The sequence below is a fragment of the Arcticibacter sp. genome (genome assembly GCF_045629565.1).
GTDB lineage: Bacteria > Bacteroidota > Bacteroidia > Sphingobacteriales > Sphingobacteriaceae > Arcticibacter.
Map to the genome: position 1 here is coordinate 1 of NZ_JAZQRL010000015.1, position 56,866 is coordinate 56,866.

Genomic DNA, 56,866 nt, shown 5'->3' on the forward strand with positions numbered 1-56,866 from the left:
CCTGAGTCGCCTGAGCAGATAGCGAAACTGGAGCTTTCTGTTGGTCCGATAGTGCAAACGGAGGAAGTTGATCTGGAGTTTGATATTCTGAAAGGAAACGGAGGGTATACGGTCGGTGTATCCAGTGAAGAGGAAGCTAAAGTAAAGATTGACGGAAACAAAGTAAAGGTGAACTTGCTGCGCAACAATGCCAGTATAACGGTGACTGACCAAAAGGAGCAAAGCGTATCCCTGTTAATATCTTCTTCGGCAAAGTCTTTAACACCGCATAACTACGGAATATTTGTTGAAAGTGGCGACACCTATACCATGAAAGATATTGCTTTTGGCGCAGGTGGGTACAGTGTTCATAAAATCGGGGGTACTTCAGCGGATGTAGAGGTAACTGCAGATGGCTACATAAGAGTGACAGGGCTCCAACCCGGGAATTCCTATTACAAGATTGTAGACCAGAGAGGCACAAGTGCCTCGTTTGATGTGATGGTTGTTGCGGCTTTTGACTTAACCAGTAACCGCCTGGAAGTTACGGCAGTGAATGATCAAAGGGCGTCCGTTCTACTGAAATGGGGAGAGGGTGGATGGAGAATAGTGAAAAGTGACTTGTCTCCCGCAGTAGAGAAAGCATCGGTATTGGAGAAAGCGGATATCGACAAAAAGTATGATGTTCTTTCGATCGCTACCGCGAAGAATGGGGCTAAGGGGGTAGCTACCATCTGGCTTCAGGATAAAGATGGGAATGAGGCTGTTATAACGGTAAGGGTATGATCAAATAGCCTTTTTGGCATAATATCGACCAGTCTTAAAGCTTAACTCAGCAGTACTAATATCAAAGTAATAATAGCAGGTAAAGCCTGAGTGAAAAAGATTTTTTTAGAGGACACTAGTGCTCCATAAATACCTGCAGTTATTACACAACCTAAGAAAAAATAAGCAACGTTATTTTGCCATATTGGATCGGAAATAAAAAAACTCCATATCAATCCTGCCGACAAAAAGCCGTTGTATAATCCTTGATTGGCAGCTAAACCTTTTGTCGGCTTAAATAATTCCTCGGGGAAAGCATCTTTAAAAACTTTTTTACCAGTTGTTTCCCAGGCAAACATTTCCATCCATAAAATGAACAGGTGTTCAATAGCAACTATTGCGATAAACACTTTTGAGATGATGTGTATAAAATCCATAATTATTTCATTTTCAACTGAAAGCAAAGATAAATAGAAAAATACCATCTGATTCTTTACAAGTAGGTCTTAAAAGAAAGCAACTGCATTGGAGAGAACCGATATCGACAAAAAGTATGACGTCGCTACCGCGAAGAATGAGGGTAAGGGGGTAGCTACCATCTGGCTTCAAGATAAAGAGGGGAATGAGGCGGTGGCAGTCGCTTATCATAGAAGTTAATACTACGTCAAGTAAGCATGCCGCACAGGTTTATGGAACCCCATCGACTGTTAACTCCTGATGCCTATTTTGGTGCTAACCAGAACATAAGCAACATTTTAGAAAAATTTGAGTATTAGAACTATGATTGGTTTTTTTTCTAGACTTTTGTTTAGGAACGTGCACAATATCTACTAGCAAGGACGCACTTCGACTGAAAAGCACTTTAACTATCTATACATGCATTACCGGAAAGGAAAAGATATTTCGTTGCGCGAGGTGAAACTGCACGAAGATTTACCTTTTCCAATTGTGGGCCAATATATCAGTGGGATGGCAAGTTCGGAATTGGGTATAACGGGCAGGCGTTAAAGAAAATAGTTCCTTGATCTATGCGAACTCTCATCATCATATGGCTGCTTTCTCTATCTGCAATATATAGCTTTGGACAGCGAACAGCTGATAGCATCCCAGCACCCAAAAAGCAATTTGCACAGGCAGCAGTGCAGATCGTTATTTCTGAACTTCTGCCTTGGTCGTATAATCGGTTTATTCGAAAGGCTGAATTTGCCAAAGTGAACTTTAAAAGTATAGGCAATAATCTTAAGCCATCAAGCTGGGAATGGGATGATAATAGCTTTAAGACTAACCAGCTTGCACATCCCTATCACGGGAACTTGTTTTATAGTTCTCTTCGTAGTAATGGATACAACTTCTGGCAGTCAGCATCTGCTGCCTTTGCGGGAAGCCTTCTTTGGGAAATTGCTGGCGAAACACATCTTCCAGCCCCCAATGATTTCATAAACACAGGTCTTGGCGGTGTTGCGCTCGGCGAAATGAGCTACCGAGTTTCAAGACATATAGTAAATAACAGAGTTACCGGCCCAAGGCGTCAGCTGCAGGAGATTCTGGCGCTGCTGGTTAATCCGATGAATGGGCTTACCAAACTTACCCGCGGTGAATGGGGAAAAGTACATGGGGTAGCGGATACCAGCGGCGGGGTAACCGCTGATTTAAATGTTGGAGTGCGGAGGTTTGGTATCCAAACCTCCGATCAGCGTACTAGGGGCCATAATGAACTCTATCTTCGGGTAAAATTAAACTATGGGAAAAAATACCATCCTTCCCAGGCACCATTTGAATCCTTCCTGGCCCAGATTGAAGCAGGTAGTGGAGACTCAACATATCTGAATAACGTGCAGGTGATTGGTGCGCTTAAAACCTGGAAAATGCGGGAAGAGGGTAGTCATTCCCATTTCTACTCGGTTACCATGAACTATAATTATATTAAAGTCGGCGCCTTTCAGTACGGAGGCCAAAGCTTTACATTCCGTTTACTCTCCCAGTGGAACAAGAACAGCAGAACAAAGATCTCTACAGAAATTGGCAGTGGAGTAACGGTGTTAGCTGCCGTACCTGATAAATATCTCTTTTATGGAGAAGGGAGAAACTATGATTATGGCCCTGGGATACATGTAATAGCAAACACCAGAATCAATTTTAATGAGTATGTAGATATTGAGCTTAATTATCTTGGAAGCCGGTTCAAAACCATTAATGGAAACAAATCATCTTATATACTAAATACGCTTTCTGCCGATGTAAATGCAAAGGTTCTAGACCGTTTCTCTGTTGCTGCAGGTGTAGGCCAATATACATTGAATGGCTTTTATGACAATTTAAGTAATGTAGCACAAATCTTTCCTTTTGCACGTTTTTCTTTAGGATACCGGTTATAGTTATCGTGAGGATTAGCCGAACTATCTTCCCGGGTTATTTCCAAGAATGATCCCGGATTGAAAGGAACAACTATTTAATTCCTGACATCCACCTTAGATTATTTTGCAACTCTTGTTTCCACTTCCATTCTAGAATCTCTGGCATATCTTTTCCATTCATGTTAATATAACGCCTGGCTTTTAACTTATCCGTGAGCTGCTGTTTCAAGTTGACGCCTCCACTATCTGATAGCTTTAAACGAACGTTCTAAGGATCACTCTTCGATCACCAACTACGGTCTCCTCCCTTTAGCTTGAGATGCCTAAATAATCTCAATATATAGTCCCATTAACTGGTCTCATTTTTGTGTACTAGAGATGAGTTCCTGAGATTTATAGATATCGTTTCGAATTTAGCTACCTTACAGCATGAATTCTTGCCAGCAGAGCGGGAACCTTAATGAAATAACGGAAACAACTTTGATAGAAAATACCAGACTAAACTCCATTTTAAGACCTCTGAAGCAGGCTATTCAGGTGTTTTCAGCTAATGATCCGCTGCGGATGGCGGCGGCGACGGCGTTCTTTACGATTTTTGCGCTGCCTCCTATACTCGTGATCATCACGCAGGTGTTGGGTCTGATTGTTAACGATCATATTATCCGGGAGGTATTCCAAAGTCTGTCGTCGGTTATCGGCAAAAGCAGTACTGTGCAGATAACGGATACGCTAAAAGCGATCAGGGAAATGGCCAGCAACGAGTACGTCACCATTATTGGTATGGTCATTTTGATCTTTGTTGCTACGAACCTGTTTAAGATTGTTAAGGATTCGATTAACCAGGTATGGAAGATCAAAATGGTGGCTAAACAGCACTTCCGCGGAACGATGCGCTCCCGGTGGCAAGCCCTTATTATCATTGTCTTCACCGGGTTTCTGTTTCTGATTTCGATTCTTATGGAGGGGATGCAAACGTATCTTAAGGAGATAGTGGAAGAGTTATTGCCCTGGCTGGCGGAATTTCTGAATAGCGCGTTCAGTCATATTTTTTCCATCCTCATCGTAACGACGTGGTTTGTGATCATTTTCAGGTATCTGCCGGATGGTGTACCAGCCTGGAAGGTCGTAATTGCGGGAGCGCTGTTTACCAGTATTCTTTTCAATATCGGTAAGTTTCTGCTGCGTGTTTTATTGCTGCAGAGCAATATTGACAGTTTGTATGGAGCTTCCGCGGCTATTGTGCTTCTGCTTCTATTTGTTTTCTATTCTTCGTTGATCCTGTATTTCGGTGCCTCTTTTACACAGGCCTGGGCCGACTGCCATGGCACGCCCATTGAACCTAAGCCAGGAGCGGTACGCTATAAATGGGTAGAGATTACGGAGCGGAGCTGAAGTCGAAGAGGTGAACGTTTACGTCGTCAAGTTCAGTGTTTCCTTTTTCATGAGCACGACGGGATAACTCGCTGTAAAGAAATTCTCCGGGTTGCGATTGGTTATACCATTCGGGCTTGCTTTCGATTTCTCCAATGTCATTCCAAAGCTTCTTATTGTAGACCACCCAGACACGTTTTTTCCCTTCAAGCTGATTAAGTTCGGGTTGTAACTGGCTGATATAGTGGTTGGGGCTTACAGATGCAAACTTCAGGTCGCTTCCCAAAATGGCCTTGTACCGGAGACTGTAAGCCTTTTTATAGTAGTGGTAACCGTAGTTCATATTCCAGTAGACGTAGACAACGTCGCCCTCCTGGAAGTTCCTGTCGATATAAAGTAATGCTTCTTTCTGGTAAGATTTTTTGTATCGGCCGAAGGTCTCTGGATTGATCACATCCCTGGCAGATGCTGCAAATCCGCCGGTGAGCAGGAGAATTGGGATAATGAATTGGAGGGTGCGAAATGTCGCGAGGGATCTGATTACCTGATCGCAACCTTTTGCAATAAGAAGTATAATCAGGGGCGACAGGAAGACCAGAAGGCGTTCAAAAAAGGGATAACGTTCCAGTGACGATACCGCTAGTGTTAGCATGATGGGCAGCAAGACCAAAATCAAGGCAGGTTTGTCGGTTTTAAAAAAAGCCCAGGCTCCGGTAAGTGTCAGGATAATGGGGATAAACGACATCTTCATAATGGCACGTAAAGCCGTTGATTCTGCGGTGTTAAAGTTCCAGAGCAGGCCTAAGGGGTAATCAAGCATGGTATACAGGTGCTGTATAAGCCACTTTAAGGAATCTGAAGACCACAGCGGAAGAGGCATAAAGCTGTTGTAATGCCTGAACCAGTAAAGGAGCCACTGCTGATCAACTTGTTTGCTGGTAATAAGTACGTAATGAACAGCAAAACTGCTGAACCACATGGAGAAGGGGAGACACATTTTCCACAGTGACTTCCAGTCCTTCTTTAACATTAAGGGGAGGCATACAGCTGCTCCGATCCCTGTCAGTATAAACACCGAGGAAAATGAGAACCACAGGATCAGCGCTCCTGCTGCGCCCCAGAGGATTCTGGCTTTCAGCGCTGCTCTTCCATGGAACCGGATGTATAGCCAAAGGCAAAGTACTGTTGCGAGCAGTTCCATACTATATTGCTTTACTTCCACCGAATGGTATATGAGGGGAGGGGCAAATGCCATGATGCCGATTGCCGCCATTTGGCCTGCTGGTTTTAACCAGTGACGGCACACGGGAACGAAGCATAGAAGCGCGGCTACGCCACAAAGTAGTGGCATTAATCTGAGTGCCTGCTCCTGGTTGCCAAAGATCAGAGCGGAGCCCTTTACCGTCCACAGGAATCCGATAGGCGCCTTCTGCTGGTATTCGAGCAGGGGGGATGTCAGCTGCAGGAAGCTGGCAGATACGACATTCAGTGCGACATATATCTCATCGAGCCATAACGACCTGTCGTGGATGAAATGAAACAAACGGAACAGTATGCCGGATATAAGTATGGGGTAAAGAAACGTCCGGGCCCGCACCGGCTTCTGAGGCCGTAAATCGGGTAATTTGTTAACCTCTACAGGAAATGAATAAGGCATAAGAAAACTTTTTGAGCGCCTGGTAAAGATGCTCAATAAAATTATTTCTTTGTTACACACCTTTATACAAACGAGCAGATTGATGGTAACAATCCTTGCCCACTGAAGTCAGCGATTCCTTTAATACCTAACTTGTTTCAACGATTTTATAATGATTTATGGTCAGTTGGGAGAAAGTCAAGGTGGTCGTCTTCGATGTGGATGGAACCTTGTATTTGCAGTCTAAGCTTAGGAAAAAGGTGCTTTTGGGATTATTGAGGCACTACGCCGTTCGACCCTGGAAAATTGATGATTTGAAAGTTCTGATGTATTTCAGGAAGGAACGGGAACGAAATGCGGGATATACCGGTAACGGACTGGAACTTGCTCAGTACATATGGTGTGCAGAAAGAGTGAACTATCCGGTAAGTATGATCAAACCTGTGATAGAACGTTGGATATTCGATTTCCCAAATCAGTATCTGGCCGAGTGTGTATTTCCGGGGATACACGACCTGTTCAAAGCGCTTCGGGAAAACGATATCAAAATCGCGATTTATTCTGATTATAAGGCTCAGGACAAACTCAAGGCGCTGGGACTGGAGGTTGATATGACCGTCGCGTCTACTGATCCTGAGGTTGACAGGATGAAGCCGGACCCCTGCGGTCTTCTGTATATCGCCGAAAAGATGAAGGTGAATCCTGATGAATGTCTTTTTATTGGTGACAGGCTTGAACTCGACGGCGAATGTGCTATTCGTGCCGGAATGCCTTATCTCATCATCGATAAAAAGCCCCTCAAGACCTTCGATTTTTTTCACCATCTGACCCATCAGTTAGCCACTTACTATCAAACCCAACAATATTAAACAATGAAAACAACCCCTACTACTGCGACTGTAGTAACTGAAGCTGGTGTGTCTTTAAGGGCCGCCGGACTGCATGAATATGTGACGATTGCCCGGCCGGACCACTGGTTCAAAAACATTTTCATGATTCCCGGAATGCTCTTCGCATTTCTCGTTTACCAGACCCCACTTGAGCCTGCCTTTTTTTTGAAAGTAGTAAGTGGAATTGCCTGTACTTGTCTTATCGCGTCAGCGAACTATGTAATCAATGAGTACCTGGACGTCAAGTTTGATCGTTTCCACCCGGTGAAAAAGTTTAGAAGTGGAGTGCAGACCGTGCTAAACCCCTACTATGTGTTTTTGCAGTGGTTGCTGCTGGCTGCTTCGGGACTTCTATTGTCGCTTTATATTAATCTCCCGTTTATGCTCCTCGAAGCGTTTCTTTTGTTCATGGGGGTGATGTATAATGTAAAGCCATTTCGGACAAAAGACAGGGTTTATCTTGATGTGCTCTCTGAATCGGTAAACAATCCGATTCGATTGGCTCTTGGCTGGTTTATCTTTGTCCCGGCTGCATTGCTACCGAAGGATATATCCGACTTCAGCTGGGTGATCATTCCTCCGTCGAGTATCATCCTTGCTTACTGGATGGGAGGGGCCTTTTTGATGGCGACGAAGCGTTTCGCGGAGTATAGATTTATTGGAGATCCGGAGCAAGCCGGCCTCTATCGGAGGTCTTTTAAATACTATACGGAGAACAGTCTCCTGATTTCAATGTTCTTTTATGCGTTGGTATCCGCTTTCTTCCTGGGGATCTTCCTCGTTAAGCACCGTATTGAGCTTTTGTTAAGCTTTCCGTTTTTTGCTGTATTATTCGCCTGGTATCTACACATTGGTTTAAGAAAAGATTCTGTTGTTCAGGGGCCTGAAAAGCTTCATCATGAAAAGAAATATATGGGTTTCGTGGTATTGTTTATTGTTATTTTGATGGCTTTGCTATATATCGACATCCCCCAGCTTAACTGGTTTCTGAAGCAATCATTTCAGTACTAAACAGGTATGCCCTGAATCTAGATTAAAAATTGATGAGCCGATTGATTATTACTACAGTAAAAGAGATTTCCAGGCATCAGGTATCACGCTTTCTGATCGTGGGGGTGTTTTCCTTCCTGATCGAGTTTTTTGTGTTCACTGTCCTGATTGACTTTTTCTTCATTACATATACGGAAGCCAATCTTCCGGCAATGGCTGTATCTGTTGTTTGTAACTACTTCCTGACGAAGATGTTCGTTTTCGGAGGGGGACGCTATAACAACCGTGTGACTTTTGTGCTCTTTGTTGCCTTTACATTATTAGGTTTGGGTCTTAACCAGTTTTTCTTATGGTTTCTGGTGCAGCATGGTGATCTAAATATCAAGTTGAGTAAAATCGCTGCTGTAGGGCTGGCTTCCGTCTTTAATTATTTTACTAAGAAATACCTTGTTTTTTAAACTGCGTAGTTTTCTCTTCAAAACACGTGTTTATGCAGTGAACTCCTTTTGGTTAAGCTTGTTTTTAGAGAAACAATAAAGATATGACTGCCATTACAGAAAGTATACAGAATGGGGGACAGCCGGGCTCTGTTCCTCAGGAGGAGTTAAAACATAGAGAAAACTCCGGAGAGGATATTCTTGCCGGGGCCAACGAAACGGACCAGTTGGACCGCTTACATCCGGATGAAAAAAAGAACCGGGAAGAGGCGGGGAGTCCACCTGTGGAGCATGTCGATGACGGTAGTCCGGAGGATGCACATCTTGAAGGAAGTGATGGATCTTCAAATGCTCAGTGATGGAACTGGGTGAGCCGATAATGAAGATTCTCAGGAAGAATTACGAACCTCTTGTTATGGTTGAGCAGACGTATAAACGCTATGACCTGGCATTCAAAACGGATGAAGCGGGCAGACCCGTCTTATTATTCATCGGTAAAAAAGATGCTAACGGGAATATCAAAGGAGATCGCTTTGCAAGGCGACTTAAGTACAACCAAAACGGTGACGTAATTAAGGACCATTGGGAACACAAAGGCAAAGCAACCTGATTTAGACACGTATCAAAGATTGAATTATGATTATTCCAATTGTTGTAGGCGTTATATTCCTTATTGCCGTAGTGGTGCTTTACTACATGAAAAAAAACCGGGGCAACAGGGACATAGGCAAATAGATTTTTCAGGAGGTGCTATCTGTGAAGGCTGCGCTTCTCTTTTAACGCGTATTGATATCGGCTATTAAAGTCGGCTAAGGGCGCTTGCAGTAGCCAAACTTTTGTACCCAGCTCGCGAGAATATGGATGACTTATCTGGCCGACAAGAATAGCTGTGCCAAATAGCGGTTTGATTTCCTCGATTATGCCTTTATCGTCTATGAATATCAGGTCCTGGTAGCTTACGGAGTTTGGTGCCCACAAGGTGAAACTGCTGCTCAATGATACGGCTGGAGGTAACCCGGCCTGCTTTCCAAGGTGGTCTATAGCGCCGGCTTCGCCATAATTCTCAGCGAAGATGGTTGCATTTTTTCTTCTTTGAGCTGGAATCCGGTTATAGGCCTGCTTCGTAAGCGCCAGTAGTTCATCCCATCCGATCATATCTGCGTAGTCCTGACGCAATGGGTGCTTTTTGTGATCTTCCCAATAGAGTAATGCGTCGAAATGGTACTTTTTATCCAATGTTTCCAAGTAGGTGACCATGCGGCTTAGCGTCAAAATGGGTGTACCGATAGGAATTAAAAGAATGTTAGGAAGCGACAGCAATAAAAGCAGAGCATAACGAAGTTTCGGAAGCATTTTCGTACTTTGCTCAACAGCATAGGCGCTGACTGCATATATTACCGGATAGATGCCGAAAGCATAATAGGCTTTCCCTTTTAACAGGATGAGAATGAACAGCAATGCAACAAAGCTCGTAGCCAGCCATCGGTAGGTGCTGAGAGACTTTCTGAAGCAAATCAGTAGTAATCCTGGTAACCAGACCAATAACAACGTTCCATGGACCATCAGATGTTCAGCCAGAAATCCGTAAGCCGTATTGTAAGTAAGCTGCTCTTCATGAAGTTCATTCATATGTTTGAGAACCGGCCAGTTGTACAGGTATTGCCACGTCAGATTAGGCAGGAAGATCAGTATGGCAATAAGCATAGCCAGCCAGGTATTTTGCTTTAAAAAGACCGTGCGCTTTTTGCTTATCAGTAGCGCTGCCAGGATACTAAGAATCAAGAATAGAATCGCATACTTTGTCAGCATGCCAAATCCTGCACCTGCTCCTGTTACAAGTAGATATTTGACGTTTCCTGTCTGGAAGTACAGTATCAGCGAGCAGAGTATGAGTGTCCACCAAAATTGATCAAAAATTACCGGTTGAAGGAGGTAACCGGTTGCGAGCATGGCAGGCGACAGGCACAGCAGGCATCCTGTCGCAGCGATCGCGAAGTGCCTGCCACCGATGGTCTTTACCATCTGCAGGGAGAGCAGGGTCGTCATCGCCGAGAACAGGCTGGGGATAATACGTATTGCAGCTGTACTATCCCCAAATAGTGTTGTGGAAATCCGGGCCACGAGTGCTATAAAGGGCGGCACCTCCATGTATCCGAAGCTGAGGTGCTGTCCGAGGGCAAGATATAGAAATTCATCACGATGGATCCCATATCTGTTGATCGACAGGAGATGAAGTATTAGGTTGAAAACGGTGAATCCGATAATGAGAACGGTGATCCCTTTGAGGTTGTGATCTTTAGTTGTAGAAAAAATCATACTGTAAAGACGACAGAGTCTTTAACATGTTACAGATTTAGCCTCAGGATGTGGACTTCTCTGAGAGTTCTTTTACTTTTTGCAGAGCCAGCGGCCACATGGTATCCATCTGCTTCTGGAATTGCTCGGTAACGTCCAGTTCTATTAATAATCGGGTGTTTCCATTAGATTCTTGCAGTGTATAGTTTTCCATAGCGCCAGCCCATTCATTCGTTTTGTCGTTGCCGGTTTGTTCTATGCCATCTTTATACGTGCCAAGATGCCGGATGGACAGATACTCAGGGGGCCTGTTAATTACAATCTCGGAAACCATCCCATGTCCGGAGCCGTCTAGAAAGAGTGCTTTACTTCCTTCCTGCCAGTCGGTTTCCACTTGTGAGTTTTCCGAAAATACGGAAGTCCAGATAGGATAGGTGTCCTGACCTAACAATACGTTCCATACGTTTTCCGCCGGGGTGTGAATGGTTATTTCGTATTCCTGTTTTTTCATGGTTTATAACGTTTTAGGCAGTTAGTTGGCTATTAAAGTTCCGACGTTTTTTTCGTTTATGCAAGAGTAATTACCGAAAAGGAGGCAAGTATCTTTCCAATTATTTTCCGAATATCTACACATTTTCAAGCGTTTGCTGTTAAGTAGGGAGACTAACACACAAACGGTATGGTAGACAAGAACAATTTACTTGAAGAGAAAGATATTTTGGATGTTGATCTGAAAGAAGGCCAGTCATGGGTCAACCCTGCAACAGAAGAGAGGCTTGGTACGGAAAATGAAAGGATCGAAACGGGAAGTATCCGGGTTTCTAAAAGAGTTTTTGAAGAGACGGCAAAAAAAAAGGTGTCAGTGATACAAGAGGAAGCTTCTGTAGAGAGGAAGGTACTTAACGAGTATGTAGATGTTGCTCCTCCACCAGTTCGTCAAGAAGGCGATGTGACCATCATATCGGTTGTGAAGGAGGTGCTGGTTGTGGAAAAGCGTTTGATGCTGGTCGAAGAATTGCATGTTACCAAGAGTAAAACCCAGACAGTTATTCCTGTAGAGCAAAAGGTCAGGGAGGAAGTAGTTACAGTCAATCAAGTAGATATCGGCACGAACTTTGAACCGCTTTGGTAGAAAACATTATCCACTTAAAAAACAAGATTATGTCGCACACAGTAATTGGGATATTCAACAGTTCCAGCCAGGCGCAGGATGCTGTAGAATACTTAACAGCGAACGGATTCGACCGTGGAAATTTAGATATAAGAACTTCACAAGCTGGTAGTTTAGCAATACCGGAAAGCGCTGAGGTGGAGGTGAGTGATCCTATAGGTGATTTTTTTAGCAGTATCTTCGGCCCTGGCGTAAGCGATGCGGCACGGTATACTGAAGCCGGTCGTAATGGTACCATTGTTACCGTTCACGCCATAAACCGGGAGCAGGCTGACGTAGCTGCCCGCATTTTGGATAGTCATGGAGCAGCAGACGTGGATGAACATGCTGATGAAGGGACGGGCGTTGCAGACGGATCTCGTCTTCGGAGCCGCATTGTAGAGGGAACCGTGGAAGACAGCCTCCGGCTCCGGCAGGAAAACTCAGGGGAGAACCGGGGAGCTGCGCACCGGCCACATGTAGACGTAGATGCATTTAATAAGGGCGCACTTTAAATTGTAGAAATGGCTGATTTGGAGGTTCAACCTCGTAAAAGGGGAGGATGGTGGCCCCGGATATTGTTAGCGCTTGCTGTCATGTTCCTGTTATTCTTCTTTTTAAGAGGTTGTAACCAGTACCAAACCTTCTTGAATGGAGGACCGGACAGTACGAATGTTTCTGAATAACCAAAAGATCTTATACGACTATGATACGGGAAGGTATGAGCGAAGCTGAGGACTTTTTTGAACAGTTAAGCCGAAGCAAGTATGAGGTAGTGCCATCTCAACCAGACATCAGAGGGTGGTGGGTTATGGACTTAGCCCGTTCCAAAATAGGAAATGTGGAAGACCTTATCTTTGATCCGGAGTCTAGAAAGGTTCACGGCCTGGTATTAAACCTTGCGGATAATGATTTCGGATGGAGATCGAGGTACGTGCTAATACCTATTGAAGAAGTGGATTTGCACGAAAATGAGGCTATGGTAGTTCCCCCCCGCTTATCTTCTGAGATGCTCCAGCTGCTCCCGAATTGTCCGAAAGGCGTGTTTGATAGGAGTGTATGGGAGGAAACTACAAGGATTCTGAATGTTGCCCTGGCAGACCGCGATCAGCATACTTCTCAGGGTAAAGAAATGGTGTTGGACAATGGATTGGAGACATTTAAAGACGGAGAGCTTGAGATTAAAATTTACAAAGAAAAACTTATGACAGAGAAAGAACCATTTGAGATTTATATTGACGGCGAAATGCTGACGGTCATTCCGCAGGACGAGACTTATATTGTTTATAAAGGGATGTCGAAGCTAGGCGACATTATGCCTCACCAGGATGATGAAGGGCTCGTATGGGTCACCGGTGACTTAATACCGCTAGATTATCTCGCTCAAATAGGGGAGCAAATTGAGGTTAGTCGCCCCCGCTAACTCCCCCTGATACGATAAATTTCATGGCGTCGCTGGCACTCATATTCAAAGGCTGAACGTTTTCTGCCCTTACGATGGCAAGCTGGCCGGCAAAAGAATAGGAGAAGGGGAAGTACACTGCTACATTTCCCTCCAGTTTTAGCCTGGACAGGTCTTTACGTGTTACGAACCCGATCTGCTTTAGCCCGTGGTTGTTGATTTCAACGATTACCGGTTCATGGAACTTTTTTTCATCGCCAACAAAGGCTTCTGTAAGATCCTTGACGGAAGAGTAGAGGATGTTGAAGAGTGGCACTCTGTTGAACCAGCGGCTGATCCATAGTTTTATAGGTTCAGTAACTAAATTGGTAACGATAATGCCAGACAAAAGAATGATCACCACGACGGTGAGGATGCCAAGGCCGGGGATATACATCGGTTCCCCGGTTTTGGCATCTACCCAGATAGCACCGCTCAGATTGAGCAATTGATCGAGGGTAGAGATTATCCAGAATACGAGAAAGATTGCTACGCCAATGGGTACTACCACCAGGATTCCTTTTATAAAATAGTTTATCAGTGCTTTAAATAGTGTGTTCATTACATGTATGACGTAAAAGGCGGTGTATAAATTACAGTTTGTAAATTTAAATGGGGTTATTCGTAATAGTAGACCCTTTTCACCCGCTGGGAGATCCCTGTCAGGATTTCATACGGGATTGTTTCGAGTTGACGCGCAATATGGGTAACTGTATGACGATCATCGAAAACGACGACTTCGTCTCCTTCCTCAACCGGCACTCCTGTGATATCGAGCATGCACATGTCCATGCAAATACTTCCTATGGTCGGGACAAGGTGTCCATTGATTATCATCTGGCCGGTGCCATTGCCTAGTTTTCTGTCGTAGCCGTCGGCATATCCGATTTTCACTGTTGCGACTTTTCCATCATGTCGCATTACTCCGCGACGGTTGTATCCTACTGTCTCACCTTGACGAAGTTCCTTGATCTGTGATACACACGTTACCAGGCGGGCGACGGTATCAAGGGGGGATTTATCAGGCGAATGGGAGCTGTCGATGCCATAAAGACCGATGCCTAGTCTAACCATGTCGAACTGGGCTTCTGGAAGTCTGCTGATAGCTGAGGTATTGGCTATATGTTTAATTATGGAGTAACCGAGAACGGATTCCAGTTTCCTGGTAATTGCCGAGAAGAGATCTATCTGCTGTCTTGTGAAGTTGTCGGAGCTGTTATCTTCACTGCTGGTGAGATGGGAAAATGCACTCTTAACGGTGACGCGGTTATCCTGGGCGATAAGTGTTAATAATGTTTCAATTTCTTGCGGGGCGAAGCCGAGGCGATGCATTCCTGTATCGAGCTTAATATGCACGGGATAATGCGATCGGTCTGCAGATGACAGGGCATTAAGGAAACTCCTCATAACCCTTAAACTATAAATTTCGGGCTCGAGATTGTTTTCAATCATGGTTTCGAAGCCGTCAACGTCGGGGTTCATCACCATAATCGGCAAAGTGATGCCAGCTTGCCGCAGGGATACTCCTTCATCAGCATAAGCGACCGCAAGGTAATCCACACGATTGAACTGTAGGATGTTGGCGATCTCATAGCTGCCACTTCCGTAGGAGAAAGCTTTGACCATGGCCATGAGCTTCACGCCGGGCTTGAGTTTGGCTTTATAGTGATTGAGGTTCGCTTCCAGTGCGCTTAGGTTGATCTCAAGAACCGTTTCATGTACTTTCTGAGTCAGGATTTTGCTGATGTGTTCGAACTCGAACTTTCTGGCACCTTTCAAAAGTATTGCCTCGTCGTTTAAAGAGATATCTGAAATAGCGGAAATCAACGCCTGTGTGTTCTTGTAAAACTGTTTCTCCAACGGAAAAAGGCTGGAAAATGCTGATATTTCATCGCCGACACCTATGAGCCGGTCTACTTGCTTACTTCGCAATAGTTCTGCAAGCTGCTGGTACAGAGCTTTTGATGGAATGCCTGTTTCTGGGATGTCAGAGAGAATTAATGTCTTTCTTGGATGTTGCTTTTGTTGGTTTAGAAAATCGAGCGCTATGCTCAGGGATGAAAGATCAAGGCTGTAGGAGTCATCAATGACTGAACAATTATGTATTCCTTTTTTGAGCTCCATGCGCATATTGACCGTGTGAAGCTTTTCCAGCCATTGAACAACGGTATGTGGATGATAATCAAGGGCAAGAAGTACTGCCCAGCAGCAAACAACGTTTTCCAGAGAAGCCGCATCTCTGAAGGGAAGTCTGCAGGTTATCTCCTGCTCTTTAAAAAGAGCAGTCAAGGTTGTACCATTGTCGGGGTTATCATCCTGGCGGATTATGCAGAGGTCGGCGGGTTGGTTGAAAGCCCAGCTGAACTGCCTTTTGCCGGGACAATGTACGTCGCGGGTGTATTTAGGCGAGAAGATGAAAAGGTCTACATGGGCGAAGAGCTTAAGCTTTTCGTTCAGTTTCTCCTCTTTGCTGGCGAAGCCTTCGTTGTGGGCGTCGCCTATATTCGTTAAAACACCAATTGTGGGCTGTATAATGCTGGCAAGGGAATCCATTTCTCCTTTAAGAGAAATGCCCGCTTCAATAATAGCAAGCTCGTGTTCCTCGCCTATATTCCAAACGGAAAGGGGGACTCCAATTTGTGAGTTATAGCTTTTGGGGCTTCGGACAATGCGCTTGTCGTGCCCCAAAAGCTGATAAAGCCATTCTTTAACTATTGTTTTGCCATTGCTGCCCGTAATAGCCATGACAGGATTGTGGAAATGCCTACGGTGTTCGGTTGCAAGCATTTGCAAGGCTCGCAACGGGTTCCCGACGAGCAGGAAGTTGGCATCAGGAAAGGAACCGGCGTTATTAAATTGATGGCTGACGACGAAATTACGCAGTCCCTTAGTGTAGGCCTCTTGTATATACGCTTCGCCATCTCTTCGTCCGCTTAGGGCGAAGAATAACGTGTAAGCTTCGTCCACTAACTTTCTGCTGTCGAATGCGAGCGTGCGGATCAGGGTATTTGGAGAGGGGGTAATCCCCTCAGCTTGAATGATTTGTTGTATTTGATGTACGGGATATTCAGAATGATACATTTCGCATCTAATTTCCGCAATTTTTGCGATTTGAATGATAATTTTACGAATTATATACGATAAAATGGATTTCGAGAAACCGGTTAATAAATTACTTGATAAGAAGGCAGCACTAGCTAAGGCGGAGCATTACTGCGCTTACCAGGAGAGGTCACAGCAGGAAGTCCGTAATAAACTCTATGACTATGGGTTGAGAAGTGACGAGGTAGAGGGGCTCATCTCGGAACTTATCCAAAATAACTTTTTGAATGAAGAACGATTTGCCCGCACTTATGCTCTCGGTAAGTTTAGAATGAAGCAATGGGGCCGGATTAAGATTAAAATGGGTTTAAAGGCAAAGAAAGTTTCGGACAAGCTTATTGTTAAAGCGCTGAAGGAGCTCGATGATGAGGATTATATGAATACCTTAAGTGCTGTTTTAACAAAAAAGGCAGCACAGATTCATGAGACGGATCCCTTCAAAAGGAAAAATAAGCTTATTCAATATGGTTTGATGAAAGGCTATGAAAATGATTTGATTTTTGATGTGCTGAAATCCAGTGAATTACTATAAAGTTTGAAAAAAAATAACTTTTGGGCTTGACAGCAACGCTTTTCTCTCTATATTTGCATCATCAAAACGGAACAACGTTGCGATAAACACCAAGTAATGCGAAAGTAGCTCAGTTGGTAGAGCACGACCTTGCCAAGGTCGGGGTCGCGAGTTCGAATCTCGTCTTTCGCTCCAAATCCCTTCTCCCTACCGAGAAGGGATTTAAGTTTAAAAAGGTTTATAACCTGCTGAAGTGGTGGAACTGGTAGACACGCAGGACTTAAAATCCTGTTCGCCTTAAAGCGAGTGCGGGTTCGATTCCCGCCTTCAGTACGATAAATAAAAAGCCCTGTAAGTGTCTAACTTACAGGGCTTTTTTCTGATATAAGTCGTACAGCCAATGACGCACAGCGTGGGTAATTACGCGTGACATTCCAAGGATCATCCTATAGTCATTCCACCTTCTGGCGATTTTTAATCTATCAGCAACGCTAATTTATTTCAAGGGAGCAGCGATGTATGCTTCTGTCAATTTTTTAACCTTTTTTGTCAGTTTTTGCACCTGGTAACCATCTATATGCGCTAATTTAGGACCTCTGGATTGACTCATCTGGAATGTAAACTAATCAGCCTTATTGAATGGATAGGCTCTGTCATCTGTTAACAAGTCGAGCGGATGAAATTTTAAGAGAGAGAGAATGAAACGATACCTTTTTTCCAGTGTAGCTTTCTTTGCAGGATTGATAATTTCCGGCAGCTCTTGCACTTCTTATAAGTATGCCCAGAAGCAGGGCATATCCTCCCAGGCGATAGCGTTCCCCGGCGCTGAAGGATACGGGAAGTTCACTGTTGGCGGCAGAGGTGGAAAAGTCTACGAAGTAACAAATCTGAATGACGGGGGAGAAGGGAGTTTACGGGCTGCTGTGGAAGCGTCTGGTTCGCGAACTGTAGTCTTTAGGGTATCGGGCAATATAGAGCTGGAAAGTCCTATAGTTATTAAACATCCATATATCACCATTGCTGGCCAGACTGCGCCCGGTGATGGTATTTGTTTGAAAAATCATCCTCTTAATATTAATGCAGATCAGGTCATCATCAGATACATCAGAGTAAGACCCGGTGATGTATCCGGTAAAGATTACGATGCGGTATCAAGCAGGTATACCAAACATGTCATATTAGACCATATATCAGCCAGCTGGAGTATTGATGAATGCTTCTCAGTTTACCACTGTGACAGTATCACGGTGCAATGGTGTTTGATATCCGAAAGTTTGTATGGATCAAACCATGTAAAGGGAAGTCATGGATACGGTGCGATTTGGGGCAGTAATTACGGTACTTACCATCATAATTTATTGGCCCATCATAGCAGCCGAAACCCGAGGATGGCCTCTGGTGCCGGCTATACCGATTATAGGAATAACGTAATTTATAACTGGGGTTACAATAGCCTTTATGGCGGCGAGGCTCAACAACAGGGCGCTGAGCGGAATAAATTTGATTCTTCGAATTTTAACATTGTGGCAAATTATTATAAAAGGGGTCCAGCTTCAAGAGCGGGGGAAGTGTCGTACCGGATTGCCAACCCCAGTGCCAGAAATGAGACGGACGATTTTGGTAAATGGTACATAGCGGATAATGTGGTGGCAGGTCATCCAAAGGTCTCGGCAAATAATTGGGACGGAGGGGTACAGACAAAGATCCCATTTGAAAAGATCAAAGCTGATAAACCCTGGCCATCTATGCAAATTAATCAACAACATGCTGAAAAAGCTTATCAATTGGTGCTTGAAAACGCAGGGGCTACCATACCGCGAAGAGATGCGGTCGATTCCAGGATTGTAAGTGAAACGAAGGGAGGTTATGCTACCTTCGGCGGAGGTTATCAGGCTGGCGGGGAAGAAGGAGCTCTGCCAGAAAAATCAGGAATTATTGATTCCCAGAAAGATGCAGGCGGATGGCCGGAGCTGAAGAGTTTGCCTGCGCCCATCGATACTGACCACGACGGCATACCGGATGACTGGGAAGAAAAGAATAGTCTTGATCCAACAGACCCTCAGGACCGGAATAAAGTAACTGCTGATGGTTACACGATGCTGGAGAGATATCTTAACAGCATCACGTAAGAGGTGAAAATTGCTTGAGCAACTGCGTGAATAGATAATGCCTGCACGCGATAGGGACATGCCCCAAGGGTACTTCGCTAAAAGGTAGAAAATTAATATATGAAACGGATATTTTTTGGACTTATTTTTTCTGTGTTTGTGCAGTCTGTTACTGCGCAGCAACTGGCTTTTCCGGGTGCAGAGGGGTTTGGTGCATACGCAAAAGGGGGACGCAACGGGGCAGTTATTTATGTAACTAACCTGAATGACAGTGGTCCCGGTAGTTTGCGATGGGCGGTGGATCAGGAAGGTCCTCGGACTGTTGTCTTCGGACTGTCGGGCACTATCGAGCTTAAAAGCAGGTTGAACATCAACAAGCCCTATATTACCATTGCGGGACAGACAGCACCAGGCGACGGCATTTGTCTGAAAGGTGAAACCCTTCAGATCAATACGAGCAATGTCATCGTGCGCTACATTCGTGTGCGTCTTGGTGATGGTTTGCATGGACAGGGTAGTTTGCAGGGGAAAGATGCGATCAGTATTTCGGAGGGGCATGATATTATCGTGGATCATTGTTCAGCAAGCTGGAGCCTGGACGAAATATTATCAACCTCTACCAAAAAGCCGGATCTCACCAGGGTGACTGTACAATGGTGTTTTATCACAGAAGGACTTAATCCGGACAATCACGGTTTCGGATCTCTGATCAGGGGAACAGGAGGTGCAAAGTACAGCTATCTCCATAATCTTTATGCGAATAACCGCGGCAGGAATCCCCGCCCTGGCAATTACGATTCAAATCCATACCACCAGGACCCGCAAGGTTTACTGCTCGATTTCAGGAACAATGTTATCTATAACTGGGGCGGAGGACATGCGGGATATAATGCCGACAAAGTAAGCGTTACACAGCTTAACTATGTCGATAACTACTTGATTCCAGGACCGGATTCGAAGGTAGCAGGGTTCGCTTATTCTGAAGGATCGCCTTATAATCGCGCGTATTTTGAAGGAAATTACTATAACGGCAAACATTCAGATGATCCATGGAGCGTGCTGAATTTTCCAACAAGCTGGACGGCTGACCAGGTTAGCGCTTATAAGCAAGACAAGCCAATGGAGACGGGCCCTTTGCGGTTGGAAGATGCTGAAACGGCGTACAGACGGGTGCTGGAATCCGGAGGTGCCACCTTGCCCAAACGGGATGGGGTTGATTCTCGTATAGTGAATGATATCAGGAACAGAACGGGGAAGATCGTCAAATCGCAAAACGATGTGGGTGGTTGGCCAACGCTGAAGTCAGTCTCTCCACCTGTTGATACAGATCATGACGGTATGCCTGATAAATGGGAAAAGGAAAACGGACTTGACCCGAAAAATCCGGGAGACCGGAACAACATTGCAAAGGATGGCTATACCATGCTTGAAATGTATATCAACCATATCTGGTAAGCACCATGTCCTGATACTGAATGGGTAACAGGCTGTACGTTTTGGCGAAAGGAGCTGTTTGATCATGGGCAAATCCATGCTGAAACCCTGCATATCGATTGATATGCAGGGCATGAAATAGGAATACGGCGATCTATTCGACTTCTATATGAAGTTCAAACGTTTGATCCATATCCGTGTCGCCGATCAGTGAATAATTTGCGTAGTTATATACACCTGCCGGTACTTTTGATTTATCCAGGCCATGGCTTAGAATAACTTGTATGTCTGCCGTTCCTGCACCTAAAGTGGAGAACCTGCCTTTGAGTCCAATTGGAAGACTGTTTTGGTCTCTGTCTTCATACACGTAGTTGAAAAAGTTTGCTACCGGTTTGCCTTCCTCGTCTTTTGCAAAGAAAAAGAATTGGTGTTCATCAGCGGCTTTGATAAATTCATTGTTGATCATTTCACCTTTGCGGTACATCTCAATTTGTAAACGATAGGTTGAGTTGGGGTCCAGGTGAATGTGCGTATGGTCGTGATCATGTTCTTCTTCTTGTGCCGAAACGCTTACAGTCCTTGCGTGTGCATGGCCATGATCGTGGTCATGTGATAGGTCTTTAAAGTCGACTGTGATTTTTGTTGGTGTTTCATTGCCGTTTGCATCGAGCTTTATGAAGGTAAGGAGTGCGCTGTCCGGCTCCTCCTGTTCTACTTCGGGCTGTGGGGTATCCTTACTACAGGATCCGAGTAGGAAAGCTGATAAAAGGATAAATGCGAATGCGAATATGTGATTTTTCTTAGTCATGATCATTTTATTTAATGCGTTAAATTCTGTAAGTAGCTCTTAAAATGAAGTTGCGGCCGGTATCATGCGCATAATAGCGGAACCGGTTCATGTATTCCTTATAAAGCTTATTTGTTAAGTTATTGACTGATAGATTGAGTGACAGGCTATTTTTTCCTGTCTTTATCTGAAAGCCTGCATCCAGGTTGAGCAGGTGATAGGCTGAAGGGGGAGCAGTGTAGTCAGATCCTTCGTCGTATCTCGTTTGTTTTGAAACATATTGGTATTGTATCCGCAAGTAGCTATCAGACAGCGCTGCGGTATTAGGGAGCTTCAGTCTCAGGCTGTTATCGACCCGGTCTGACGGGATCCAGGGCAGGTACAGTTTATTCCGGGTGTCTTTAGCCCGAACAATGGACCCTTTTATCTCATACATGAGGAAAGGCAGGACCTGATAGGCTGCTGTAAGGTCCGTTCCCAGAAAACGGGCGTTAGTCTGCTGGTAGTTAAAGACTGGGAATGTGCCGCGGATATTCTCGAAATAGGTGTCTGATGGAGCCAGGTAGATATAATCGTGAATGAAGTTGACATAGGCGTCAAGGTTCAGACTGAACTTACCTGCTTCAAATTCTACTGAATTCATCCATTTGAATGCTCGTTCACTTTTTAAGCCTGCATCGCCACGCTCATAAGAGCCGGTTCCATGATGCAATCCATCACTATAAAGTTCACTGACGACAGGGGGGCGCCAGGCGGTTCCAAAATTACTCCGGAGGTGGAAGTGGTTGTTCAGGTGAAGAACGCCACCTGCGGAGAGGGATATGTTATGGAAATTGTGCACATCACCGTATAGTTGACCATCGCGGTTGTAACCCAGGGCGTCAAGATTCCGATAGTCGTAACGTGCCCCGACTTCCAGTTCGTAATTTCGTTTGAACAGTTTAACCAGGCCGTAGGCGCCTGCGCCAAAGGAATCGTAATTAGGGATCATAGGTGTAATGCCGGTTCCCGGAACATTATTGTTAATCTGCATCAGTCCGCTTAAGCCTAAAATGGTTTTTAGTCCCGAAGTACTCATATTTTCTATGTTGAGATCAAGCGTATGGGAGTGAAGTTTCAGATTTAGCGAAGGTGTAGCGTTTAGCACTCTACGAAGGTCGTATTCCTGTCTGTTATTGGATTGGAAGCCGTATGTAGCATTAACCGAAGCTCCGTTTGACAAATGGAAATGTGATTTCAGCTTCAGGAGGTCGTGACTAACTTTTTGCAGTGGAGCTTCGAGCTTATAGGTGAAGCTTCCATCAAAAAGCGGTCGTCCGTATGCTATGCGGTCTTGCAGATCAGTGAGATTGCCGAAATGCGCCCCTTTGAATATACCCAGTTCGGTTTGGAAGTGACTGTAGTATACTTCGGTCTCCAGGTGCTCGGTATGATAACCGACAGCTGCGGAGAAGTTTGTTTCGTGCATTCCGGAATTTTCAAGATAATAGTCGGCAGATTTCACATTTCCTGCTTTTTTAGCGGTTCCCTGGATTCTCCATCCGAAGCCATGAAGCTTAGGCAGACCTCCGGTGATCATACCTGAGACGGTGCCGGCTCTTCCATTACTGGCTCCGGTGAGGTTTAACTCAGCTTTGATTTCCGAAGAATGAGGCAGAGAAGGCGGCTCAACGAGAACAACGCCTCCGATCGCTTCTGCGCCGTAGCGGATCGCTTCTGCTCCCTTGATCACGGTGATCCGCCTGGCAATAAAGGGGTCAATCTCGGGTGCATGCTCGGAACCCCATTGTTGACCTTCCTGCCGGATTCCGTTGTTAAGGGTAAGTATGCGGTTACTATGCAAACCTTGTATGACCGGTTTGGAAATTGTACTTCCCGTTTGAAGCATATTAACTCCGCTGATGCTCTTCATAGCTTCTGCAAGGTTACCTCCCCGGGTGCGATCAAGTTCAGTCCCACTGATTGTAGTCGCTGCATTGGACGTGGGAACGGAAGAACGATGGCCAGTGATCTCGACTTCGTTCAACTTGATGTCTTGAGTATGGAGAGAGATCTCCAGTTTCTGTACTTTCCTGATTCGTACTTGTTTCTGAAAAGAATCATAACCGATTGCTCTGACAGTTACCAGTACTCTCTCTTCGCAAACGCTGTCTATTATGAATGTACCTTCTCTGCTGGTGATTCCGCTTTTCGCGTCTATTTGGATTGTTGCTCCTGATATGGGCTGTCCGGTGTCGGTATCGGACACGATTCCGCTGACAGTATGAGTGCATTTATTTCCCTTAGTCTGGCCAGATGATGACAGGCCATAGCATAAGAGGGCAATACATGTGAATACCCTTAATTTCATATTTACTTGTGTTCCGGATGACGTAAATTGTCGGCAGATCTCTATCGAAGATCTGATCTGAGATATTTAAAACGATAATGTAACCGGAAAGGGCGGGCCTTTATTGTAGGATTTGCGATGATAATTAGAGTTGACTGCGCAGTGGCACTCTGCTTGTAATTGGAGAGACGTTGTCGTATAGTGGACAAGCTCAAATACTGCGGGAACTATGGCCGCCGACAAGTTTTGATTCGAGTGGAAGGTACAAATAAAGCACTTTGGGCTTGCAAGCTGAAAGTCTTCCTGAGAACTGCTGTGAGGATACTTTGTAAAGTGATTTACATCGTCATGATGATGATGGGCAGCTTGTACCAGTTGGATTGACATTAACGTCACCAACATCACTATAGATACAAGGCGGTAAATTCTCTTCATTCTCAACTCTGACGCTTAATATTACAAAGTTGCATTTAAAAAATGGAAGGTGCAAAGTAAATATGTTATTTTTTTCTGATCCCGTCTATGCTCTTCGCCAGTCTGAATAGATTTGTTTTAGTTCCGATATTTACAGCGAAGGTTTGCAGGTTATGACCCTGTATTTTTTTGGTGTTTTGCATATAGCTCAACTCGGCAAAAAACTTAAATCTCCGGGCGCCATAGTCGAGGCCTGTATTAAGCTTGATGATTCCGGAAAGAGACGATTTATTCCTGTAATTGACTTCTCCGGCTTCAACATCTATCCGTGACCTCGGCTCATTGACAATTCCACCTCCTACACCGGCAGACCCGAATATCCTGAATTTTTTGATATTTTTCATGTATCCGTATGCGATGCTACCCATGTAAAAGGTAGCGTTTGCATTTTTGGTGATGTAGTCGTAGTCCGGATCAAGGTTAATCTGGTCGTATTTGTAGTTCAGGTAGTCAAGAGAGGGATAGAGGAAATGTTTCCGGTTTTTTGCCAGGATCTGCAGTCCGATAGAAGACGAGAATCGAGGTCGTAATACATCGGACACCCCGCCGATAGGAAAGGCCATACCAATCCCTTTCACGCTGAAGATGCGTTCTTTCTGGAGTATCTCCTGGCCCATGCCGAGGATGGAATCTACTGACTGCGCCTTGGTTGCGCCTGTTGACGCGATAAAAAGAATAGAAAATAAAATTAAGTAACGGTTTTTCATTATGATACCACTAATACTGTTGTATGGTTAACATGCAGAGGTGGTATAAGTTTCAAGCGTTCTTTCGATTATTTGGAGACATTCAATCATTTGTTTCGCCGTTATTATAAGAGGAGGCGCAAACCTGATAATATGGCCGTGTGTGGGCTTGGCGAGCAAACCATTATCTTTAAGAGCGACACAAAGATCCCAGGCAGTACGGCCATCTTTCAGAGGTAATATTTCTACGGCGTTTAGTAAGCCTCGTCCACGTACGACAGAGATGACCTGTGGATACCGGGATTTCATCTCGGTCAGGCCGGCTCTGAACAATTTGCCCATCTCTTGAGCATTTTCTGCGAGGTTTTCATCTCTGACTACGGAAAGTGCTGCTATAGCAACTGCACAGGCGAGTGGATTGCCGCCGAAAGTGGATCCATGTTCACCAGGTTGAATAGTAAGCATGATTTCATCGTCAGCAAGTACGGCTGATACAGGGAGCGCGCCTCCTGAGAGTGCTTTTCCCAGGATCAGGATATCGGGCCGAACATCTTCATAGTGACAAGCCAGCAGTTTGCCGGTTCTCGCGATGCCGGTCTGGATTTCGTCGGCAACAAACAGTACATTGTGTTGCCGGCAGAGCTGAAGTGCTTTTTTGAGGTATCCTTCCTCAGGGATCTTTATCCCTGCTTCCCCCTGAATGGGTTCGATGAGGAAAGCGCATATATCGGGGGTACTTATTGCTTTCTCCAAAGCCTCGTAATCATTGTAGGGAATGCTTGTGTACCCGGGCATGTAAGGTCCAAAATTCCTGGTAGAGTCAGGATCTGAGGAAAAAGAAATGATGCCGGTAGTACGGCCGTGAAAGTTCTCATTCGCTACGATGATCTTTGCGGTTTGGTCCGGTATGCCCTTTTTAACATATCCCCATCTTCTGGCTAGCTTGATGGCTGTTTCAACGGCCTCTGCACCTGAATTCATCATGAGTACCTTTTGGTAATCGAAAAATTCGGAAATAAATTTCTCACATTCTCCAAGTTTGGCACTATAGAACGCACGGGATGTCAGCGTCAGCTGAGAGGCCTGCTCAATAAGTTCGGTAATTATTTTTGGATGACAATGTCCCTGGTTAACAGCGCTGTATGCTGAAAGGAAGTCGAAATATCTTTTACCTTCGGGGTCCCATACAAACACACCCTGGCCTTTGGTTAAAACCACTGGTAGAGGATGGTAGTTGTGCGCGCCATACTTTTCTTCAAGGGCGATTGCGTCCAGGCTGGAGAGATTCGATTTCATGGCATAAGTTTTATTGTGTCGTGAGCCCGCCGCATTGTCTAAGCGGCGAGTCGATTAAATATAGAAATATTCGGCAATTTCCAGAGAACGTAAAGATATGCAGTCAGCCAGAAAGGGGTTATTCGAAATCAAATAAAACAGGTAAAAAGCTGGCGAAAGAGTATCTTTGAATTATGAATTATCTTATTGCTCCTTCGGTACTTGCTGCGGACTTCGCGAACTTGCAGCGTGATATAGAAATGGTTAATAGATCTGATGCTGACTGGTTTCACGTCGATATAATGGATGGTGTATTTGTTCCGAATATATCGTTTGGTTTTCCGGTACTTGAGGCTATAAACCGCTATGCAAAGAAGCCACTGGATGTTCATTTGATGATTACAGATCCAGATCGGTACATTGAAGCGTTTGCCAAAGCCGGAGCTTCGGTAATCACCGTGCATTATGAAGCATGTACTCATCTCCACAGGACGATAGATGCTATTAAAAGCTTAGGATGCAAAGCAGGAGTAGCACTTAATCCGCATACACCCGTTTCTTTGTTAGAAGATGTAGTTGAGGATATTGATTTAGCTCTGATTATGTCAGTTAATCCTGGCTTTGGTGGGCAAAAGTTTATTTCACAGACTTACAAAAAGGTGAGGTCGCTCAGGGAATTGTCCTCTGCTATTAACGACAGTTTGATGATTGAGATAGACGGAGGGGTGAATCTCGATAATGCGCCCTTGCTACTCGAGGCGGGAGCAAATGTACTGGTAGCGGGTAATTTCGTTTTCAGTGCTGAAGACCCAATTTCTACCATTCATTCTTTAAAGACAATAGAAACAGGGAGAAAACTGATTTAAATGTCATTTTTTACCGTTGAGGGTAATTGTGTAAGAACATAAGCGCTGGCCGCGTGCGATAGTGTGCTCCTGAATAATAGTGACTTCATTACCTAAAACTTGTTGCAGGATCTTCATATCTGAGTGGCAAAAGCCGGAGCACGCGTTGGAGGCGGCTCCAATCGGACAATGGTTTTCTAGCAGTGTAAACTCGTTTTCAGATACCCTGATACACTCGGCCATATAGCCTTCCTGCGAGCGGATTGCGGTATATCTTTTCAGGATATCAGCCAATCCGACTTCTTCTTTTAATAGTTCGGCATAACGCTTAATCGCTTCATTTTCACGCTTGATGAGGACGATATCAAGAGCGTCTTCGCCTAACTCATTTTTGATTGCGTTAAGAAGCTCCACGCTGAGTGCTGCATGGTTGTTGGGAAAATGAGCATGGCCATATTCCGTAAGTTCATATATTTGCACAGGTCTTCCAACACCATTAGAGATGGAGGTGGATTTTAAGAGGCCGTCTTCAGTCAGTTTGATCAGGTGCTGACGTGCTCCTTCGCTCGTCATGCCTAATTCGCTGGCGATGGCTTTGGCGTTTAGAGGCCCTCTTGTTTTTAAAAGTTGTAAGAACCTATTTGTTCGCATAAATATTTTCCAAGTTTTTACTTGTTTAATGCAAAAGTAGTAACTTTGCATTAAATAAAAGCCAGAATTTTTTTTGAGAGGTTTTGTAGCATCAAAATCCCTGGATTGGAAAATAGGTTTAATAAGTTAGCTATGAGTAAAGACCAAGAGTTATTAGAAACGCTTGCCACGAGTGAATATGAGTACGGGTTCTCTACCGATATCGAGACGGAGATTCTACCTCCGGGCTTGAACGAAGATACCATACGTTTTATCTCCGCAAAGAAGAATGAGCCAGAGTGGTTGCTAGAATATCGCCTGAAGGCCTTAAAACGGTTTCACGAAATGGAGAAACCAGATTGGCAGAATTTCGATTTTCCGGAGATGGATTTTCAGGCTATTTCCTACTATGCAGCACCTAAGAAGAAACAGCTGAATAGCTTAGACGAAGTTGATCCGGAGCTATTGGAGACATTCGCTAAGCTTGGTATTTCGCTGGACGAGCAAAAAATGCTGTCAGGGGTTGCTGTTGATGTGGTGTTTGACAGTGTATCTGTTACGACCACCTTTAAAGAGAAGTTGGCTGAGATAGGTGTAATCTTCTGTTCATTTGGAGAAGCGGTGCAGGAACATCCCGAGTTGGTTAAAAAATATTTGGGAACGGTCGTCCCTGTTGGGGATAACCTTTTCGCAGCCCTGAATGCAGCTGTCTTCTCTGACGGATCGTTCGCTTATATACCGAAAGGAGTCCGTTGTCCGATGGAACTGTCCACTTATTTCCGTATCAATGCGATGAACAGCGGTCAGTTTGAGCGCACATTAGTAATTGCTGACGAAGGTAGCTATGTAAGTTATCTGGAGGGTTGTACAGCGCCCATGCGTGACGAGAATCAGCTTCATGCTGCAGTTGTAGAGCTTGTTGCCCTCGACGATGCGGAGATTAAGTACTCTACCGTTCAGAATTGGTATCCGGGTGATAAAGACGGTAAGGGAGGTGTTTATAACTTCGTTACAAAACGGGGGATTTGTAAAGGAAACAATTCTAAAATTTCCTGGACCCAGGTGGAAACTGGTTCTTCTATCACATGGAAGTATCCAAGTGTTATTTTAAAAGGTGATAATTCTTCTGGTGAATTCTATTCAGTGGCACTGACCCGTAACAGGCAGATAGCTGATACGGGAACGAAGATGATCCACCTTGGAAAGAACACGAAAAGCCGTATTATCTCAAAGGGTATTTCTGCGGGCTTCAGCCATAACAGCTACCGCGGTTTAGTGTCTATTCATTCGAATGCAACTAATTCCCGTAACTTCACCCAGTGTGATTCACTTTTGATAGGCGATCGTTGCGGTGCTCATACATTCCCTTATATTGAAGGCAAAAACAGTACTTCTATTGTAGAGCATGAGGCGACCACTTCTAAGATTGGTGAGGATCAGGTATTCTACCTGAACCAAAGAGGTATTGATAGTGAGAAAGCAGTTGCGCTAATCGTTAACGGTTATGCTAGGGAAGTACTGAACAAGCTTCCTATGGAGTTTGCTGTAGAGGCTCAAAAATTATTGGCTATATCGCTGGACGGCAGTGTTGGATAGTTGTATTGATAAATTTTAATAAAAACATGCTTAATATAAATAATCTTCATTCTTCGATTGAAGGAAAACAAATCCTTAAAGGGATTAATCTAAAGGTTAACGCTGGCGAGATTCACGCAATCATGGGCCCTAACGGGTCAGGTAAGAGTACATTAGCTTCTGTATTAGCAGGCAAGGAAGAGTATGAGGTGAGTGAAGGAGAAGTTCTACTGGATAATAAAGACTTATTGGACATGGCTCCTGAGGATCGTGCCCGTGAAGGATTGTTCCTTGCTTTCCAATATCCTATAGAAATACCAGGTGTATCAAACATTAATTTCCTTAAAACTGCTCTTTCTGAGATTCGTGCATACAGGGGTTTGCCGGAGTTGACTTCAAAGGAGTTCCTGACGTTGTTGAAGGAGAAGCAAGAGCTTGTTGAGTTGAAATCTTCATTGGTCAACAGATCGCTTAACGAGGGTTTTTCCGGAGGGGAGAAGAAACGTAACGAGATTTTGCAGCTTGCAATGCTTGATCCTAAGTTGGCAATCCTGGATGAGACAGATTCTGGTCTGGATATTGATGCCTTGCGTATCGTGGCGAGTGGAGTAAATAAGCTTCGCAACGAGAATAATGCCTTTGTCATCATTACCCACTACCAACGCTTACTGGAATACATAGTGCCTGATTTTGTGCACATCTTGTATGATGGACGTATTATCAAATCGGGAACGAAAGAGTTAGCGCTTGAGTTAGAGGAAAAAGGGTATGACTGGATAACACAACATGAAACAGGGATTGTATAATAAGTTTTATAATTATTTGACTGATCGTTTTGAACAAAAGCAGTCAACAGTATTACCTTCTGAACCAGCTGGTCTGACAGAGAAGCGTAATCATGCATTTTCTGTGTTTAAGGAACTGGGTTTTCCTACCAGAAAGAATGAAGAGTGGAAGTTCACGAGTCTGGCTTCAGCATTGAAAGACGACTTGCAATGGACCATCGATCATAGCCACACCGTCGACAATACCAATAAAATTGATAACCTAGAGGCAGTTCATGTTGTATTGGTAAACGGAAAATATGCTCCGGAATTGTCAGATGCTCTTCCGGAAGGAATCTCATTCTATGAGACCAGTGCGACTCTTGCTGATCCTCGATGGTCTGAGAAGATCGGTTCAATTGCTACGGAAGAGGATTCGTCTATGCTGGCTTTAAATACGGCTTTTTTTACAGAGGTTAGTGTTTTTCATGTCGCTGCAAATGCAGTGGTAGAAACCCCGATCCATGTGTCGCATGTATTTACGGTGAATGTTCATCCTGAATTCATACCTTATCGTATGCTGATTATCGCTGAGCAGCATAGTGAGGCAACGATCATCGAAACATATCATTCAGCATCTGTAGTGCATCCGTTGTTTATCAGTTACGTAAGTGAACAAGACATTCATGAATCTGCGGTATTGCATACCCATATGATCAATACACTCTGCGAGAATACTTATTTTGTTCAGCACAGAGAAGTGTTACAGGCACGCAACAGCGTTGTCAATAACTCGAATATCTCACTAAGCGAAGTAAGTTTGCTCAGGAACGATCTGAATTTCCAACTTCAGGGAACAGGAACGGAAACAAATTTGCTTGGCGCATACATATTGACAGGCAGTCAGCATGTAGACAATCACACTCTTGTAGATCACCAGTCACCTCATTGCAATACCAACGAAGTGTATAAAGGTGTACTGCTTGATAGCTCTCACGCTGTTTTTAATGGCAAGGTGTTTGTGAGACAAGATGCTCAGAAGACGAACGCATTTCAACAAAACAACAATTTGTTGTTAAGTGATAACGCGACGGTGAACAGTAAGCCTCAGCTCGAGATCTTTGCTGATGATGTGAAGTGTTCTCACGGATCTACAATCGGACAAATGAATGACGAGGCCTTGTTCTATCTTCAGACCAGAGGTATTGGTAAAGATTTAGCAAAGAAGATGATTATGCAGTCGTTTATCTTCGAGGTGCTTGACAGGCTAACAATCCCTGCTTTGCAGGATTACACTTCGGAGCTTTTATTCAAAAAACTGCAAAGTGAGAATCTGACTGTTGCATAATTTTTGAACAGTTTTGAAAAACGAATTCATGGAAGCATTTACAGATCAGAACGAAACATCACTTATATATAAGGGAGAACCCATTAATAAACACTTTCCTGCATTGCAGCAAAGTGTTTATGGGAAACCATTGGTGTACTTTGACAATGCGGCCACAACGCAGAAGCCTCAGGCTGTGATTCAGGCGATAACAGATTATTACTCGACTATAAATAGTAATATTCATAGGGGTGTACATTTTCTTAGTCAGAAGGCGACCGACGCATACGAGGTTACCAGGAATGCAGTTGCAGAGTTTATTAATGCCTCGCATGCCTATGAAGTAATTTTCACCAAAGGAACGACCGATGGGATTAATCTGGTTGCAGATGCCTTCGGGTCTTATGCCTTAGGTCCCGGCGATTCTGTACTGATATCAGCGATGGAACACCATTCCAATATTGTTCCGTGGCAGATTGCATGTGAAAAGAAAGGGGCTTCTCTGAAAGTTATCCCTATGAATGAAGCGGGTGAGCTGCTGATGGAGGAATATGAGAAGCTTTTGGATGACAAGGTGAAGATTGTATCATTGACCTATGTGTCAAACAGCCTTGGCACCATTAATCCGGTTAAGGAGGTGATCAGACTCGCACATGAGCGAGGTATCCCTGTTCTGGTGGACGCCGCTCAGGCTGTACAGCATACCAAAGTGGATGTACAGGATCTTGATTGTGATTTTCTGGTATTCTCTGGACACAAAATGTACGGGCCGACCGGTATCGGCATCCTTTACGGTAAAGAGGAGTGGCTGAATAAACTACCTCCTTATCAAGGAGGGGGTGATATGATCAAAACTGTAACTTTTGAAGGTACAGAGTACAATGATCTTCCGTTTAAGTTTGAAGCAGGAACTCCTCATATTGAGGGAGCGATCACTTTGCTTTCTGCATTAGAGTTTATCAAAGAGGTGGGGCTGGATAATATCGAACGCCATGAATCTGAACTCCTGCGGTATGCGACTGAGAGCCTTTCTGAAATACCTGAAGTCAAGATAATTGGTACGGCAGGACAAAAGGCAGGTGCCATATCCTTAGTTGTGGACGGCGCACATCCTTACGATATCGGGGTTTTACTCGACAAAATGGGTATTGCCGTTCGTACCGGACATCATTGCACTCAACCGGTCATGGATTTCTATAAAATTCCGGGGACTTTACGTTTATCATTTGCCGTCTATAACACAAAAGAAGAGATTGATCTCTTTATGAGTAGTTTGAAAAGAGCTATTCGGATCTTAATTTAATCTGTATGACTATAAACGAGAAGCAAGACGAACTGATTGAAGAGTTTGAGTTTCTTACTGATTGGGTAGATAAATATGAGCATATCATAACGTCTGCAAAGGAACTTCCTTTAATCGATGAAGAATATAAGCAAGATAAGTATCTGATAAAAGGGTGCCAGTCTAAGGTGTGGTTATATCCGGAAATGAAAGACGGAAAGGTTTACTTCACCGCTGATAGTGACGCCATCATCTCAAAGGGCCTGGTAAATCTTATTGTTCAGGTACTGTCGGGTTATTCTCCTTCGGAGATCATGGATGCAGATCTTTATTTCATTGACCGAATAGGTTTGAAAGAACATTTGTCGCCAACGCGTTCGAATGGATTATTGTCCATGCTGAAGCAGATAAAAATGTATGCCTTTGCTTATAATTCATTAAAAGCATAAGATTATGATAATTAACGATGCTGCTGGTTTAAAGGATGAAATAATTGAGAGGCTTAAGACGGTCTTCGATCCCGAGCTGCCGGTTAACATATATGAACTCGGTCTTATCTATGAGTTGATTACTCATGTTGATGGTACAGTGAAGGTGGTCATGACTCTTACAGCTCCAGGTTGTCCGGTAGCCGATCAGATTCTCCAGGATGTGGAACGTCGTCTTTCCGATATTGAAGGGGTTAAGGAAGTGAGGGTTGAGATTACGTTTGACCCACCGTGGGACCGGAGTATGATGAGCGAGGAAGCCCAACTCGAGCTTGGGTTCATGTAGGCTTAATGTGGAAAGATTTAAAGGCTGGTTGCAGATGCACCAGCCTTTTTTTGTTACTTGAATTTGTTCAGATGTTCGTTATAAGATCTCCTCAGTATTCGTATTTCTGCGATATGGAGCAAGTTATGAGGTGTTTTGATTATGTTTTTGTTGTTTTTTGCCTATTATACAGCAGTTAACGTCTTTTTAGGGCGCTTTTTGCTTTTTTTTGAAATTTTTTGGCATTTTTTTCAAAAAAAATAAATAATAATGTACATTCGTGTTATAGATCGAAACGTTAGTCCTCGAAAAAGATTCATCAAGTTATTATAATTACAGACATATTAGAAAAATGGCAACTAAATTAGAGTACATCTGGCTGGATGGTTATAAACCGACACAAAGCCTGCGTAGCAAAACAAAAATTGAAAAGGATTTCAGCGGCAAACTAGAAGATTGCCCACTTTGGAGCTTCGATGGTTCTTCAACCGAGCAGGCACCGGGAGGTTCATCTGATTGTGTGTTGCAGCCTGTGTTTATCTGTCCTGACCCTCAGAGAAAAAACGCCTATTTAGTTATGTGTGAGGTATTGGATTCAGATCACAAGCCACATGAGTCTAATGGTCGTGCTACAATCGAAGACGATGATAACGACTTCTGGTTTGGTTTTGAGCAAGAATACTTTCTTTGGGATCCAGAAACAAGTAAACCTTTAGGTTTTCCAGCAGCAGGTTACCCTAGTCCGCAAGGTCCTTATTACTGCTCTGTAGGTGCAAAAAATGCGTTTGGAAGACATATTGTAGAAGAGCATCTGGATGTTTGCCTGGAAGCGGGTCTTAACGTTGAAGGTATTAATGCTGAAGTGGCAGCAGGTCAGTGGGAATTCCAGATTTTTGCCAAAGGAGCAAAAGAAGCTGGCGATCAAATATGGGTAGCTCGTTACCTGCTTGAAAGAATCGGCGAGAAATTTGGAGTTGCGATCAACTGGCATTGCAAACCGCTTGGAACGCTCGACTGGAATGGCTCAGGTATGCATGCAAACTTTTCTAACACACTTTTAAGAACTGCTGGAAAGAAAGAAACATACGATAAAATCTGCGAAGCATTCCGCCCGGTTGTTAAGGAGCATATAGATGTTTATGGCGCCGATAACCACCTTCGCCTGACAGGTAAACACGAGACTGCGTCTATTCTAGACTTCAGTTATGGCGTGTCAGACAGGGGCGCATCTATTCGAATTCCTTTGTTCACTGTTGAAAAGGGATGGAATGGATACCTTGAGGATCGTCGTCCGAATTCGGCAGCTGATCCATACAAGGTTGCGGCAAGAATCATTAAAACTGTAAAGTCTGTAGAAGCTTAACAGACAGGTTGGCAAGAAAATCCCCTGAATCTTTCAGGGGATTTTTTTTGCCGTATTTTTCCGCTTTTCCTTGATATCTTTATATAGTTCACAACAGTTCTACGCTATACATTTTTCATGGATATAAATCAAGTCATAGAGTATCTGAGAAATAAAAATACAGACAAAGTTAAATTTGCTTTTGCTGACATCGATGGTATATTGAGGGGTAAGGTCATTCATCTGGATAAATTTATCGCTGGTCTGGAATCTGGCTATGGTTTTTGCGACGTCGCCTTTGGATGGGACAGCGCGGATAAGTTAAACACCGACCTTGAGATTACAGGATGGCAATCTGGTTTTCCTGATCAACTATGCTTTATCGACGTTGCTACAATGCGTTTTATTCCCTGGCAAGGCGACATCCCTTTTTTTTTGGCTGACTTCGGGCAGTTAGCCCAGGGAGCAGCGGAGGTCTGCCCAAGATCACTCCTGAGAACGGTGCGCGATAAATGTACCGATATGGGCTTTCATTCTGAATTTGCCCAAGAGTTTGAGTGGTTTAATTTCATGGAGTCGTCCGAATCTGTCTATAACAAGCAGTTTAAAAACCTGAAGCCTCTTAGTTCCGGAATGTTTGGATATTCGGTTTTAAGGCCATCACAGCATAGCGAGTATTATTATGATCTTTTTGATCAGCTCGGCAAGTTCAATGTGCCGTTAGAAGGCTTACATACTGAAACGGGGCCCGGTGTATATGAGGCTGCAATAATTCACGACGAAGTATTATCAGCGGCTGATAAGGCCGTGCTTTTGAAGGCGTCTGTGAAAGAACTAGCCGCCAAACATGACCTGCTGGCAACGTTCATGGCCAAGTGGAACGAACAGCTCCCAGGTTGCAGCGGCCATATCCATCAAAGTTTATGGGATTTGGAAATGAAAAGTAACCTGTTTTTCGATGGCCGCGATCCGAGCAATATGAGCGAATTGCTAAAGAATTACATAGCAGGACAATTGTACTGTCTTCCCTACATTATGCCTTTCTACGCACCAACCGTTAATAGCTATAAAAGGTTGGTAGAAGGAGCCTGGGCACCCACCACAGTATCCTGGGGACTTGAAAATCGCACCACCGCACTACGTGTTATTAACCAGAATCATAAATTAACCAGATTGGAGACAAGGGTACCCGGTTCGGATAGCAATCCTTACCTGGCGATGGCAGCGTCACTTGCTTCAGGTCTCTATGGTGTTGAGAACAAGATCCCGTTGCACATACCCGCTATAGAGGGCAATGCTTATCAACAAACCAGTATTGAAAACCTTCCATCCAACCTTTACGATGCAACAATGATTATGAGCAAGTCTCCTCTTCCAGTGGAACTTTTTGGTTCTGCCTTCATCAATCACTTTAGCAAGACCCGTTTTTGGGAGTGTAAGGAGCAAAGCCGGTATGTAAGTGATTGGGAGCTGAAGCGATACTTCGAGATTATATAAAAAAGAACCCGTTCAATGGATTATTCCAGAATCATAAAAAAAGCATGGAAAGAATATGATCCGACGAAGACGATCCGCCGGATTCAGGACATTAGCGCCATGGTGTCTACCAATCATGTCTTCAGAATCGTGTTTGAAGACGATGATATCGTTATTGCCAAGCTGTCTTACTTTGGGAGATACGATCACTTTAAGGAAGATCACCGGATCATTCACTCGCTTGCTAATAATTTACTTTACCCGTTTGAAAATTTCCTTGCCAAGTCTCTCCTGAAGAACAACCGGGTATATACATACCGCTACAAAACCGGCAAGACAGATACCTGGGTCGTCTTCTATAACCCTACGCGCGTTCAGAACCGACTTCCAAAACGACTCGAAGAATCGAATATCCGGAAATTAGGTTATCAGATAGGCAAATTCCACCGTGCCTGTTCGAGAGTCAGTAAAGTGCTTCCGAAGTCGTCAAAGACCCTTAGTACGGATATTAATACTTTACTGAAGCAGTTAAACACCCCTAAATTTAAAAAACGCTTCAATACCGAACAAATTGACGTAATAAGGTATCATTGCGAGACTTTTCTCAAAAACAGACAGCTTTATAATGCCGGTGCCTTTGAAACTATTCCGGTTTTTATCGATTGGAATATTGGAAATTTCTCGGTCACTCCAAATTTGAAGCTTTATTCCAGATGGGACTACGACTGGTTCAGAATGAGCAGCCGGATGATGGATTTTTATTTTTTCAGTCGGGTAGTATCCCATGCAGGGGATAAGACTGTATTTAGCTATCTTATTAATCCATTAAACGAAGATCGTTTTATTATCTTTCTGGAAGAATATCATAAAGTAAATCCTTTAACTGCAGTTGAGATCAGATTTCTTAGGGAGGTATATCGCTTCTTTATTCTCAATTACGTCATTAAGGATGGAAACTATTTTTTCAACGAGCAGTATGCGACTAAGCTTCAGGCAGAAGCATTGAGCATCTATCTGCCATCTGTAGATGCTGATTTTAATCCCGAACGGCTAATATCCGCATTGAATCTTAATTGAATAGAATGAATGAAATCGTCGAATTTGAGTCTATTATCGATCAGTACAAAGTAATATTTTTTGATGCTTTTGGTGTTCTAAAAAACTACAATGGTCTGTTACCCGGGATTGAAAGGACTTTTGACCTTTTGAAAGAAAGGAGGAAAGAGTATTACATAGTTACGAACGACGCTTCCCGAAGTCCCGAGCAGCTTGCTGCAAGCTATCACCGGCTGGGGCTGCCCGAGGTTTCCCATAAGCGCATTATTTCTTCCGGTATGCTTGCCAAAGAGTATCTGGACCTGAAAGTTCCCGGAGGTATCGTTGCATATTTAGGCACACGTAACTCAGCGCATTATATCGAAAGCTCAGGGTTAAGGACATTGCCGGTCAGCGCCATTGACGATAAAAATATCCATGAAGTTACGGCTTTGCTTTTTCTTGATGACGAAGGTTTCGACTGGTGCAAGGATTTAAACAAAACGGTGAACCTGTTACGCACAAGGACCATTCCCGTTATTGTGGCCAATACGGATTACGCCTATCCGATAAAAGAAAATAAGGTGGCCATTGCGATAGGTGGAGTAGCCGCTATGCTTGAAACGATACTTGGACGTGAGTTTATAAATTTTGGAAAGCCCGACTCTCAAATGTTTATGTTTGCATATGAGCAAATCAGGAAGCGGGTTTCTATAAGTAAGAAGGAAATTCTGATGGTGGGTGATACACTCCATACCGATATCCTCGGTGGCAATAAGTTCGGCCTTGACACGGTGTTAGTGTTAACAGGAAATACATTGCCTAAGGATCTTACCTCTATCATTGCCAGAACAGGTATCATCCCTACCTATGTCTGCGAATCAGCGGTTGTAAATAAATAGCCGTGTCAGGGGTATACGCCCTGACGCGGCTATTTATTCAGGTAATTACGCCTGTTTAACGAACTGAATTTCAGCAATCAATCTGATATCGTCACTTACCACTACCTGTCCGGCTTCCGTAACAGCACTCCAGGTCAAACCAAATTCCTTTCTGCTTATCTTTCCTGAAACAGTAAATCCCGCTTTAGTTTGGCCATAGGGGTCGACAACAATGCCCCCGAACTCTGCTTTTAAAGTAATAGGTTTAGTTGTATCTTTAATGGTAAGATCTCCCGATACAGTAAACTCATCACCCGATTTATCAACCCGGTTGCTTTTGAAAGTTAAAGAAGGGTATTGGCTGGCGTCGAAGAAGTCAGCCGATCTCAAATGCTCGTCCCTTTGGCTGTTGTTTGTGCTTATGGAATCGATGGAGGCAGTGAAGTCTACGGAAGAAACAGATGAGAAGTCGTCTTCTTCTGTCACTGCAGTTGCATCGAATTCGTTAAAATTACCGGTAACGGTGGTGATCATTAAGTGTTTTACTTTGAACTGAATCTCACTGTGAGTAGGGTCAATTTTCCAATTAGTTGCCATGGTTTTATCTGTTAAATTATGTTATTATTCTTCTTGTAAATAAATGATAGACAAAAATACTCGTTATATTGTCGGAGCAACTTAACCCAGATTAAGAAATATATTTTAGCGCTCCCAACCTTTGATGAACTACACACCATATCAACCCCTTACCGTCCTCGTTGTTCTAATTATTCTCTCTCTACAGAGCTACTCTCAAGGTGTTCGTGGCAAAATATTGGGGTCTAATGGTGAACCATTGCCCTACGCTTCTGTATTTATGACCGATAGTCAATCAGGTACCTCGGCTAATGCCAACGGAGAGTATGAAGTCAGGCTGCCCAAGGGTATTCATAAGATCAGGATCCAGAACATAGGATATGTATCTCAGGAGGCGGATGTCGAAGTTCAGGACACCTGGACGGTTAAAGACTTTACCCTGAAGGTTCAGGGTTATTTGCTCCAGGAAGTTCAGGTGGATAAGGGAAAGAAGCAGGACTACGCTTATACCATTATCAGAAACGCGATAGCCAGGAGTAAGTTCCATCGGCTCCAGTATAAAAGTTACCAGATGAAGGTGTATGTGAAAGGCACCGGAGAGCTTCTGAAAGTGCCATTTTTTGTGAAAGGAAAGTTGAAAAAGGAGGGCGTTAAGCTGAATGAAGCGTATACATCCGAATCTGTAAGCATCGTCAGCTTTGCGCAGCCGGACAAAGTTACAGAAAAAGTCATAGCCGTCCGTACTACCGGAGAAAACTCGGGTGCAGGGTCGCCCTCCATGTTTATCAGTGAAACCTTTTATCAAGATAAGGTTGCAAATATCTTGTCTCCCTTATCCAGGTCGGCATTTCGATACTACAATTTCCGGTATGAGGGCAGTTTCACAGAGGGGAAAGATATTGTCAATAAAATCCGGGTGATTCCAAAGTCAAAAGGGGACAATATTTTCGAGGGTCATATCTACATTATTGAAGACGAGTGGGCCATCCATAGTGTTAATCTACGTACCAGCCTTCTTGGATTCCCTATATCGGTTAAACAGAGCTTTGCTGAAGTCGCCCCACGTCTGTGGTTGCCCGTACATCATCAATATGAATTTGCTGGCAATGTCCTCGGATTTGCGGGCCACTATAAATATATTGCGAGCTGTAGCCAGTTTAAAGTAGTTATCGACGAGAAGCTTAAGGCTGAAGCTGAAGTAGTGGCCACAGCTCCTATAGATCAGGTAAACCCGGAAGTCCCTCAAGTAGCAAAAAGTCAACCCGCGACAAGAAAGCAGTTTAGAAAAATGATCGATGAGTATGAGAAGGAAACTTTGCGGCAACAAAACAATCCCCGGGTGGTAGCAGAAAGAACAATTAAAACCGATTCTCTGGCTTACAAGAAGGATTCTACATTTTGGAATGAAGAGCGATCTACGCCGCTGACTGAAAAGGAAATCCGGGGTTACAGGAGAGATGATTCTTTAGCCAAGGCCGCGAAAGAAGAAGCTAAAGGCAATTCCGGCACAAAATCCGGTAAATTCAGTGGCCTGCAACTGATAACAGGTGGAAGCTACAAAGTTGATAGCCTGACACGCGTTACCATTCATCCCACTTTTGCCCAGGTTTATTATAATACTGTCGAAGGGTTCAATGTCAACCTCAGTGCGGAACTACAGAGAAGCTTTAGGAACAGTCAAAGAAAGCTTTCCTTTATACCCTCGTTTCGATACGGCCTGGCGAGCGAAAGATTCTATGCTAAAGGAAGGCTGGTCTATGGCAGCCGGGAGAACAGCTTTTCTTTGGACGGAGGAAGCTTCGTCAGTCAGTTTAATCCTGACGATCCCATTCATCCTCTGGTGAATTCAATCACCTCCCTAATCGCGCGAAGGAACTTTATGAAAATTTACGAGAAGAACTATATACGGGGTGCTTATTCCTATAAACCTTCTCCATTCCTTTCCCTGACTATCGGTGCTGAGTTTGCACGCCGGGCTGAACTATTTAACAACACCGATTATAGCTTCTTCAACCAAGAGTCCAGAGCGTATACCGATAACAGACCTGAAAATATTGAGTTGGCTCAAACCGGATTTGAAACGCATCATGCACTGATAACTGACCTGACGCTGCGATACCGTCCGGGCGAAGCCTACCGGATGTACAATGGAAAGAAGGTCCCTCTCTTCAACAGATCACCTGAATTTCTTCTTCTTTATAAAAAGGGAATATCTGGCCTGGCAGACAGTAAAGTAGATTTCGATCAGGTGGAGTTAGGTATAAACCACTCCTTTTCCGCAGGTTTGGGCGCCTTACTGAGCTTCGAACTCAGGGCAGGAACGTTTCTTAACAATAAACAGACGTATCTTATGGACTACAAACATTTCGATGCCAATCGTACTTTTCTGGGCAGCTTGAAGCCTGCCGGTTCATTCCGCCTGTTAGACTATTACAACTATAGTACCGATGATACCTATTTTTCGGGAAATGTGTATTATCAGTTCAGAAAACTGCTGATTACCCGGATTCCGGAAGTAAGGCTGGCCGGACTAAAGGAAAGCCTCTTCGTGAACTACCTCAAAACAAAATATTCACCACACTATTATGAGCTGGGATATTCGCTTGACAATGTCTTCAGGCTATTCCGTGTTGAGCTTGCCGCATCGTTTGAAGGCAGGCACCACCAGGACAAGGGTATCAGGGTGGGGATTGCATCTATGTTCCAGGTCAACAAACGGTAGTTTCCTAACGTCTGTAAACAAAAAAAGCATCCGGAGGAGCCGGATGCTTATACGATATATGATGATGTTAATCTCTAGATTACTTTTACATTAACCGCATTTAAACCTTTTTTACCTTGTTCTACCTCGTAGCTAACGGTATCATTCTCGCGAATGCTATCGATTAGGCCAGAAGAATGAACGAAGATTTCGCTGCCACCTGAGCTTGGTTTAATGAATCCGAAACCTTTAGTTTCGTTGAAAAATTTTACTGTTCCTTCTTGCATTGTATTTATTATTAAAGTACTAAAGGTAAGTAAAAAAAATACAAATCAATGGATTACAAAGATTTTTGTACTACTTTAAAATCTTTCTGAGAAACGTAGCTACAGTAAATGTAGAAAGTTGCCCACCCGGCCCGCTAAGTGTGTAGTCAAATCCATGCGTAGCCCAGGGAAGGGTTAATAAATAATGAGGCACCCCGTTCCTGGTCAGCTTCGCTGCAAGACGCGTGCTGTGTTCATAAGCAACAAGAACATCATTCCTGCCGTGAATAAGCAAAGTCGGCGGACTTGTCTCCGATACATGTTCAATAGGGGAGGCCGACCTGTATTTGTCTGGTATTTGCTGATAGGTACCACCAAGATAATTCTCCATCACGCGACGGGAATCCATCACCCAGCGGCTGGCCGGTTTACTGTAACCCCATATCATATCTGCGGGACCGTAGAAGCTAATTACGCCTTTCAAACCCGGCTCTGTTCCCTGATAAGCGGCCATAAGTGCTATCTGCGCGCCAGCAGATCTTCCTAAAATAACAAGCCTGGAGGTATCTATCATTAACTGTCCCGCTCTAGTTCTTAAATAAGATAGAGCCTTTCTGACATCTTCCAGAGGCTGGGGACTTTGCCATTCAGGAGCTTTATGATAGTTCACCGAAGCAACATGGTAGCCGAGGTTCGCCAAATGCGTATTTATTTCCGGTAGTTGCCTGCTGTCTCCACTGCTCCAGGAGCCGCCGTGCACTACCACTATGCAGGGTCTGATCCCTGAGCTGTCCGCCCGATAAAAATCCAGAGTAGAGGTTGTTCCCTCATCGTCAGCATACCGGAACGTATCAAACCGGGCACTGGATTTCCCCCTTGTCGCAAGCTTCCAAAAGCTAAATGCAGGTTTACCGGAAGGAGTGATCTCCGAACCCTTAAACGCCTGGTTCAATTCGATTTGAAGATTGTCTGCTATAAGGAGAGCCCTGGCAACCGGACTGGAAAATAAAATTAGGGCCAGTACAGAAATCACCGTTCCTGCAGTTTTGAATCTGTCGGTGACGCTCGACATGAGCACCAATACCAGGGCAATGCCCATGAAAATAAGTGGAAACTCCGAAACCATTACAGCCAGTAACCATGTATGGTATGTGGGGGCGCCAAAAACGCTTAATAAAGAAAGTAACAAACTGGCTATAGAAAGCCCTAAACGGATCATACGTATGTGAAAAAGTGTTAAACCTTGTCTTACTGTGGTATGCTAGACCATAATTGAATATCTTTATGGACCAATTTGTTTATTTACTTTGATGAATTTCATAAAAAAGTCATACTCCCTACTGTTCTTTTGTATTCTGTTTCAGCTGTCCGCCGTTGCGCAAGATGATAGCGTAAGCCTTAACACCATTATCGAAAAGGCCGTAAAATACTCAGAACACTATCCACCCGAACACGCTCACATACATTTTGATAAGCCCTACTATGCCGTTGGCGATACCATTTGGTTCAAAGCCTATATGGCCAGCCGTTTGCGACAGCCATCGCCGTTGAGCAAAATTATCTATGTTGATGTGATCAATGAACGAGATTCGCTGATCGAGACCATCAAGCTGCCCGTATCGAACGGCATAGCCAGCGGAAACCTCACTTTGGCTCCCCTGAATTATTCCCAAGGTAATTACCATTTCCGGGCTTACACCAACTGGATGCTCAATTTTGGAGAGTCGTATTTCTTTTCCAAGACGGTTACCATAGGTAATACGCTGAACAAAAGACTGTATACCAATGTTGAACTCAACGGAAGCCAGTCCGATAAATCAGCACAAATAAGTGCAAAAGTACAATTTAAAGATGAGCAGGGGAAGCCTTATGCCAATCGGAAAGTAAGCTGGAAAGTAGACTCAAAGTTCGAGACCATCCATAAGGGCAGAGGTACCACAGATGAAAACGGCTACCTAACCGTCTCCGTCTCAAACAATAGCAAGGCAGTTCTCGAAGCAGGACGATTAGAAACCGTACTGTCCCTTGATGACAGGAATTTAACAAGCACCTTTCCGCTGAAATCTGCTTTGACCACAAACGATATTCAGTTCCTTCCTGAGGGAGGGATCGCTATTGCGGGATTATCAACCAAGTTTGCCTTTAAGGCTATTAAGAGCGATGGCTTAGGTGTTGGCGCCAAGGGAGAAATAACAGACAATACAGGTAAAAAAATAGCCGATTTTGCGTCTCAGCACCTTGGATTGGGTTCAGTAACCTTTATACCGGAACTCAATAAAACCTATGTGGCCAACGTCGCTTTTGCCGATGGGACGAGGGGAACCTTCAAGATGCCCGAATCACTTACCGAAGGGATCAGCATTGCTGTGAACAGTGCAGATACAGCCAACCTTTCTGTACGTATCGCAGCCAGCAGTACCTTTCTTGACAACTATCGCAATAAGGCTTTTTACATCGTAGCCCAAAGCGCCGGAGTTGTCTGCTACGCGGCTCAGACTAAACTTCAAAGCCAGATTTATAACGCTCAAATTCCGAAAGATAAGTTTCCAACCGGCATCGTCCAGATAACCCTGTTTACCTCTTCAGGAATGCCCTTGAGTGAACGGATAGTTTTTGTTCAGCATCAGAACCCCTTTACCATCAAACTTACGAGCGACAAGCCGTCTTACCAGCCCAGACAAAAGGTTAAGATGAATATCTCTGCAAAAAGTCCTTTGAAAGTCCTGCCTGGCAGTTATTCTTTATCCGTAGTGGACGAAACTAAAGTGCCGTTTAACGAAGATGCAGAAACATCCATCCTGAGCAGCCTGCTTCTGAAGTCCGACCTGAAAGGATATATTGAGCTTCCTAATTACTATTTCAATAAGCAGGATGATAAAAAGCGCGAGGATCTCGACTTGCTGATGTTAACCCAAGGCTACCGTGCCTTCGAATACGAGAACTATATGAACGATAAATATCCGCCCATCTCTTTCATGCCAGAGCAGGGAATGGATATTACCGGTACACTTAGGCAGATGAACGGTATGCCGGTCAATAAGGGCAATATGCAGTTGAGTATACCCGATAAAAATATTTCTCTGAGCGTTTTAACGGACGCGGATGGCAAGTTCAGATTCAGCAATCTGGATTTCCCTGACTCATCCAAAGCTATTTTGAGCGCCAGAAATAACATCAACTCACGTAATATGATGATCATGGTTGATGGGGCGGCGTTTCCGGCCATTACACAAAATCAAAATGTCGCGGATGAAATAGTCAACATAGACAGCGTTCTGAGTCCTTACCTGGAAAACAGTAAACGCCAGTACCGTACCGCCAATCTCCTTGACGAGGTGGTCGTGAAAGCGAAGAGCCCGGTCAAGCGACCTAGTCATGCCGACCACTCCTCGCTCAGCGGATTAAGTATGATGCCCGATCATCTGATAGAGGGCGAAAGATTTAAAGACTGTCCGTTTTTAATCAACTGCCTGAAAACTTCTGCTATGGGACTGATCTTCGCAGATGAGCAGTTTTATGTAAACAGAGATTATAACGCAGGTCGGCGAGTTCCTGTGCAGATATTCCTGAACGGCATGCCTATCGATGTTGTCGGTTTAAACTCTGTAGCCTCATCGGAAGTTGAATCTGTTGAAATTTTCTTAAAAGACGACCTGGGTACTGTAAACCGTCTGTACAACACCAATGGTGTCCTTGTTGTAAACACCAAAAAGGTCGAGAAACTCAAATTGAAGCCTGGCGATCTTGCCGATCTCCTTCCCAAAAGCAACGTTATCGACTTTACTCCCCTGGGTTACCGGAAAGCCAGACAGTTCTACTCACCTAAGTATGAAGGCCCCCGTAAAGGTGTTATCAGTGCTGATCTGAGAACAACGATATTCTGGGACCCGTTGATTACAACTGACAAGGATGGCAATGCATCTGTTGAGTTTTATAACTCCGACGGAAGAGGGTCATTCAGAGCGATTATAGAAGGGATGGACAATGAAGGAAACATCGGAAGGTATTTATACCGATACACCGTCAAATAAAGACATAAAAAGATATAAACAAGAAGAGCCGACCCATTCAGGGTCGACTCTTCTTGTTTATCCAACTAAGTGTAGAAGTATGCTATTTCTGAACCCTTCCGGTTTTTCTATCATTTGCACGACCGATCGCATATCCTGTACCGGCACCGACCACACCACCTATAATAGCACCGCGTGCATCTTTTTTATCAACCAAGATTCCGGTAACTGCGCCCGCGCCCGCTCCAATTGCGGCACCCTTAGCTGCAGAACTCCAACCTTTTTTCTGAGCCTGTGGTGTGGCTGTAGCTGTACCGTTTGAAGGTGACTGCACATAATGTACGGTGTTGGTGTTCGAACCCTTAGGTCTGGCAGCCAATGCCGCAGCCGCTGCAGTAGCAGCAATTTCCTTTTTCTCAGCTTCCAGTCTCTTTTCCTCTTCCAATGCGGCAGAAGCTCTTTCGAAACTGTCGAGACGTAAACTATCTTTAATCGCTTTTAACGAATCACGTTGCGCTTGTAAATTTGCTTCTTGCTTACCGTTCGTGCTGCATGCAACAACTATTGATGCGAAAGCCAGCATAATGAATACTCTTTTCATAATTATCATTCTTGGTGTAGGTATAGACATAATGATGCCAAAAAGGTTTAACCAAGACGATATGTTTACCTATTATCGGTAAACTCCTGGTGTGGAGCCTATAACTTTTGTAAAAAAATAAAACAATAATTGAAAAACTTATCCTTGCCGCAGGGGAGTGCTCTATTAAAATGTAAAATTGTCCAGATATCTATACAATGTGAAGAGAAAATAAACAATTACCCTTATTTTTATAGTATGACCGGAGTTTACGAATCTACTTACCAGGCCGCGCGCTCGGTAGCGGCAACTGTCGAAGCACATTTCGCCCATCACCTGAATACAGCTGCTGGAAAGGGAGTGTCAGATCTGGCTGAACATCCGCCGGCATATTATATTGAAGCCATCATTGACGCTGCATTTTGGGCGAGCCTTCGTAAGGAAGAGGGGCGAAGTCCGAGGATATCGATAGCATTTCTTCCTCCTGATCAGGTCGATAGCGCACTGCTATTCGGAAGCCGGCTTACGCTGAACGCTCTGGTGCTGACCAAGCTCGCACCCGGAGTAGAGCGTCCTGGAGTTCATCTGGGAGTCTGGTACGACGAAAATGGCCTTTACATCTGGGGAACAACGATAACACTTCCAAACTTTTGTTTTGTGCTTGATGTGTCAGAACCGGGGCTGTTGGTGATTAAGCACAGAAGAATGTGCGGTTTCGGAAAGTATTCCAATGTAGCTGTATTGAAAGGCGACCAGATTAAAGTCGTGGATGAGTCCTGTGTTCATCACGCAGACTGTCCTCCAATCCTGAAAGCGCTGCTTGATCTGTCCGCGTTTATCAACCACTCCGTCAATGTGCTGATCCAGCTGGCAGTATCCATGCGAGCCCATCACCAGGGAGGAATCCTGCTGGTGGTCCCTACCGGGAGTACCGATTGGAGGCGCTCTATCATCCAGCCCATGCAGTATCTGGTAGATCCTCCGTTTACTGGCCTTGCGAATATGGTATGGAAGGAAGGTGTGGACCGCAGTGAAAGTGTATGGCAAAGTATGCTGAACCGCGAAGTCGACAATCTGGCAGGTCTTACAGCCATTGACGGTGCTACCATCATCAATGACCAGCACGAATTGATTGCCTTCGGTGCCAAGATCAGTATAGCTGAAACAAGTACCCGCCTGGAGAGGGTAGCACTCATTGAGCCTGTTGTTGGTGGTGAGGCTGATACTGTCCATCCCGGGAAGATCGGAGGTACACGCCACCTTTCAGCAGCGCAGTTCGTTCATGATCAGCACGATGCTATCGCTTTGGTCGCATCCCAGGATGGCGTATTCACTATCTTCAGCTGGTCGCCAACTACGCAAACTGTCCAGGCCCATCGTATCGACACCTTGTTATTATAAGGTAAAATAATAGATGGTTCATAACGTTTTTACTTGTGAGAACGTAATGATTACAAACAGACATACACCCATGAAAAAGTACTACAACCAATTTCTTATCTTAATGACAGCTGCGCTGATGTTAAGTGCCTGCGGGACCTCCACTCAGATTATCGGGGTCTGGCAAAAACCGGATAGCAGAACCATAACCTATCAAAAGGTTTTGGTCGCTTCCCTGACCAACAACCTGACTGCGCAGCAAAAGGTCGAGACCGAGCTGGCAGCAATATTAAGCGGCCCTGGCGTCATCGTCACCAGGAGCGTGGATGCATTCCCGCCCAATATGGAAAGCAAAAAAAGTAAAGACAAAGATGCCTTGCTGAAAAAGCTCCGGGAGTTTGACAGTGACATTATCGTAACCAACACCGTAGTCGACAAAAAATATCGTCAGAGCTATAACAGGCCCTATTACGGCCCCTGGGGTTGGGGTGGTTACTGGGGTTATCGCGGATGGTATGGCGGATTTTATGATCCGGGCTTTGTGGTGATGGACAAAGAGTATTACCTGGAAACAAATGTCTTTGATTCGAAAAGCGGCGATCTGGTATGGTCAGCGCAATCCAGAACAAGTAACCCTTCCAGCCTCGACAACTTTATCAGAGACTACGCTCAAGTCATCGCTAAAAAGATGATAGAAGACGGAATAATTAAGCAGTACTAGCAAGCAAAAGTGGCTGTTTTTCATTTAAAGGCGCATTTTATAGAGATATCTATATCTTTGCGCCTTTATCATTAACGAATTACATCGCACATGATTAAATCTGTCTTCCGAATTTTCCTGCTCTTACTACTGCCACAATTTATACTTGGTGAATCTTCTGAAAACCTGGCTGCGGGATTTACCGTGGTCATTGACGCAGGCCATGGAGCCCACGACAGCGGAGCTCTCGGCAAAAACTCCAAAGAAAAAGACCTCGCCCTGAAAATAGCTCTCAAGCTTCGTGATAAGCTTAAAGCAAATGGAGTAAAGGTTGTGATGACCAGGAGCACCGATAAGTTCTTACCCCTTTATGAACGAATAGGCCTCGCAAACAAAGTTAAGGCCGACCTTTTTATCTCCATCCATTGTAATTCCATGCCGCTTAATAAGCGCAACAGGGCATCCATTAGAGGGACGGAAACATTTGTGTCAGGTTTCGGACGACTGGATGAGCAGGATATCGCTCTAAGAGAGAACGCATCCATTCTGCTGGAGAAGGATTACAAGAAGAACTACGCCGGTTATGATCCTAAAGATCCTGAAAGTTATATCATTCTTTCATTGATGAAGAATGCTTTCCGTACGCAGAGCATTCAATTTGCGAGTCTGATCCAGAAAGAATATAAAAAGTCGGGTAGAATCGACAGGGGCGTACATGAAAAGAGTCTGGCGGTATTAGCAAGAGCAGCAATGCCCGCGGTATTAACGGAGGTAGGATTTATAAGCAGCCCTGCAGAGGAGCAGTACATGAGGTCTGCTGCCGGTCAGAACGAAATTGTAACCGACCTCTCGAATGCCGTACTGGCATACAAGAAGTCGGTAAAAAAATAAGCCTGTTACTTCGATGTCATAGACTTCAGCGACTGCAGATCAGCCTTTAGCCTTTCTATTTCCGCCTGCTGCTCCTTAACGGATGCTACCAGGATAGCGATAAGGCTCTCCATTTCTACATCTTTGATTTCAGTCGTTTTAAAGGCATTTTTGCCTGCCGGAACCATTTTTTTCTGGCTTTTTACGATTCCCGGAAGTACCTTCTGTACGTCCTCCGCATTAAAGCCATATTGCTCTCCTGCGGGTAACTTTAGCTTGTTAGCCTGGTTTTTATCGTACTCAAAAGATATAGGTTCCAACCGCTCGAGATAAGACAAAGAATTCGTCAAAGGGCGTGCGTTTTGCTTCAGCTCGTTATTAGTCACTGAATTTGTTTGAGCTGATACTCCAGCAGATATACATAGAAATCCCATTAGGAATAATCCGTTTTTCCAATTAAACTGTGTCATAAAGGTATTTTTGAAGTTAATATATAATTGTCCCATTCAGGTCTGATGACCTGGTTAATGCATTGCCTGATAGGTTTAGAAATTACCTATGAAAGGTTGGGAGGAGGAGTAGGGATAGATGGATAAAAGGGAACGATTTGAAAGTCCCGGCTTATAGCAGGTTGTCTGAACAGACTCTTGCATATCGGTGAAAGCATACTTTCTTCACCGTCTGATAGCCAAACCTCTTTGGCCGACACCTCTTTGGTATTTTCAGCTTCTTTGGCGTTCGTTTCCGGATCAGACAAGACCATTTCAAAAGCATGAGCGCGGTCCGCTAAAATCAAAGACATAACAGACACGCCTGACTTTTCCAGTACGGCAAAAATTAAAAGGGAGAGTACTATAAACTTACTGAAAGTTCGTCTCATACTTCTTATTAAACGCTTTTATTCGCTATCTGTTTGCGCTATAAAAATACAAAACTATAACGCATAAAACGTAATTATCGTTTAAATTCTGACGTTGTATGGAATTCTACATCCGGAAAATCGCGTTTCGCCAGGTTGATAGCCCAGTCATTATCGGCCAGAAATACCGGGTTATTATCTTTATCAAACCCTATATGCGAAGAGCGTCTCTGCATGATTTCCTGTAACGATTTTTTGTCTTTAGCCGTAATCCAACTCGAACGGGAGAAGGACAGCGGTCGGAACGCACATTTTGCGCCATATTCATGCTCTAAACGGAAGCTGATCACTTCAAACTGCAGAGCGCCTACTGCGCCGATGATCTTACGATTGCCGGGCTGCTGTACAAAAAGTTGTGCCACACCTTCCTCCGTAAGCTGCTGTATACCTTTTTCAAGTTGTTTGGACTTAAGAGGATCCCTGTTCTCTACTTCCTTGAATATTTCAGGAGAGAAGCTCGGAATGCCTTTGAACTGCAGTTCTTCACCTTCTGTCAGGGTATCGCCAATTTTGAAGTTACCACTGTCATATAGCCCTACCACGTCGCCAGGCCAGGCTTCTTCTACCAGGGTCTTATCATTTGCCATGAAGTCCATCGGGTTCGAGAACTTCAGCTTTTTATTCAGGCGGGTGTTGAAATAGAACTTATTTCGTTCGAACTTCCCTGAACAGATTCTTAAGAACGCAATTCTATCGCGGTGCTTAGGGTCGAGGTTGGCATGGATTTTAAATACAAACCCGCTAAAGTTCTTCTCGTCGGCATACACCATCCGCTGCTCCGCTTCGCGGCTTGCCGGGCTGGGTGCAATATCAATAAACGTGTCCAGCAGCTCGCGTATACCGAAGTTATTGATCGCACTGCCAAAAAATACAGGTGCCAGCAATCCTTCCAGATACATCTCCTTGTCAAGTGGTCCGTAAATTCCTTCCGTAAGCTCCAGGTCGCTTTTTAGCTTGTCAAGATGCTTGTCAGCCAGATATTCTGCCAACAGGGGGTCATGCAGGTCTTTTACCTGTATAACCGGCTCTGTGACCTTTGATTTATCAGACTCAAATAAGTTAAGCTGATTGCCGTAAATATTGTAAACTCCCTTGAAAGTATGACCCTGGCCAATAGGCCATGACTGGGGGCAGACACTGATGGTGAGTTTTGTTTCCAGCTCATCCAGCAGGTCGAATGCATCCTTGCCTTCGCGGTCCATTTTGTTGATGAAGATAATCACCGGCGTATTACGCATACGGCAAACTTCCATCAGCTTTTCTGTCTGTTCTTCCACCCCTTTAACACTGTCGACAACCAGGATAACGCTGTCCACAGCAGATAATGTGCGGTAGGTATCCTCCGCAAAGTCTTTGTGACCAGGAGTATCCAGAATATTGATACGTTTTCCTTTGTACTCGAATCCCATCACAGAAGTGGCCACAGAAATTCCTCTCTGCTTCTCAATCTCCATGAAGTCAGATGTTGTATTTTGGTTGGCTTTGTTGCGTTTAACCGCACCTGCAGTGTTGATAGCACCACCAAACAAAAGAAACTTTTCTGTTAGTGTTGTTTTACCCGCATCGGGGTGACTGATAATGGCGAAGGTTTTTCGTTTTTCTATTTCTGGATGGACACTCATTGTTTCAAAGAAAGCGCTGGGGCTGTAACGTTATAAAAATTAATGGCTGCAAATGTACCATTTAAAAATGATAACATAAGGCGCTGGTGTCAGCTCAGAATAATGTTTGTGCGCCACCAGGCCTCAACCTGCCCAGATGCCTGTATGCCAGGTCGGTTACTTCCCGTCCCCGGGAAGTTCGCATCAGAAATCCTTCCTGTATCAGAAAAGGCTCATATACTTCCTCTATGGTCCCCTCATCTTCACCCACAGCCGTTGCTATTGTCTTCAGGCCCACAGGTCCTCCCTTGAATTTATCAATAATGGTTACCAGTATCTTGTTGTCCATTTCATCCAGGCCATGACTGTCTACATTCAATGCGTTAAGCGCATATTTAGCGATTTCCGTATCAATAGTCCCATTGCCCTTTATCTGGGCAAAATCACGTGTCCGGCGCAACAGCGCGTTAGCGATACGTGGAGTACCCCGGCTCCTTCTGGCAATTTCATAAGCGCCCTCATCACTGATCGGCGTCTTTAAAATAGAAGAACTGCGGAGTACAATGGTAGTCAACAGCTTCGCATCATAATACTCCAGACGGGAATTAATGCCAAACCGCGCTCTCAACGGAGCCGTAAGAAGTCCCGAACGTGTGGTGGCGCCAACAAGCGTGAAAGGATTTAATGATAACTGAACAGATCTCGCGTTCGGGCCCGATTCAAGCATAATATCGATCTTGAAATCTTCCATCGCCGAATAGAGGTACTCTTCTACAAGCGGACTTAAGCGGTGTATCTCATCGATAAACAGGATATCGCCCTCTTCGAGGTTGGTAAGCAAACCTGCAAGATCCCCCGGTTTGTCCAATACCGGGCCCGATGTGATCTTTATATTCACTCCCATTTCGTTGGCGATAATGTGAGATAGCGTAGTTTTACCTAGTCCCGGCGGGCCATGAAGCAAAACATGGTCGAGAGATTCGCCACGTAATTTAGCTGCCTGTACAAATATTCGAAGGTTTTCCAGAATCTTAAACTGGCCGGTAAAGTCCTCAAAAGCCTGAGGTCTGAGTACTTTCTCAATATCACGATCTAAGGAAGAGAGCCGTTCTGCGTCCGGATCTAAATTCTCATTCAGCATGCCGCTAAATTACAAAATTCATGATCAATGTGCTAAGTTTATTGGCAACCCGTTGAGAGGGCCGTCAGTGCGCTGTAAAATAGGAAAGTCCCGCTGATGCAGGACTTTCTTCGTTGTTTAACTGAGGGAAAAAGAACGATTTGTAAATTCTTATATATCTTACGCAATAAGAAAGCACTGAGAATAAGGGATCATGGTCTTGATGAAACGGTCTTTTAGTTTACCTAATACCGCAGACTCATGGCTGCTAGATTTTGATCCATTTTCTTCGGCTGTTCTTAATTTTATGATTTGGGCTGTTTTCGTCGTTTTCATAGTGTATATATTAAGGTGAAGGGTATTTAATCTTGTTCGTTATCAGATAAATTATTTTTTCTCAATTCGGCTTCTCTCTTCTGTCTCTGTAGTTGTTCGACGTCACGATTATCAGAGGCGTTCTCAGGGTTGGAAGGATTTTCCCATGAAAGTTCTTCCTTCATTTTCTGATCTGCCTGGTCCTCTTTCGGAATCTTTAATTTATTTACAACAACCATATTGTTCAATGTTATAACAAACGAGATGCTAATACTGTACCAAACTCGCCGAAACGTCTATATTCACTATAAAAGCCATCATCTCCCCTAAATGGCCAATGCCGGGCTCTAAATACTGTAACTTTTTGTAGACGATTCTGTCCTGAAACATCGATTTAAGGGTCTGGTGTATAATGAAAAGGACAAGTCGATGGTTAAACGGGCTGAATATTCTTATTTTTGTAAAACAAATACTGGAAAATATTATGGCGGAAACAAATACGTATAGTGAAGATAGTATAAAGTCCCTCGACTGGAAAGAGCATATTCGCCTCAGACCGGGGATGTATATCGGGAAGTTGGGAGATGGATCTGCTTATGACGACGGAATTTATGTACTGCTGAAGGAGATTATCGATAACTCCATAGACGAGTTTGTTATGGGCGCTGGCCGCACTATTGATGTCAACATATCCGAACATAAGGTTTCTGTTCGCGATTATGGCAGGGGCATTCCGCTGGGGAAGGTGATCGACTGTGTATCCAAAATCAATACAGGTGGGAAATATGACTCCAGGGCTTTTCAAAAGTCGGTAGGTCTGAACGGTGTGGGTACAAAGGCGGTTAATGCCTTGTCATCAACTTTTATTGTGCAGTCTTATCGTGATGGGCGGACTAAAATCGCCGAATTCAGTCAGGGCGCAATCATACGGGACGAGCCCGAGAAGGAGACCACTCAACGCAACGGGACAGCTATTACCTTTCACCCTGACAACACCATATTCAGAAACTACCGTTTCATTCCGGAATTTATTGAGAACATGATCTGGAACTATGTTTTCCTGAATGCCGGTCTTGTGATCAACTTCAACGGCAAAAAGTACTTTTCAGAGCGCGGGTTGCATGACCTTCTTGTCAAGAACACAGACGCAGAAACGATTCGCTATCCGATCATTCACCTCAAAGGGGAGGATATAGAGGTGGCAATGACGCATGCTCAGCAATACGGTGAAGAGTATTACTCATTCGTAAACGGTCAGAACACAACGCAGGGTGGTACCCACCAGGCCGCTTTCCGCGAAGCAGTGGTGAAAACGATAAGAGAGTTCTTCAAGAAAGAATTTGATGCTTCAGACGTCAGGGCCTCTATTGTAGCCGCCGTTTCAATAAGAGTACAGGAGCCGGTGTTTGAATCGCAGACGAAAACCAAGCTGGGTTCTCTGAATGTGGGTCCTGATGGGCCTACTGTCAGAGCCTTCGTCAATGACTTTGTTAAAAAGAGCCTGGATGATTATCTGCACAAATATCCTCAGGTTGCTGATGCGATGCTGAAGCGGATCCTCCAGTCTGAACGCGAGCGCAAAGATATTGCCGGAATCAAGAAGCTTGCCAATGAACGGGCTAAAAAAGCTTCGCTACATAACAGGAAGCTGCGCGATTGCAAGCTCCACTTTGACGACAATCACGAGCGTAAGCAGGAAACAACGCTCTTTATAACAGAGGGGGACTCTGCAAGTGGTTCGATTACCAAGTCCCGGGACGTAATGACACAGGGCGTTTTCTCACTCAAGGGTAAACCTCTCAATTGCTTCGGGCTTACCAAAAAGATCGTATACGAGAACGAAGAGTTTAATCTTTTGCAACATGCCCTCAACATTGAAGATGGTCTCGAAGGCCTGCGATACAATAATATTGTCATTGCGACGGATGCCGATGTCGACGGCATGCACATCAGGTTGCTGATTATGACGTTCTTCATTCAGTTCTTTCCTGATTTGGTAAAAGCCGGACACGTATTTATCCTGCAAACACCCCTGTTTCGTGTAAGAAACAAAAAAGAAACCATTTACTGCTACAGCGATGAAGAACGCAGAAACGCGATCGCGAAGCTGGGAAATAAGCCGGAAATCACGCGTTTCAAAGGTCTCGGAGAAATATCGCCGGATGAATTTGGTCTTTTCATCGGCAAGGATATCCGGCTGGATCCTGTTATTCTGAGAGATTCCAATAATCAGTCTCTTCTGCAGTACTTCATGGGGAAGAATACGCCTTCACGTCAGCAGCATATTGTTGCGAACCTCCGTGTGGAGAAAGATGATACTCTTTTGTTGCCGGAAGAAGAAGCGGAAACCGAAGAGTCTGCAGCCTAGGCCTAAGACTCGCGGGAGAAGGGTAACCAGGTTATTATCTGGCTGGAGTAGTTTCGATATGAAATGAGGCAGGGGGCCGGCTCAATCATTGAGCCGGCCCCCTGCCTCATTTCATACAAGCCGTTTACCTATTTATAAAGGCTTGATACGTTGGTGATCTTCCATCCCTGGTCTGTATTAGAGATGGTGACATAATTGATCTTAGAAAAGTTCTCATAATCCATGGTTACTTTTACAATGGTTTGAGCTTCTCCTTTTTCAATAATGGAATAGTCAGTCTTACAGTTCTGATTAATGTTCTCTGAAATTTTCAGAGAATTAATTAATTCCATTTTGTTGTAGTTAATTACCTTATTTCCCTGTGCAAGGGTGAACTTTACATTGTTGTCCAGGATCTCATCGATTCCTTTAACCTTTCCTAAGGATACTGCTTCTACGTATGTCTTTATTGCGTAGTCCATGGTCAGGTAACCTTTGTCGCCTTTTGCGTAACCCACAGAGGTAATAATGATAGAAACTAACAGTGCAGCGAGTATAGATTTTATAGCTTTCATAACATGGAGAATTAGTTGTTCTTTGTATATTGTAAGAACAAATATAGGGGGCAAAAGCTTGTTTTTTTACCCTCTCCATGCACTTTTAACCGAAATTCAAGGATGCTGAACCAGACTTGAAAATCCTGCAATTAATAGGTTTTAAACCATCAAGGTGTAACAGTTTTTTGACCTAAACCAGAATATATAGCATTGTGATTTCAGACATTTTCAGTCAAAAAAGCGTGACAATTGTCATATTTGCTTCTTCTCAAAGAATACCAGGAGCTGTTCCTCCACTAATTCGCCCATGGTACGGCATTTTTTGAAAGCTCCCTTCTTGTGATAGGCCCATAATTCCTTGCCCAACTGCTCCACTTTTTCTCTGGGTGATATCTCGTGTTTCTTCATTACCTGCAGAATATCGCTGAGTCGGTAATGCACAAGTTTCATCCGGTTGTAGATCAAGCTCCTTTCTTCCTCCTGATATTGCCTCATGGTCATTTTATCCATGTGCTGTATCCCCAGCTGAACGAGTTTGTTATTCTCTTTAAAATAATGCGGCAGGTAGAAGTTCCGGCGCCCCTCATAAGACTGCTGATCAAAATCTATCGCCCTTATCCGGTATTGGTTACCCTCAATATCCGGCGTGATGTGCACCACATAATTATAAGAGCGCATGTCTCCCAGTAAGCGAATAAAACAACGCTCATTGAATTTGACAAACTCCTTGCAGATACGGATCTGGTTAAACTTCGAGGTATTCGTTCTTTGTTGTATAAATACGTCTCCTGGCAGTCCCGAGATGTGTTCTTCGATCAAAGTGCTGTTATCTGTCAGGTAAGAGATACGGTTCGGTGAGAGGATATGTTCCAGCTCAATCCCATAAACCCTGGAGGCATCCGCTACTTTCACATAGAAGTAATCATAGTTATCGTTGAACCGGTTCATCACTCTGATCCGGAATGGCTTGGAATTCCCGAACGTACAGTAATCGATCTGC

The 56,866-nt window shown here is 44.2% G+C and carries 54 protein-coding genes and 2 tRNA genes (1 of these 56 cut by a window edge); 34 read left to right on the plus strand and 22 right to left on the minus strand.

Annotation, left to right across the window (positions count from 1 at the left end):
- On the plus strand, positions 1-765 hold a 765-nt coding region (locus ACKI5J_RS02070), incomplete at its 5' end, for a hypothetical protein (protein WP_407426012.1).
- 41 nt (positions 766-806) lie between these two features.
- Here the strand turns inward: ACKI5J_RS02070 and ACKI5J_RS02075 are convergent.
- Entirely contained in the window at positions 807-1,181 is a 375-nt protein-coding gene (locus ACKI5J_RS02075) for a DUF1304 domain-containing protein (protein ID WP_407426014.1), read from the minus strand.
- Between the two features lie 88 nt (positions 1,182-1,269).
- On the opposite strand from ACKI5J_RS02075, the gene ACKI5J_RS02080 reads away from it, so the two are divergent.
- The 3 genes from ACKI5J_RS02080 to ACKI5J_RS02090 all read left to right on the plus strand — a co-directional run bounded on the left by ACKI5J_RS02080 (position 1,270) and on the right by ACKI5J_RS02090 (position 4,490).
- Positions 1,270-1,401 (plus strand): hypothetical protein, encoded by a 132-nt coding sequence (locus ACKI5J_RS02080; protein ID WP_407426016.1) that lies wholly within the window; start codon positions 1,270-1,272, stop codon positions 1,399-1,401.
- Between the two features lie 371 nt (positions 1,402-1,772).
- Positions 1,773-3,119: a DUF3943 domain-containing protein gene (locus ACKI5J_RS02085; protein WP_407426018.1), complete on the plus strand. Its 1,347-nt coding sequence runs from the start codon at positions 1,773-1,775 to the stop codon at positions 3,117-3,119.
- Between the two features lie 459 nt (positions 3,120-3,578).
- Positions 3,579-4,490 carry a YihY/virulence factor BrkB family protein gene (locus tag ACKI5J_RS02090; RefSeq protein WP_407426020.1) on the plus strand — a complete coding sequence of 304 codons (912 nt, stop codon included), beginning with the start codon at positions 3,579-3,581 and terminating at the stop codon, positions 4,488-4,490.
- Here ACKI5J_RS02090 and ACKI5J_RS02095 read toward each other — a convergent pair.
- On the minus strand, positions 4,474-6,126 hold the full coding sequence (locus ACKI5J_RS02095) for a glycosyltransferase family 39 protein (protein WP_407426022.1): 1,653 nt from the start codon (positions 6,124-6,126) through the stop codon (positions 4,474-4,476). The two genes, ACKI5J_RS02090 and ACKI5J_RS02095, sit on opposite strands and share 17 nt — an antisense overlap.
- 158 nt (positions 6,127-6,284) lie before the next feature.
- Between ACKI5J_RS02095 and ACKI5J_RS02100 the strand changes: the two genes are divergently transcribed.
- From ACKI5J_RS02100 to ACKI5J_RS02120, 5 genes are all read left to right on the plus strand, one after another.
- Complete coding sequence (locus ACKI5J_RS02100) at positions 6,285-6,974, plus strand: HAD family hydrolase (RefSeq protein ID WP_407426024.1); 690 nt, start codon at positions 6,285-6,287, stop codon at positions 6,972-6,974.
- Between the two features lie 3 nt (positions 6,975-6,977).
- A complete protein-coding gene (locus ACKI5J_RS02105; protein WP_407426026.1) occupies positions 6,978-8,006 on the plus strand; it encodes a UbiA family prenyltransferase in 1,029 nt (342 codons plus the stop codon).
- 32 nt (positions 8,007-8,038) lie between these two features.
- Positions 8,039-8,443, plus strand: coding sequence for a GtrA family protein (locus ACKI5J_RS02110; RefSeq protein WP_407426028.1), 405 nt, complete (start codon positions 8,039-8,041; stop codon positions 8,441-8,443).
- Positions 8,444-8,526: 83 nt separating this feature from the next.
- Positions 8,527-8,781: a hypothetical protein gene (locus ACKI5J_RS02115; RefSeq protein WP_407426030.1), complete on the plus strand. Its 255-nt coding sequence runs from the start codon at positions 8,527-8,529 to the stop codon at positions 8,779-8,781.
- The gene (locus ACKI5J_RS02120; protein ID WP_407426032.1) at positions 8,781-9,032 is read left to right on the plus strand and encodes a hypothetical protein; all 252 of its coding nucleotides are present in this window, start codon (positions 8,781-8,783) and stop codon (positions 9,030-9,032) included. The genes ACKI5J_RS02115 and ACKI5J_RS02120 overlap by 1 nt, the downstream gene beginning before the upstream one ends.
- 140 nt (positions 9,033-9,172) lie before the next feature.
- On the opposite strand, the gene ACKI5J_RS02125 is transcribed toward ACKI5J_RS02120, so the two are convergent.
- Both ACKI5J_RS02125 and ACKI5J_RS02130 read right to left on the minus strand, forming a co-directional pair.
- Positions 9,173-10,738, minus strand: a complete 1,566-nt coding sequence (locus ACKI5J_RS02125) for a glycosyltransferase family 39 protein (RefSeq protein ID WP_407426034.1) — start codon at positions 10,736-10,738, stop codon at positions 9,173-9,175.
- Positions 10,739-10,781: 43 nt separating this feature from the next.
- Positions 10,782-11,228, minus strand: a complete 447-nt coding sequence (locus tag ACKI5J_RS02130) for an SRPBCC domain-containing protein (RefSeq protein WP_407426036.1) — start codon at positions 11,226-11,228, stop codon at positions 10,782-10,784.
- Between the two features lie 168 nt (positions 11,229-11,396).
- Here ACKI5J_RS02130 and ACKI5J_RS02135 point away from each other — a divergent pair, with 168 nt between their 5' ends.
- The 3 genes from ACKI5J_RS02135 to ACKI5J_RS02145 all read left to right on the plus strand — a co-directional run bounded on the left by ACKI5J_RS02135 (position 11,397) and on the right by ACKI5J_RS02145 (position 13,290).
- Positions 11,397-11,849, plus strand: a complete 453-nt coding sequence (locus ACKI5J_RS02135; protein WP_407426038.1) for a DUF2382 domain-containing protein — start codon at positions 11,397-11,399, stop codon at positions 11,847-11,849.
- Positions 11,850-11,878: 29 nt separating this feature from the next.
- On the plus strand, positions 11,879-12,382 hold the full coding sequence (locus tag ACKI5J_RS02140; RefSeq protein ID WP_407426040.1) for a hypothetical protein: 504 nt from the start codon (positions 11,879-11,881) through the stop codon (positions 12,380-12,382).
- A gap of 191 nt (positions 12,383-12,573) precedes the next feature.
- Positions 12,574-13,290 (plus strand): PRC-barrel domain-containing protein, encoded by a 717-nt coding sequence (locus ACKI5J_RS02145; protein WP_407426042.1) that lies wholly within the window; start codon positions 12,574-12,576, stop codon positions 13,288-13,290.
- On the opposite strand, the gene ACKI5J_RS02150 is transcribed toward ACKI5J_RS02145, so the two are convergent.
- Both ACKI5J_RS02150 and ACKI5J_RS02155 read right to left on the minus strand, forming a co-directional pair.
- Positions 13,274-13,870 (minus strand): DUF502 domain-containing protein, encoded by a 597-nt coding sequence (locus ACKI5J_RS02150; protein ID WP_407426044.1) that lies wholly within the window; start codon positions 13,868-13,870, stop codon positions 13,274-13,276. The genes ACKI5J_RS02145 and ACKI5J_RS02150 overlap by 17 nt on opposite strands.
- A 56-nt stretch (positions 13,871-13,926) precedes the next feature.
- Positions 13,927-16,389 (minus strand): bifunctional UDP-N-acetylmuramoyl-tripeptide:D-alanyl-D-alanine ligase/alanine racemase, encoded by a 2,463-nt coding sequence (locus tag ACKI5J_RS02155; RefSeq protein ID WP_407426046.1) that lies wholly within the window; start codon positions 16,387-16,389, stop codon positions 13,927-13,929.
- 64 nt (positions 16,390-16,453) lie between these two features.
- Here ACKI5J_RS02155 and ACKI5J_RS02160 point away from each other — a divergent pair, with 64 nt between their 5' ends.
- The 5 genes from ACKI5J_RS02160 (at position 16,454) to ACKI5J_RS02180 (ending at position 20,484) form a co-directional block, all read left to right on the plus strand.
- Complete coding sequence (locus tag ACKI5J_RS02160; protein ID WP_407426048.1) at positions 16,454-16,942, plus strand: regulatory protein RecX; 489 nt, start codon at positions 16,454-16,456, stop codon at positions 16,940-16,942.
- Positions 16,943-17,040: 98 nt separating this feature from the next.
- Positions 17,041-17,116: transfer RNA gene (locus tag ACKI5J_RS02165), tRNA-Gly, on the plus strand.
- A 52-nt stretch (positions 17,117-17,168) separates the two neighbouring features.
- A tRNA-Leu gene (locus ACKI5J_RS02170) sits at positions 17,169-17,254 on the plus strand.
- 365 nt (positions 17,255-17,619) lie between these two features.
- On the plus strand, positions 17,620-19,050 hold the full coding sequence (locus ACKI5J_RS02175; protein ID WP_407426050.1) for a pectate lyase: 1,431 nt from the start codon (positions 17,620-17,622) through the stop codon (positions 19,048-19,050).
- Between the two features lie 99 nt (positions 19,051-19,149).
- Complete coding sequence (locus ACKI5J_RS02180) at positions 19,150-20,484, plus strand: polysaccharide lyase family 1 protein (protein WP_407426052.1); 1,335 nt, start codon at positions 19,150-19,152, stop codon at positions 20,482-20,484.
- A gap of 133 nt (positions 20,485-20,617) precedes the next feature.
- Here the strand turns inward: ACKI5J_RS02180 and ACKI5J_RS02185 are convergent, their stop codons facing one another.
- From ACKI5J_RS02185 to rocD, 4 genes are all read right to left on the minus strand, one after another.
- On the minus strand, positions 20,618-21,271 hold the full coding sequence (locus ACKI5J_RS02185; protein WP_407426054.1) for a hypothetical protein: 654 nt from the start codon (positions 21,269-21,271) through the stop codon (positions 20,618-20,620).
- Between the two features lie 19 nt (positions 21,272-21,290).
- The gene (locus ACKI5J_RS02190) at positions 21,291-23,600 is read right to left on the minus strand and encodes a TonB-dependent receptor (protein ID WP_407426056.1); all 2,310 of its coding nucleotides are present in this window, start codon (positions 23,598-23,600) and stop codon (positions 21,291-21,293) included.
- A 479-nt stretch (positions 23,601-24,079) separates the two neighbouring features.
- The gene (locus ACKI5J_RS02195) at positions 24,080-24,760 is read right to left on the minus strand and encodes a hypothetical protein (RefSeq protein ID WP_407426058.1); all 681 of its coding nucleotides are present in this window, start codon (positions 24,758-24,760) and stop codon (positions 24,080-24,082) included.
- Between the two features lie 27 nt (positions 24,761-24,787).
- On the minus strand, positions 24,788-26,035 hold the full coding sequence (rocD, locus tag ACKI5J_RS02200; protein WP_407426060.1) for an ornithine--oxo-acid transaminase: 1,248 nt from the start codon (positions 26,033-26,035) through the stop codon (positions 24,788-24,790).
- A gap of 173 nt (positions 26,036-26,208) precedes the next feature.
- On the opposite strand from rocD, the gene rpe reads away from it, so the two are divergent.
- Positions 26,209-26,880, plus strand: a complete 672-nt coding sequence (rpe, locus tag ACKI5J_RS02205; RefSeq protein WP_407426062.1) for a ribulose-phosphate 3-epimerase — start codon at positions 26,209-26,211, stop codon at positions 26,878-26,880.
- Between the two features lie 3 nt (positions 26,881-26,883).
- Here rpe and ACKI5J_RS02210 read toward each other — a convergent pair whose 3' ends face one another.
- On the minus strand, positions 26,884-27,561 hold the full coding sequence (locus tag ACKI5J_RS02210; protein ID WP_407426064.1) for a helix-turn-helix transcriptional regulator: 678 nt from the start codon (positions 27,559-27,561) through the stop codon (positions 26,884-26,886).
- 81 nt (positions 27,562-27,642) lie between these two features.
- On the opposite strand from ACKI5J_RS02210, the gene sufB reads away from it, so the two are divergent.
- From sufB to ACKI5J_RS02260, 10 genes are all read left to right on the plus strand, one after another.
- Complete coding sequence (gene sufB, locus ACKI5J_RS02215; RefSeq protein ID WP_407426066.1) at positions 27,643-29,085, plus strand: Fe-S cluster assembly protein SufB; 1,443 nt, start codon at positions 27,643-27,645, stop codon at positions 29,083-29,085.
- A 26-nt stretch (positions 29,086-29,111) separates the two neighbouring features.
- The gene (gene sufC / locus ACKI5J_RS02220) at positions 29,112-29,870 is read left to right on the plus strand and encodes a Fe-S cluster assembly ATPase SufC (RefSeq protein ID WP_407426068.1); all 759 of its coding nucleotides are present in this window, start codon (positions 29,112-29,114) and stop codon (positions 29,868-29,870) included.
- Positions 29,851-31,176, plus strand: coding sequence for a Fe-S cluster assembly protein SufD (gene sufD, locus ACKI5J_RS02225; RefSeq protein WP_407426070.1), 1,326 nt, complete (start codon positions 29,851-29,853; stop codon positions 31,174-31,176). The genes sufC and sufD overlap by 20 nt, the downstream gene beginning before the upstream one ends.
- A gap of 28 nt (positions 31,177-31,204) precedes the next feature.
- On the plus strand, positions 31,205-32,458 hold the full coding sequence (locus ACKI5J_RS02230) for an aminotransferase class V-fold PLP-dependent enzyme (protein WP_407426072.1): 1,254 nt from the start codon (positions 31,205-31,207) through the stop codon (positions 32,456-32,458).
- A gap of 5 nt (positions 32,459-32,463) precedes the next feature.
- Positions 32,464-32,886, plus strand: coding sequence for a SufE family protein (locus ACKI5J_RS02235; protein ID WP_407426074.1), 423 nt, complete (start codon positions 32,464-32,466; stop codon positions 32,884-32,886).
- Positions 32,887-32,890: 4 nt separating this feature from the next.
- Positions 32,891-33,211, plus strand: a complete 321-nt coding sequence (locus ACKI5J_RS02240) for a metal-sulfur cluster assembly factor (protein WP_407426076.1) — start codon at positions 32,891-32,893, stop codon at positions 33,209-33,211.
- Positions 33,212-33,542: 331 nt separating this feature from the next.
- A complete protein-coding gene (locus ACKI5J_RS02245) occupies positions 33,543-34,553 on the plus strand; it encodes a glutamine synthetase beta-grasp domain-containing protein (protein ID WP_407426078.1) in 1,011 nt (336 codons plus the stop codon).
- A 117-nt stretch (positions 34,554-34,670) separates the two neighbouring features.
- Positions 34,671-36,029, plus strand: coding sequence for a glutamine synthetase family protein (locus tag ACKI5J_RS02250; protein ID WP_407426080.1), 1,359 nt, complete (start codon positions 34,671-34,673; stop codon positions 36,027-36,029).
- Positions 36,030-36,044: 15 nt separating this feature from the next.
- A complete protein-coding gene (locus tag ACKI5J_RS02255) occupies positions 36,045-37,085 on the plus strand; it encodes a hypothetical protein (RefSeq protein ID WP_407426082.1) in 1,041 nt (346 codons plus the stop codon).
- A gap of 5 nt (positions 37,086-37,090) precedes the next feature.
- Positions 37,091-37,945: an HAD-IIA family hydrolase gene (locus ACKI5J_RS02260; protein WP_407426084.1), complete on the plus strand. Its 855-nt coding sequence runs from the start codon at positions 37,091-37,093 to the stop codon at positions 37,943-37,945.
- 45 nt (positions 37,946-37,990) lie between these two features.
- On the opposite strand, the gene ACKI5J_RS02265 is transcribed toward ACKI5J_RS02260, so the two are convergent.
- Positions 37,991-38,521: a YceI family protein gene (locus ACKI5J_RS02265; RefSeq protein WP_407426086.1), complete on the minus strand. Its 531-nt coding sequence runs from the start codon at positions 38,519-38,521 to the stop codon at positions 37,991-37,993.
- A gap of 124 nt (positions 38,522-38,645) precedes the next feature.
- Between ACKI5J_RS02265 and ACKI5J_RS02270 the strand changes: the two genes are divergently transcribed.
- Entirely contained in the window at positions 38,646-41,222 is a 2,577-nt protein-coding gene (locus tag ACKI5J_RS02270) for a DUF5686 and carboxypeptidase regulatory-like domain-containing protein (RefSeq protein WP_407426088.1), read from the plus strand.
- 74 nt (positions 41,223-41,296) lie between these two features.
- Here the strand turns inward: ACKI5J_RS02270 and ACKI5J_RS02275 are convergent, their stop codons facing one another.
- Entirely contained in the window at positions 41,297-41,488 is a 192-nt protein-coding gene (locus ACKI5J_RS02275; RefSeq protein WP_016194291.1) for a cold-shock protein, read from the minus strand.
- 70 nt (positions 41,489-41,558) lie between these two features.
- On the minus strand, positions 41,559-42,686 hold the full coding sequence (locus ACKI5J_RS02280) for an alpha/beta hydrolase fold domain-containing protein (RefSeq protein WP_407426090.1): 1,128 nt from the start codon (positions 42,684-42,686) through the stop codon (positions 41,559-41,561).
- 91 nt (positions 42,687-42,777) lie between these two features.
- Between ACKI5J_RS02280 and ACKI5J_RS02285 the strand changes: the two genes are divergently transcribed.
- Positions 42,778-45,498 (plus strand): Ig-like domain-containing protein, encoded by a 2,721-nt coding sequence (locus ACKI5J_RS02285; RefSeq protein ID WP_407426092.1) that lies wholly within the window; start codon positions 42,778-42,780, stop codon positions 45,496-45,498.
- A gap of 82 nt (positions 45,499-45,580) precedes the next feature.
- On the opposite strand, the gene ACKI5J_RS02290 is transcribed toward ACKI5J_RS02285, so the two are convergent.
- A complete protein-coding gene (locus tag ACKI5J_RS02290) occupies positions 45,581-46,078 on the minus strand; it encodes a YMGG-like glycine zipper-containing protein (RefSeq protein ID WP_407426094.1) in 498 nt (165 codons plus the stop codon).
- A gap of 237 nt (positions 46,079-46,315) precedes the next feature.
- Between ACKI5J_RS02290 and ACKI5J_RS02295 the strand changes: the two genes are divergently transcribed.
- From ACKI5J_RS02295 to ACKI5J_RS02305, 3 genes are all read left to right on the plus strand, one after another.
- The gene (locus tag ACKI5J_RS02295; RefSeq protein ID WP_407426096.1) at positions 46,316-47,458 is read left to right on the plus strand and encodes a putative sensor domain DACNV-containing protein; all 1,143 of its coding nucleotides are present in this window, start codon (positions 46,316-46,318) and stop codon (positions 47,456-47,458) included.
- Positions 47,459-47,528: 70 nt separating this feature from the next.
- On the plus strand, positions 47,529-48,158 hold the full coding sequence (locus tag ACKI5J_RS02300) for a hypothetical protein (protein ID WP_407426098.1): 630 nt from the start codon (positions 47,529-47,531) through the stop codon (positions 48,156-48,158).
- Between the two features lie 90 nt (positions 48,159-48,248).
- Complete coding sequence (locus ACKI5J_RS02305) at positions 48,249-49,028, plus strand: N-acetylmuramoyl-L-alanine amidase (protein WP_407426100.1); 780 nt, start codon at positions 48,249-48,251, stop codon at positions 49,026-49,028.
- Between the two features lie 5 nt (positions 49,029-49,033).
- Here the strand turns inward: ACKI5J_RS02305 and ACKI5J_RS02310 are convergent, their stop codons facing one another.
- The 5 genes from ACKI5J_RS02310 to ACKI5J_RS02330 all read right to left on the minus strand — a co-directional run bounded on the left by ACKI5J_RS02310 (position 49,034) and on the right by ACKI5J_RS02330 (position 53,201).
- Positions 49,034-49,477: a tail fiber domain-containing protein gene (locus ACKI5J_RS02310; protein WP_407426102.1), complete on the minus strand. Its 444-nt coding sequence runs from the start codon at positions 49,475-49,477 to the stop codon at positions 49,034-49,036.
- Positions 49,478-49,563: 86 nt separating this feature from the next.
- Positions 49,564-49,887: a hypothetical protein gene (locus ACKI5J_RS02315; protein ID WP_407426104.1), complete on the minus strand. Its 324-nt coding sequence runs from the start codon at positions 49,885-49,887 to the stop codon at positions 49,564-49,566.
- Between the two features lie 74 nt (positions 49,888-49,961).
- Positions 49,962-51,548: a peptide chain release factor 3 gene (locus ACKI5J_RS02320; protein WP_407426106.1), complete on the minus strand. Its 1,587-nt coding sequence runs from the start codon at positions 51,546-51,548 to the stop codon at positions 49,962-49,964.
- Positions 51,549-51,642: 94 nt separating this feature from the next.
- Positions 51,643-52,665, minus strand: a complete 1,023-nt coding sequence (gene ruvB / locus ACKI5J_RS02325; RefSeq protein ID WP_407426122.1) for a Holliday junction branch migration DNA helicase RuvB — start codon at positions 52,663-52,665, stop codon at positions 51,643-51,645.
- Between the two features lie 344 nt (positions 52,666-53,009).
- Positions 53,010-53,201 (minus strand): hypothetical protein, encoded by a 192-nt coding sequence (locus ACKI5J_RS02330; RefSeq protein WP_407426108.1) that lies wholly within the window; start codon positions 53,199-53,201, stop codon positions 53,010-53,012.
- Between the two features lie 245 nt (positions 53,202-53,446).
- Between ACKI5J_RS02330 and ACKI5J_RS02335 the strand changes: the two genes are divergently transcribed.
- A complete protein-coding gene (locus ACKI5J_RS02335) occupies positions 53,447-55,330 on the plus strand; it encodes a DNA topoisomerase IV subunit B (RefSeq protein ID WP_407426124.1) in 1,884 nt (627 codons plus the stop codon).
- Positions 55,331-55,458: 128 nt separating this feature from the next.
- Here ACKI5J_RS02335 and ACKI5J_RS02340 read toward each other — a convergent pair whose 3' ends face one another.
- Entirely contained in the window at positions 55,459-55,884 is a 426-nt protein-coding gene (locus ACKI5J_RS02340; protein WP_407426110.1) for a hypothetical protein, read from the minus strand.
- A 234-nt stretch (positions 55,885-56,118) separates the two neighbouring features.
- A protein-coding gene (locus tag ACKI5J_RS02345; RefSeq protein ID WP_407426112.1) for a hypothetical protein crosses the window boundary here: on the minus strand, positions 56,119-56,866 show its 3' portion. It continues 305 nt past the right edge of the window; 748 of the gene's 1,053 nt are visible here — the last part of the coding sequence; the start codon falls outside the window, past its right edge; the stop codon is at positions 56,119-56,121.

What these genes read in the sequence shown, in the direction of transcription:
- ACKI5J_RS02250 (WP_407426080.1), top strand. Translation starts at nt 34,671, where the DNA reads ATGGATATAAATCAAGTCATAGAGTATCTGAGAAATAAAAATACAGAC.
- ACKI5J_RS02110 (WP_407426028.1), top strand. Translation starts at nt 8,039, where the DNA reads ATGAGCCGATTGATTATTACTACAGTAAAAGAGATTTCCAGGCATCAG.
- ACKI5J_RS02175 (WP_407426050.1), top strand. Translation starts at nt 17,620, where the DNA reads ATGAAACGATACCTTTTTTCCAGTGTAGCTTTCTTTGCAGGATTGATA.
- ACKI5J_RS02145 (WP_407426042.1), top strand. Translation starts at nt 12,574, where the DNA reads ATGATACGGGAAGGTATGAGCGAAGCTGAGGACTTTTTTGAACAGTTA.
- ACKI5J_RS02320 (WP_407426106.1), bottom strand. Translation starts at nt 51,548, where the DNA reads ATGAGTGTCCATCCAGAAATAGAAAAACGAAAAACCTTCGCCATTATC.
- ACKI5J_RS02135 (WP_407426038.1), top strand. Translation starts at nt 11,397, where the DNA reads ATGGTAGACAAGAACAATTTACTTGAAGAGAAAGATATTTTGGATGTT.
- ACKI5J_RS02315 (WP_407426104.1), bottom strand. Translation starts at nt 49,887, where the DNA reads ATGAGACGAACTTTCAGTAAGTTTATAGTACTCTCCCTTTTAATTTTT.
- rpe (WP_407426062.1), top strand. Translation starts at nt 26,209, where the DNA reads ATGAATTATCTTATTGCTCCTTCGGTACTTGCTGCGGACTTCGCGAAC.
- ACKI5J_RS02280 (WP_407426090.1), bottom strand. Translation starts at nt 42,686, where the DNA reads ATGATCCGTTTAGGGCTTTCTATAGCCAGTTTGTTACTTTCTTTATTA.
- ACKI5J_RS02130 (WP_407426036.1), bottom strand. Translation starts at nt 11,228, where the DNA reads ATGAAAAAACAGGAATACGAAATAACCATTCACACCCCGGCGGAAAAC.
- ACKI5J_RS02180 (WP_407426052.1), top strand. Translation starts at nt 19,150, where the DNA reads ATGAAACGGATATTTTTTGGACTTATTTTTTCTGTGTTTGTGCAGTCT.
- ACKI5J_RS02120 (WP_407426032.1), top strand. Translation starts at nt 8,781, where the DNA reads ATGGAACTGGGTGAGCCGATAATGAAGATTCTCAGGAAGAATTACGAA.
- ACKI5J_RS02115 (WP_407426030.1), top strand. Translation starts at nt 8,527, where the DNA reads ATGACTGCCATTACAGAAAGTATACAGAATGGGGGACAGCCGGGCTCT.
- rocD (WP_407426060.1), bottom strand. Translation starts at nt 26,035, where the DNA reads ATGAAATCGAATCTCTCCAGCCTGGACGCAATCGCCCTTGAAGAAAAG.
- ACKI5J_RS02140 (WP_407426040.1), top strand. Translation starts at nt 11,879, where the DNA reads ATGTCGCACACAGTAATTGGGATATTCAACAGTTCCAGCCAGGCGCAG.
- ACKI5J_RS02275 (WP_016194291.1), bottom strand. Translation starts at nt 41,488, where the DNA reads ATGCAAGAAGGAACAGTAAAATTTTTCAACGAAACTAAAGGTTTCGGA.
- ACKI5J_RS02265 (WP_407426086.1), bottom strand. Translation starts at nt 38,521, where the DNA reads ATGGCAACTAATTGGAAAATTGACCCTACTCACAGTGAGATTCAGTTC.
- ACKI5J_RS02150 (WP_407426044.1), bottom strand. Translation starts at nt 13,870, where the DNA reads ATGAACACACTATTTAAAGCACTGATAAACTATTTTATAAAAGGAATC.
- ACKI5J_RS02185 (WP_407426054.1), bottom strand. Translation starts at nt 21,271, where the DNA reads ATGACTAAGAAAAATCACATATTCGCATTCGCATTTATCCTTTTATCA.
- ACKI5J_RS02190 (WP_407426056.1), bottom strand. Translation starts at nt 23,600, where the DNA reads ATGAAATTAAGGGTATTCACATGTATTGCCCTCTTATGCTATGGCCTG.
- ACKI5J_RS02160 (WP_407426048.1), top strand. Translation starts at nt 16,454, where the DNA reads ATGGATTTCGAGAAACCGGTTAATAAATTACTTGATAAGAAGGCAGCA.
- ACKI5J_RS02290 (WP_407426094.1), bottom strand. Translation starts at nt 46,078, where the DNA reads ATGAAAAGAGTATTCATTATGCTGGCTTTCGCATCAATAGTTGTTGCA.
- ACKI5J_RS02075 (WP_407426014.1), bottom strand. Translation starts at nt 1,181, where the DNA reads ATGGATTTTATACACATCATCTCAAAAGTGTTTATCGCAATAGTTGCT.
- ACKI5J_RS02155 (WP_407426046.1), bottom strand. Translation starts at nt 16,389, where the DNA reads ATGTATCATTCTGAATATCCCGTACATCAAATACAACAAATCATTCAA.
- ACKI5J_RS02105 (WP_407426026.1), top strand. Translation starts at nt 6,978, where the DNA reads ATGAAAACAACCCCTACTACTGCGACTGTAGTAACTGAAGCTGGTGTG.
- ACKI5J_RS02245 (WP_407426078.1), top strand. Translation starts at nt 33,543, where the DNA reads ATGGCAACTAAATTAGAGTACATCTGGCTGGATGGTTATAAACCGACA.
- ACKI5J_RS02125 (WP_407426034.1), bottom strand. Translation starts at nt 10,738, where the DNA reads ATGATTTTTTCTACAACTAAAGATCACAACCTCAAAGGGATCACCGTT.
- ACKI5J_RS02295 (WP_407426096.1), top strand. Translation starts at nt 46,316, where the DNA reads ATGACCGGAGTTTACGAATCTACTTACCAGGCCGCGCGCTCGGTAGCG.
- ACKI5J_RS02285 (WP_407426092.1), top strand. Translation starts at nt 42,778, where the DNA reads ATGAATTTCATAAAAAAGTCATACTCCCTACTGTTCTTTTGTATTCTG.
- ACKI5J_RS02235 (WP_407426074.1), top strand. Translation starts at nt 32,464, where the DNA reads ATGACTATAAACGAGAAGCAAGACGAACTGATTGAAGAGTTTGAGTTT.
- ACKI5J_RS02305 (WP_407426100.1), top strand. Translation starts at nt 48,249, where the DNA reads ATGATTAAATCTGTCTTCCGAATTTTCCTGCTCTTACTACTGCCACAA.
- ACKI5J_RS02195 (WP_407426058.1), bottom strand. Translation starts at nt 24,760, where the DNA reads ATGAAAAACCGTTACTTAATTTTATTTTCTATTCTTTTTATCGCGTCA.
- ACKI5J_RS02230 (WP_407426072.1), top strand. Translation starts at nt 31,205, where the DNA reads ATGGAAGCATTTACAGATCAGAACGAAACATCACTTATATATAAGGGA.
- sufD (WP_407426070.1), top strand. Translation starts at nt 29,851, where the DNA reads ATGAAACAGGGATTGTATAATAAGTTTTATAATTATTTGACTGATCGT.
- ACKI5J_RS02340 (WP_407426110.1), bottom strand. Translation starts at nt 55,884, where the DNA reads ATGAAAGCTATAAAATCTATACTCGCTGCACTGTTAGTTTCTATCATT.
- ACKI5J_RS02270 (WP_407426088.1), top strand. Translation starts at nt 38,646, where the DNA reads ATGAACTACACACCATATCAACCCCTTACCGTCCTCGTTGTTCTAATT.
- ACKI5J_RS02330 (WP_407426108.1), bottom strand. Translation starts at nt 53,201, where the DNA reads ATGGTTGTTGTAAATAAATTAAAGATTCCGAAAGAGGACCAGGCAGAT.
- ACKI5J_RS02300 (WP_407426098.1), top strand. Translation starts at nt 47,529, where the DNA reads ATGAAAAAGTACTACAACCAATTTCTTATCTTAATGACAGCTGCGCTG.
- ACKI5J_RS02255 (WP_407426082.1), top strand. Translation starts at nt 36,045, where the DNA reads ATGGATTATTCCAGAATCATAAAAAAAGCATGGAAAGAATATGATCCG.
- ACKI5J_RS02310 (WP_407426102.1), bottom strand. Translation starts at nt 49,477, where the DNA reads ATGACACAGTTTAATTGGAAAAACGGATTATTCCTAATGGGATTTCTA.
- ACKI5J_RS02095 (WP_407426022.1), bottom strand. Translation starts at nt 6,126, where the DNA reads ATGCCTTATTCATTTCCTGTAGAGGTTAACAAATTACCCGATTTACGG.
- ACKI5J_RS02100 (WP_407426024.1), top strand. Translation starts at nt 6,285, where the DNA reads ATGGTCAGTTGGGAGAAAGTCAAGGTGGTCGTCTTCGATGTGGATGGA.
- ACKI5J_RS02260 (WP_407426084.1), top strand. Translation starts at nt 37,091, where the DNA reads ATGAATGAAATCGTCGAATTTGAGTCTATTATCGATCAGTACAAAGTA.
- sufB (WP_407426066.1), top strand. Translation starts at nt 27,643, where the DNA reads ATGAGTAAAGACCAAGAGTTATTAGAAACGCTTGCCACGAGTGAATAT.
- sufC (WP_407426068.1), top strand. Translation starts at nt 29,112, where the DNA reads ATGCTTAATATAAATAATCTTCATTCTTCGATTGAAGGAAAACAAATC.
- ACKI5J_RS02240 (WP_407426076.1), top strand. Translation starts at nt 32,891, where the DNA reads ATGATAATTAACGATGCTGCTGGTTTAAAGGATGAAATAATTGAGAGG.
- ACKI5J_RS02210 (WP_407426064.1), bottom strand. Translation starts at nt 27,561, where the DNA reads ATGCAAAGTTACTACTTTTGCATTAAACAAGTAAAAACTTGGAAAATA.
- ACKI5J_RS02335 (WP_407426124.1), top strand. Translation starts at nt 53,447, where the DNA reads ATGGCGGAAACAAATACGTATAGTGAAGATAGTATAAAGTCCCTCGAC.
- ACKI5J_RS02085 (WP_407426018.1), top strand. Translation starts at nt 1,773, where the DNA reads ATGCGAACTCTCATCATCATATGGCTGCTTTCTCTATCTGCAATATAT.